This is a genomic window from Curtobacterium flaccumfaciens UCD-AKU, assembly GCF_000349565.1.
Taxonomy (GTDB): Bacteria; Actinomycetota; Actinomycetes; order Actinomycetales; family Microbacteriaceae; genus Curtobacterium; species Curtobacterium poinsettiae.
In genome coordinates, this window is sequence record NZ_KB714617.1 from 1 (window position 1) to 57671 (window position 57671).

The 57671-nt window shown below is 71.7% G+C and carries 50 protein-coding genes and 1 tRNA gene (1 of these 51 running past the window's edge); 18 read left to right on the forward strand and 33 right to left on the reverse strand.

The genetic code is table 11. From position 1 onward, the window contains the following. Positions 1 to 386: 386 nt before the first annotated feature. The 4 genes from H489_RS27555 (at position 387) to H489_RS27570 (ending at position 4063) form a co-directional block, all read left to right on the forward strand. Entirely contained in the window at positions 387 to 1319 is a 933-nt protein-coding gene (locus H489_RS27555; protein WP_071251204.1) for a hypothetical protein, read from the forward strand. Between the two features lie 109 nt (positions 1320 to 1428). Continuing rightward, positions 1429 to 1989 carry a YceI family protein gene (locus H489_RS27560; RefSeq protein WP_017886977.1) on the forward strand — a complete coding sequence of 187 codons (561 nt, stop codon included), beginning with the start codon at positions 1429 to 1431 and terminating at the stop codon, positions 1987 to 1989. 479 nt (positions 1990 to 2468) lie between these two features. Then, positions 2469 to 3035 carry a TIGR03086 family metal-binding protein gene (locus tag H489_RS27565; protein WP_017886978.1) on the forward strand — a complete coding sequence of 189 codons (567 nt, stop codon included), beginning with the start codon at positions 2469 to 2471 and terminating at the stop codon, positions 3033 to 3035. Continuing rightward, positions 3032 to 4063: an aldo/keto reductase gene (locus H489_RS27570; RefSeq protein WP_017886979.1), complete on the forward strand. Its 1032-nt coding sequence runs from the start codon at positions 3032 to 3034 to the stop codon at positions 4061 to 4063. The genes H489_RS27565 and H489_RS27570 overlap by 4 nt, the downstream gene beginning before the upstream one ends. Before the next feature lie 188 nt (positions 4064 to 4251). Here the strand turns inward: H489_RS27570 and H489_RS27575 are convergent, their stop codons facing one another. Continuing rightward, the gene (locus tag H489_RS27575) at positions 4252 to 5163 is read right to left on the reverse strand and encodes an oxygenase MpaB family protein (protein WP_017886980.1); all 912 of its coding nucleotides are present in this window, start codon (positions 5161 to 5163) and stop codon (positions 4252 to 4254) included. A gap of 95 nt (positions 5164 to 5258) precedes the next feature. On the opposite strand from H489_RS27575, the gene H489_RS27580 reads away from it, so the two are divergent. Next, complete coding sequence (locus tag H489_RS27580) at positions 5259 to 6941, forward strand: long-chain-fatty-acid--CoA ligase (protein ID WP_017886981.1); 1683 nt, start codon at positions 5259 to 5261, stop codon at positions 6939 to 6941. A gap of 30 nt (positions 6942 to 6971) precedes the next feature. Here H489_RS27580 and H489_RS27585 read toward each other — a convergent pair whose 3' ends face one another. The 4 genes from H489_RS27585 to H489_RS27600 all read right to left on the reverse strand — a co-directional run bounded on the left by H489_RS27585 (position 6972) and on the right by H489_RS27600 (position 11713). Then, entirely contained in the window at positions 6972 to 7979 is a 1008-nt protein-coding gene (locus H489_RS27585; protein ID WP_017886982.1) for a DMT family transporter, read from the reverse strand. Continuing rightward, complete coding sequence (locus H489_RS27590; RefSeq protein ID WP_228499484.1) at positions 7976 to 9877, reverse strand: amino acid transporter; 1902 nt, start codon at positions 9875 to 9877, stop codon at positions 7976 to 7978. The genes H489_RS27585 and H489_RS27590 overlap by 4 nt, the downstream gene beginning before the upstream one ends. Positions 9878 to 10031: 154 nt before the next feature. Further along, entirely contained in the window at positions 10032 to 10310 is a 279-nt protein-coding gene (locus H489_RS27595; protein WP_017886984.1) for a hypothetical protein, read from the reverse strand. An 11-nt stretch (positions 10311 to 10321) separates the two neighbouring features. Further along, on the reverse strand, positions 10322 to 11713 hold the full coding sequence (locus H489_RS27600; RefSeq protein WP_167578302.1) for a PspC domain-containing protein: 1392 nt from the start codon (positions 11711 to 11713) through the stop codon (positions 10322 to 10324). Between the two features lie 114 nt (positions 11714 to 11827). On the opposite strand from H489_RS27600, the gene H489_RS27605 reads away from it, so the two are divergent. Both H489_RS27605 and H489_RS27610 read left to right on the forward strand, forming a co-directional pair. After that, positions 11828 to 13063: an ATP-binding protein gene (locus H489_RS27605; RefSeq protein WP_017886985.1), complete on the forward strand. Its 1236-nt coding sequence runs from the start codon at positions 11828 to 11830 to the stop codon at positions 13061 to 13063. Then, positions 13060 to 13722, forward strand: coding sequence for a LuxR C-terminal-related transcriptional regulator (locus tag H489_RS27610; RefSeq protein WP_017886986.1), 663 nt, complete (start codon positions 13060 to 13062; stop codon positions 13720 to 13722). The genes H489_RS27605 and H489_RS27610 overlap by 4 nt, the downstream gene beginning before the upstream one ends. A 71-nt stretch (positions 13723 to 13793) precedes the next feature. Here H489_RS27610 and H489_RS27615 read toward each other — a convergent pair whose 3' ends face one another. The 9 genes from H489_RS27615 to H489_RS36815 all read right to left on the reverse strand — a co-directional run bounded on the left by H489_RS27615 (position 13794) and on the right by H489_RS36815 (position 24819). Continuing rightward, positions 13794 to 14642, reverse strand: a complete 849-nt coding sequence (locus tag H489_RS27615; protein WP_017886987.1) for an ABC transporter permease — start codon at positions 14640 to 14642, stop codon at positions 13794 to 13796. Continuing rightward, the gene (locus H489_RS27620; protein ID WP_017886988.1) at positions 14639 to 15652 is read right to left on the reverse strand and encodes a daunorubicin resistance protein DrrA family ABC transporter ATP-binding protein; all 1014 of its coding nucleotides are present in this window, start codon (positions 15650 to 15652) and stop codon (positions 14639 to 14641) included. The genes H489_RS27615 and H489_RS27620 overlap by 4 nt, the downstream gene beginning before the upstream one ends. A 58-nt stretch (positions 15653 to 15710) precedes the next feature. Beyond that, on the reverse strand, positions 15711 to 16499 hold the full coding sequence (locus tag H489_RS27625; RefSeq protein ID WP_017886989.1) for a hypothetical protein: 789 nt from the start codon (positions 16497 to 16499) through the stop codon (positions 15711 to 15713). A 1152-nt stretch (positions 16500 to 17651) separates the two neighbouring features. Beyond that, on the reverse strand, positions 17652 to 19172 hold the full coding sequence (locus H489_RS36810; RefSeq protein ID WP_161598100.1) for an inositol monophosphatase family protein: 1521 nt from the start codon (positions 19170 to 19172) through the stop codon (positions 17652 to 17654). Positions 19173 to 19303: 131 nt separating this feature from the next. Beyond that, positions 19304 to 20404, reverse strand: a complete 1101-nt coding sequence (locus tag H489_RS27630; RefSeq protein ID WP_017886991.1) for an ABC transporter ATP-binding protein — start codon at positions 20402 to 20404, stop codon at positions 19304 to 19306. Next, positions 20401 to 21213, reverse strand: a complete 813-nt coding sequence (locus H489_RS27635; protein WP_017886992.1) for an ABC transporter permease — start codon at positions 21211 to 21213, stop codon at positions 20401 to 20403. The genes H489_RS27630 and H489_RS27635 overlap by 4 nt, the downstream gene beginning before the upstream one ends. After that, positions 21210 to 22244 carry an ABC transporter permease gene (locus H489_RS27640; RefSeq protein ID WP_017886993.1) on the reverse strand — a complete coding sequence of 345 codons (1035 nt, stop codon included), beginning with the start codon at positions 22242 to 22244 and terminating at the stop codon, positions 21210 to 21212. The genes H489_RS27635 and H489_RS27640 overlap by 4 nt, the downstream gene beginning before the upstream one ends. Beyond that, a complete protein-coding gene (locus tag H489_RS27645; RefSeq protein ID WP_017886994.1) occupies positions 22241 to 23395 on the reverse strand; it encodes an extracellular solute-binding protein in 1155 nt (384 codons plus the stop codon). The genes H489_RS27640 and H489_RS27645 overlap by 4 nt, the downstream gene beginning before the upstream one ends. 479 nt (positions 23396 to 23874) lie before the next feature. After that, on the reverse strand, positions 23875 to 24819 hold the full coding sequence (locus H489_RS36815; RefSeq protein ID WP_235045674.1) for a hypothetical protein: 945 nt from the start codon (positions 24817 to 24819) through the stop codon (positions 23875 to 23877). A 131-nt stretch (positions 24820 to 24950) separates the two neighbouring features. Here H489_RS36815 and H489_RS0118935 point away from each other — a divergent pair, with 131 nt between their 5' ends. Both H489_RS0118935 and H489_RS27650 read left to right on the forward strand, forming a co-directional pair. After that, a complete protein-coding gene (locus H489_RS0118935; protein WP_040419636.1) occupies positions 24951 to 25373 on the forward strand; it encodes a DUF3054 domain-containing protein in 423 nt (140 codons plus the stop codon). Beyond that, the gene (locus H489_RS27650; RefSeq protein ID WP_017886997.1) at positions 25370 to 26383 is read left to right on the forward strand and encodes a LacI family DNA-binding transcriptional regulator; all 1014 of its coding nucleotides are present in this window, start codon (positions 25370 to 25372) and stop codon (positions 26381 to 26383) included. The genes H489_RS0118935 and H489_RS27650 overlap by 4 nt, the downstream gene beginning before the upstream one ends. 275 nt (positions 26384 to 26658) lie before the next feature. Here the strand turns inward: H489_RS27650 and H489_RS27655 are convergent, their stop codons facing one another. After that, positions 26659 to 27312 (reverse strand): hypothetical protein, encoded by a 654-nt coding sequence (locus tag H489_RS27655; RefSeq protein ID WP_017886998.1) that lies wholly within the window; start codon positions 27310 to 27312, stop codon positions 26659 to 26661. A 70-nt stretch (positions 27313 to 27382) separates the two neighbouring features. Next, on the reverse strand, positions 27383 to 28336 hold the full coding sequence (locus H489_RS27660; RefSeq protein WP_017886999.1) for a DUF3097 domain-containing protein: 954 nt from the start codon (positions 28334 to 28336) through the stop codon (positions 27383 to 27385). An 80-nt stretch (positions 28337 to 28416) separates the two neighbouring features. On the opposite strand from H489_RS27660, the gene H489_RS27665 reads away from it, so the two are divergent. Further along, positions 28417 to 29466, forward strand: coding sequence for a zinc-dependent alcohol dehydrogenase family protein (locus tag H489_RS27665; RefSeq protein ID WP_017887000.1), 1050 nt, complete (start codon positions 28417 to 28419; stop codon positions 29464 to 29466). Positions 29467 to 29574: 108 nt separating this feature from the next. Here H489_RS27665 and H489_RS27670 read toward each other — a convergent pair whose 3' ends face one another. The 9 genes from H489_RS27670 to mnmA form a co-directional block, all read right to left on the reverse strand. Beyond that, the gene (locus H489_RS27670; protein ID WP_017887001.1) at positions 29575 to 30297 is read right to left on the reverse strand and encodes a methyltransferase domain-containing protein; all 723 of its coding nucleotides are present in this window, start codon (positions 30295 to 30297) and stop codon (positions 29575 to 29577) included. Then, positions 30294 to 31433: a type III polyketide synthase gene (locus tag H489_RS27675; protein ID WP_017887002.1), complete on the reverse strand. Its 1140-nt coding sequence runs from the start codon at positions 31431 to 31433 to the stop codon at positions 30294 to 30296. Before H489_RS27675 ends, H489_RS27670 begins: the two co-directional genes overlap by 4 nt. Before the next feature lie 110 nt (positions 31434 to 31543). After that, on the reverse strand, positions 31544 to 33049 hold the full coding sequence (gene gatB, locus H489_RS27680) for an Asp-tRNA(Asn)/Glu-tRNA(Gln) amidotransferase subunit GatB (RefSeq protein ID WP_017887003.1): 1506 nt from the start codon (positions 33047 to 33049) through the stop codon (positions 31544 to 31546). Next, positions 33049 to 34596 carry an Asp-tRNA(Asn)/Glu-tRNA(Gln) amidotransferase subunit GatA gene (gene gatA / locus H489_RS27685; RefSeq protein ID WP_017887004.1) on the reverse strand — a complete coding sequence of 516 codons (1548 nt, stop codon included), beginning with the start codon at positions 34594 to 34596 and terminating at the stop codon, positions 33049 to 33051. The genes gatB and gatA overlap by 1 nt, the downstream gene beginning before the upstream one ends. 11 nt (positions 34597 to 34607) lie before the next feature. Then, positions 34608 to 34907: an Asp-tRNA(Asn)/Glu-tRNA(Gln) amidotransferase subunit GatC gene (gene gatC / locus H489_RS27690; protein ID WP_017887005.1), complete on the reverse strand. Its 300-nt coding sequence runs from the start codon at positions 34905 to 34907 to the stop codon at positions 34608 to 34610. Positions 34908 to 35097: 190 nt separating this feature from the next. Then, on the reverse strand, positions 35098 to 37443 hold the full coding sequence (locus tag H489_RS27695) for a transglycosylase domain-containing protein (RefSeq protein ID WP_040419623.1): 2346 nt from the start codon (positions 37441 to 37443) through the stop codon (positions 35098 to 35100). 248 nt (positions 37444 to 37691) lie between these two features. Beyond that, complete coding sequence (locus tag H489_RS27700; protein WP_071251179.1) at positions 37692 to 39068, reverse strand: alpha/beta hydrolase; 1377 nt, start codon at positions 39066 to 39068, stop codon at positions 37692 to 37694. A 178-nt stretch (positions 39069 to 39246) separates the two neighbouring features. After that, positions 39247 to 41577 carry an NAD-dependent DNA ligase LigA gene (ligA, locus tag H489_RS27705; protein ID WP_017887008.1) on the reverse strand — a complete coding sequence of 777 codons (2331 nt, stop codon included), beginning with the start codon at positions 41575 to 41577 and terminating at the stop codon, positions 39247 to 39249. 66 nt (positions 41578 to 41643) lie between these two features. Next, positions 41644 to 42750: a tRNA 2-thiouridine(34) synthase MnmA gene (mnmA, locus tag H489_RS27710; RefSeq protein WP_031259645.1), complete on the reverse strand. Its 1107-nt coding sequence runs from the start codon at positions 42748 to 42750 to the stop codon at positions 41644 to 41646. 56 nt (positions 42751 to 42806) lie between these two features. On the opposite strand from mnmA, the gene H489_RS27715 reads away from it, so the two are divergent. From H489_RS27715 to H489_RS27725, 3 genes are all read left to right on the forward strand, one after another. Continuing rightward, positions 42807 to 44114, forward strand: a complete 1308-nt coding sequence (locus H489_RS27715) for an MFS transporter (protein ID WP_017887010.1) — start codon at positions 42807 to 42809, stop codon at positions 44112 to 44114. Between the two features lie 212 nt (positions 44115 to 44326). Further along, a tRNA-Leu gene (locus H489_RS27720) sits at positions 44327 to 44407 on the forward strand. A 145-nt stretch (positions 44408 to 44552) separates the two neighbouring features. Then, positions 44553 to 45260, forward strand: a complete 708-nt coding sequence (locus H489_RS27725; RefSeq protein WP_017887011.1) for a DedA family protein — start codon at positions 44553 to 44555, stop codon at positions 45258 to 45260. Positions 45261 to 45378: 118 nt separating this feature from the next. On the opposite strand, the gene rdgB is transcribed toward H489_RS27725, so the two are convergent. The 3 genes from rdgB to murI are packed head-to-tail and all read right to left on the reverse strand — an operon-like array spanning position 45379 to position 47548. Then, positions 45379 to 45972, reverse strand: a complete 594-nt coding sequence (rdgB, locus tag H489_RS27730; protein ID WP_017887012.1) for an RdgB/HAM1 family non-canonical purine NTP pyrophosphatase — start codon at positions 45970 to 45972, stop codon at positions 45379 to 45381. Continuing rightward, entirely contained in the window at positions 45969 to 46706 is a 738-nt protein-coding gene (gene rph / locus H489_RS27735) for a ribonuclease PH (RefSeq protein WP_017887013.1), read from the reverse strand. Before rph ends, rdgB begins: the two co-directional genes overlap by 4 nt. Continuing rightward, the gene (gene murI, locus H489_RS27740; protein ID WP_031259647.1) at positions 46703 to 47548 is read right to left on the reverse strand and encodes a glutamate racemase; all 846 of its coding nucleotides are present in this window, start codon (positions 47546 to 47548) and stop codon (positions 46703 to 46705) included. Before murI ends, rph begins: the two co-directional genes overlap by 4 nt. Before the next feature lie 115 nt (positions 47549 to 47663). On the opposite strand from murI, the gene H489_RS27745 reads away from it, so the two are divergent. Then, positions 47664 to 49121 (forward strand): nicotinate phosphoribosyltransferase, encoded by a 1458-nt coding sequence (locus H489_RS27745; RefSeq protein WP_017887015.1) that lies wholly within the window; start codon positions 47664 to 47666, stop codon positions 49119 to 49121. Positions 49122 to 49310: 189 nt separating this feature from the next. On the opposite strand, the gene H489_RS27750 is transcribed toward H489_RS27745, so the two are convergent. The 3 genes from H489_RS27750 to H489_RS0118940 all read right to left on the reverse strand — a co-directional run bounded on the left by H489_RS27750 (position 49311) and on the right by H489_RS0118940 (position 52498). Continuing rightward, a complete protein-coding gene (locus H489_RS27750; protein WP_017887016.1) occupies positions 49311 to 49571 on the reverse strand; it encodes a DUF3039 domain-containing protein in 261 nt (86 codons plus the stop codon). A gap of 105 nt (positions 49572 to 49676) precedes the next feature. After that, entirely contained in the window at positions 49677 to 51248 is a 1572-nt protein-coding gene (locus H489_RS27755) for a hypothetical protein (protein WP_017887017.1), read from the reverse strand. Then, positions 51224 to 52498, reverse strand: a complete 1275-nt coding sequence (locus H489_RS0118940) for an ABC transporter ATP-binding protein (protein ID WP_235045675.1) — start codon at positions 52496 to 52498, stop codon at positions 51224 to 51226. Before H489_RS0118940 ends, H489_RS27755 begins: the two co-directional genes overlap by 25 nt. A gap of 297 nt (positions 52499 to 52795) precedes the next feature. On the opposite strand from H489_RS0118940, the gene H489_RS27760 reads away from it, so the two are divergent. The 4 genes from H489_RS27760 (at position 52796) to H489_RS27775 (ending at position 55549) form a co-directional block, all read left to right on the forward strand. Then, positions 52796 to 53491 carry an NTP transferase domain-containing protein gene (locus H489_RS27760; RefSeq protein ID WP_017887019.1) on the forward strand — a complete coding sequence of 232 codons (696 nt, stop codon included), beginning with the start codon at positions 52796 to 52798 and terminating at the stop codon, positions 53489 to 53491. 44 nt (positions 53492 to 53535) lie between these two features. After that, positions 53536 to 54360 (forward strand): ABC transporter permease, encoded by an 825-nt coding sequence (locus H489_RS27765; RefSeq protein ID WP_017887020.1) that lies wholly within the window; start codon positions 53536 to 53538, stop codon positions 54358 to 54360. Beyond that, on the forward strand, positions 54360 to 55130 hold the full coding sequence (locus H489_RS27770; RefSeq protein WP_017887021.1) for an ABC transporter ATP-binding protein: 771 nt from the start codon (positions 54360 to 54362) through the stop codon (positions 55128 to 55130). The genes H489_RS27765 and H489_RS27770 overlap by 1 nt, the downstream gene beginning before the upstream one ends. 116 nt (positions 55131 to 55246) lie before the next feature. Continuing rightward, on the forward strand, positions 55247 to 55549 hold the full coding sequence (locus tag H489_RS27775; protein WP_017887022.1) for a hypothetical protein: 303 nt from the start codon (positions 55247 to 55249) through the stop codon (positions 55547 to 55549). A gap of 47 nt (positions 55550 to 55596) precedes the next feature. Here the strand turns inward: H489_RS27775 and H489_RS27780 are convergent, their stop codons facing one another. Then, positions 55597 to 56829, reverse strand: coding sequence for a CDP-glycerol glycerophosphotransferase family protein (locus tag H489_RS27780; protein ID WP_017887023.1), 1233 nt, complete (start codon positions 56827 to 56829; stop codon positions 55597 to 55599). Between the two features lie 43 nt (positions 56830 to 56872). After that, on the reverse strand, positions 56873 to 57671 hold the 3' portion of the coding sequence (locus tag H489_RS27785) for a glycosyltransferase (protein WP_017887024.1). The gene runs 125 nt beyond the window's last position; 799 of the gene's 924 nt are visible here — the last part of the coding sequence; the start codon falls outside the window, past its right edge; its stop codon occupies positions 56873 to 56875.

Genomic DNA, 57671 nt, shown 5'->3' on the forward strand with positions numbered 1-57671 from the left:
GGCCAGGCGGCGCGGCCGGCCGGCGCGGCCAGGCGGCGCGGACGGGCGGTGGGATCGGCGAGCAGGATCGGCGAGCGGGCGAAATGCCCAGGTGTGCTCGACGACGCACCGGGACATCTCGCCCGCTCGCCGTGAGAGCGCTTCGGGCGATCCCTCGGGAGGCAGTTCCCGAGCGTCCAACGGCCCCGCCGACGAGCCCCGCGAACCCCGCGAACCCCGCGAACCCCGCGAACGGGCGAAACACCGGCGTGCGACGGCGGGATGCGCCCGGTGTTTCGCCCGTTCGACGGTGTCGCCATCCCTCCACAACCGCACGAGCGCGGTCACGATCCACAATGGAGGCGCTACTCCCGTCCGCACCGTCAGCTCGCGGCCACGATGTGGAGATGACCGCCAGACGCCGGCTCCCGATGGCACTCCGTGACGCTTCCTTCCGGGTGCGGGACGCGCTGCACCGCGGGGTCTCGCGTGGTCGCCTCGACGCACGCGACCTCGTCCGACCGTTCCACGGCATCCGGTCCGCGTTCCCCCCGGAATCCGTGGACGAACGTGCTCGGGCACTCGCTCCTCGACTCCGCCCCGATCAGGTGTTCAGTCACGTCACCGCCGCAGCGGTCATCGGCGTCCCCCTCCCCCGTCGCCTCGAACGTGATCAGCGGTTGCACGTCACGACGATCGGCACCGACCAAGCGCTCCGGGTTCGTGGCACGGTCGGCCATCGAGCGCGGTACGGGTCGGTCCGGGCGACGATCGCCCGAGGTGTGCCGCTCACCACACCTGCCGACACCTTCGTCGCGCTCGGCTCGATGTTGACGCTCGACGAACTCATCGTCGCCGGGGACGCGCTCGTCGGGTGGCTCGGCTGGGCAACGCTCGACGAACTCGCTCTGGCTGTCCGTCGGCGACGTGGCATCCGCGGGATCGTGAAGCTCCGCCTCGCGCTCGAAGAGATCCGGCAGGGTTCTCGGTCGCCGGGAGAGACCAGGACACGACTAGCGCTGCTCCGCCGCGGACTCCCGGAACCCGCGCTCAACCACGATGTCGTCGTCGACGGGGAGTGGATCGCGTGCGTGGATCTCGCGTACCCCGAGGCCAGGGTGGCGATCGAGTACGAGAGCGATCTGCACCGCACCGATCCAGCCAGCTTCCGCAAGGACCTCACGCGCGGTGAGCACCTCAAGGACGTCGATTGGTGGCTCGTCAGGGTGACGGCGGACGACCTTGCGCACGGAGTCGAGCGCTTCGTCAACCGCATCCGTCGGCTGCTCGACGTCGGTGCCCGAGGAGCCCACGACACGCGGTTTGCGACACTTGGGTGAACAATGGTTGACGCTTCAACCAAAACGGTGCACACTGTCGTAGTATCAACTCGATGCAGGCGCATGGAACGCGCCGCACCGCAGACTCTCGTTCGGAAGAAGGACCACCATGACGCTCACCGCTGACACCGTTCCCGGCTACCAGACCGGCACCTGGAAGATCGACCCGACCCACTCGGAGGTCACCTTCTCGGTCCGCCACCTCGCCATCAGCAAGGTCAAGGGCAAGTTCGAGACGTTCGACGCCACCGTCGTCACCGCCGAGAACCCGCTCGAGTCGACCGTCGAGGCCAGCATCGACGTCGCGTCGATCAACACCGGTCAGGAGCAGCGCGACCAGCACCTCAAGACGAGCGACTTCTTCCTCACCGAGGAGCACCCGCAGCTCACCTTCCGTTCCACGAGCATCGAGGCGAAGGGCGACGACCTGCACATCTCGGGCGACCTGACCCTGCGCGGCGTCACCAAGCCCGTCGTCCTCAAGGCTGAGCTCGGCGGATTCACCACCGACGGTTACGGACAGGTCAAGTTCGGCGCCGAGGCGACCACCAAGATCGACCGCACCGAGTTCGGTGTGAACTGGAACGCGGCGCTCGAGGCCGGTGGATTCACGCTCGGCAACGACGTCACGATCAACCTCGACGTCCAGTTCGTCCTCCAGGCGGCCTGAGCCTCCTCGTACTCGTCGCCCCACTGAGGGCACCGAACGGCACCACCCGAACCCGAGACGAACGCCCCGACTCCCGACGGAGTCGGGGCGTTCGTCGTTCCCGCGCTTCTTTGCCGACCACGAGCGGGCGAAATGCCCGGACCATCACCCTCATGAGCTTGGCATCTCGCCCGCTCGTCGGCCTGTGCACCCATGCCACGCCGCGCCACCAACGAGCGGGCGAAACACCCTGCCGATCCCCGTGGCGCTCCTGGTATTTCGCCCGCTCGCGGGACCGCGAGCGGCAGCGGGACCGGCGGGAGCGGGACCGGCGGGGGCACGCGCCGCGGCCGCGAGCCCGCGTACCGTGGGGCGCGCAGGGGCCGCCGGGGAATCCGCACGCCGAACCCCGAGTTGCACGAAAGGCACCACGAGCACCACGAGCACCACGAGCACCACCACCACCCGCACCACCCCGCACGACGAACAGGAGCACCACCATGGCCACCGACTGGATCGCGATGCAGGCCCTCGCGGCAGCCGAGTTCGGCCGCCGCGTCGCCGCCGTCACCGACTGGGACGCCCCCACCCCCGACTCCGAGTGGTCCACCCGCGACCTCGTCGCCCACGTCGTCGACGAGCAGCGGTGGATCCCGAAGCTCCTGACCGGGTGCGACTACGCCCAGGCGCAGGCCGACCTCGAACCCATCGGCGACGACCTGGTCGCCGAGTGGCACCGGTTCGCCACCGCAGCCACCGACGCCTGGCGGAACGCCCCGCAGGACACCCCCGTGCACCTCAGCACCGACGTCGTGCCCGCCGCGCAGTACCTGACCGAGCAGACGAGCGACATCACGATCCACACGTGGGACCTCGCCCGGGCGACCGGCACCGAGGAGTCCCTGCCCGACGAGCTCGTCCGTGCCGTGTGGGAGTACTTCGAGCCGCAGATCGAAGACCTGGCGGCGACCGGCCTCTACGCGCCCCCGGTCGACGTCACCGAGGACACCCCGCTGCAGGTGCGCCTGCTGGCGGTCACAGGCCGCGATGCCAGAGTGGCAGCATGACCACCGACACGAGCGGCACCACCACGGAGACGAGCAGCATGACCACCGACACGAAGCGCCTCGGCAACTCGGGGCTCGAGATCAGCAGCGTCGTCCTCGGCATGATGTCGTACGGCGACCCGGACCGGGGCTCGCACGCCTGGAGCGTCGGCATCGACGAGGCCCGCCCGTTCGTCCGCCGTGCGTTCGAGGCCGGCATCACGACCTTCGACACCGCGAACGTGTACTCGGACGGCAGCAGCGAGGAGATCACCGGCACGCTCCTGGCCGAGCTGGCTCCGCGCGAGGACGTCCAGGTCTTCACGAAGGTCTTCAACCGGATGCGCCCTGGTCGGAACGGCGCCGGACTGTCCCGCGCGGCGATCATGCACGAGATCGACGCGTCCCTGACCCGCCTGGGTACGGACTACGTCGACCTGTACCAGATCCACCGCTTCGACCCGGAGACCCCGGTCGAGGAGACGATGGAGGCCCTGCACGACGTCGTCAAGGCGGGGAAGGCGCGCTACATCGGCGCGAGCAGCATGTGGGCGTGGCAGTTCGCCGAGATGCAGCACACCGCCGAACGCCACGGATGGACGAAGTTCGTCAGCATGCAGGACCAGTACAACCTGCTCGAGCGCGAGGAAGAGCGCGAGATGCTCCCCTTCTGCGAGCACACCGGCGTCGGCGTGATCCCGTGGAGCCCCCTGGCCCGCGGCCGCGTCACGCGCCCCTGGGACGCCTCCGGGTCGGGTTCGCGCGCGCAGACCGACGAGTTCGGCAAGACCCTCTACAAGCAGGACGAAGACGCCAACCGCGCGATCGTCGACACGGTCGAGGCCGTCGCCGCCGAGCGCGGCGTCCCGATGGCGCAGGTCGCCCTGGCCTGGGTCGCCAGCAAGCCCGCGGTCTCCGCGCCGATCGTCGGCGCGACGAAGGAGCACCACATCGACGACGCGGTGGCCGCAGCGTCGCTGACGCTCACCGACGACGAGGTCACGCGACTCGAGTCCGCGTACACGCCCCGGGTGCCGTCGGGTTTCTGACGCACCACCAGACGGACGGGAGGCGCGGATCGGCCTGGCCCCGTTCCTCCCGTTCGTCCGTCGTCACCCCCACGGCCCGCGACACGCCGTCGTGTCGGTACCACGCCTGCGTCCTCGCGCAACGCCGCCGGACAGGGCGGCGTCTCGACAAGACGACGGCGTCCTGCGCAGGCGATCCCTGGGAGCGGCTACGCGCCGCGCTCGAGTCGTGCGATGCGCACGAGCGCTGCGCGCTCCGTGCCGGTCTGGTTGCCGAGCACGCCCCCGATGCCGTCGAGCACCAGGCCGGCCGTGCGGCTGACGGGCAGCTCGACAGGACCGATCATCGGGGCCCGCAGGCCGAGCATCGAGCGGTGGCGGGGGTCCAGCGTCGACACGGCGCCCTGGAAGAGGGCCTGGTAGCCGGGCCGAAGCATCAGCGCGAGCGGTGGGTTCCGGATGAACTTGACGACGTCACGGGTGCGGGCCGTCACCGCCAGTTCGCCACGGTCGAGGTACCCGTTCATCTGGGCACGGAGCTCCGCCTCGGATTCCGGCGGGTCCTCGACGCGCATGAGCCGGCCGGCGGTCGCCCACTCGCGCACGTAGGCGTCGGCTCCTCCCGGGATCGGATCGCCCCAGCGCTGCGCGGCGCGGAGGAACGCGTCCGTGAAGGCCAGGTGGACCCAGCGCGCCATGAGCGGGTCGTTGGCGGAGTAGTCCCGCGTGGTGCCGTGTCCGTCGACGTACTCGCCGCGGACCCGCTCGTGCAGGCGCAGCACCCACTCGCTGGCCCCGCGGGCGGTGGCGGTGTCACCGTGCGAGACGGTGAAGATCCAGCGGATGGTGCCGGCGAGGCGGCCGAACGGGTCCTCGCGGTAGCGGGAGTGGTCGGCCACGCCGGCGAGGACCCCGGGGTGGAGGGCCTGGACGAGCAGCGCCCGGACCCCGGCGACGATCGTCTGCTTGCCACCGTGCACGGACCACGTCGCGGAGCCCGGGCCGAAGAACCCGGCGTCGGTGCCCTGCTCGAGCTCGTCGATCCACTCCGGCTTGCTCGTCGCGCCCCCGGTGAACGTGTCGTTGAGGCGAGACCGGAGGGCGTCGGAGACGGAGGGCATGGCGTCATCGTCCGTCCGCCCCCTGGGAACGCACTCGGCTTCGCGCGAGCCGACCGTTCCCAGGGTGCACGGGGGTCGCCCGCTACGTTGGTCGAGTGAGCATCGACACGCCTCGTCCCTGGCTTGCCTCGTACGCCCCGGGGGTCCCGCACGACATCGAGGAACAGAGCGGTTCCCTGTACGACCTGGTCGAGCAGTCGGCCCGGAAGTTCCCCAGGCAGGTCGCCCTCGAGTTCTTCAAGCGCACCACGAGCTACGCCGACCTCGAGGAGCAGATCCTCCGCGCGGCGAACGGCCTGCGGAAGCTCGGCGTGGGGGCGGGTGACCGCGTCGCCATCGTGCTGCCGAACTGCCCCCAGCACATCGTGGCGTTCTACGCGGTGCTGCGGCTCGGCGCGATCGTGGTCGAGCACAACCCGCTGTACACGCCGCGGGAGCTCCGCCACCAGTTCGAGGACCACGGCGCCAAGGTCGCCATCGCCTGGGACAAGTCCGTCGCGACGCTGCAGGACTTCCCGGCCGACGTGCACCTCGACGCGATCGTCTCGGTCGACATCACCCGTGCGATGCCCCGGAGCACCCGGCTCGCCCTGGCGCTGCCGGTCGCGAAGGCCCGCGAGTCCCGCGCGAAGCTGACGACGAAGGTCCGTGGCACGGTGAAGTGGGACGACGTCGCCGACACCCGCAAGCTGTCGAAGCGGCACCCGCGCCCGGCCACCGACGACGTCGCACTGATCCAGTACACCTCCGGCACCACCGGGACGCCGAAGGGTGCGGTCCTGAGTCACCGGAACCTGCTGGCGAACGCCGCCCAGGCCCGGGCGTGGGTGCCGCAGATCCGCCGCGGCGACAACGTCGTGTACGCGGTGCTGCCGATGTTCCACGCCTACGGTCTGACGCTCTGCCTGACCTTCGCGATGAGCATGGCCTCGCGGCTCGTGCTCTTCCCCGCGTTCGACCCCGCTCTGGTCCTGACGGCCATCAAGCGTCACCCGCCGACGTTCCTGCCGGCCGTGCCGCCGATCTACGCCCGACTGCAGCACGCCGCCGACTCGGCGAAGGTGTCGCTCAAGGGCATCGAGATCGGCATCTCCGGCGCCATGCCACTGTCGCAGGACATCGTCGAACCGTGGGAGGCCCGGACCGACGGCTACCTGGTCGAGGGCTACGGCCTGTCCGAGTGCTCCCCCGTCCTGATGGCCAACCCGGTCTCCCCGGAGCGCCGCCTCGGGTCGATCGGCCTGCCGTTGTCCTCCACCGAGGCACGCGTGGTCGACCCGGACGACGACACCAAGGTGCTCGGTGTCGACGAGCCCGGCGAGCTGCAGGTCCGTGGCCCGCAGGTGTTCCGCGGCTACTGGGGCAAGGCGGAGGCCACCGACGAGGTCTTCACGCCCGACGGCTGGTTCCGCACCGGCGACATCGTGGCCATCGGTGCCGACGGGTACGTCCGGATCGTCGACCGCCTGAAGGAACTCATCATCACCGGCGGCTTCAACGTGTCGCCGTCCGAGGTCGAGGACACCCTGCTCAAGCACCCCAGCGTCAAGGAGGTCGCGGTCGTCGGCATCACGCAGGGTGGCAACGAGCAGGTCGTCGCCGCGGTCGTGCCGAAGGACCCGTCGACGTTCGACCCCGCGGCGCTGCGGGCCTGGTCACGCGAACACCTGGCGGCGTACAAGGTGCCGCGCCGGGTCGTCGTGGTCGAGGACCTGCCGCGCTCGATGATCGGCAAGGTGCTGCGGCGGAAGGTGCGCGACCAGATCCTGGACGGCTGACGCGCGGCGGCGCGCAGACGCTGCTGCTCGTCAGCTGGGGCGTCGCGCGGGCAGCGCCAGCACGGACAGCCCGACCACCACGAGCCCGATGCCGGTCCAGCCGCCGAGTCCCAGGTGCTCCCCCACCACGAGCACCGCCAGCACCGCGGCCACGACGGGCTCGAGCAGTGAAAGCAGCGTCGCGACCGATGCCGTCACCGACCGGAGTCCGACCGCGTACAGCGAGTGGCCGATGACCGTCGGCACCAGCGCCAGGTACAGGAACACCGGCCAGTCGTCGGCCTCGGCCAGGAACGGCCCGCCCGCCACCACGGCGAGCACGACGAGCGGCACCGCGGCCATGCCGAACACCGCACCGACGAGTCCGCGCTCGTTCGGCCCGCGGGCTGCCCGTGCCGCAGCGACCCCGACGTCGCCGCCGACCCGCATGGTGTCGGCCTCGGCGCGACCGACGGCGATCGGCATCCGGCTCGTCGCCGCGTGCATCCCCCGCGCCACCGCCCACGAGTACAGCGCGTACGTCAGACCGGCGACCAGGGCGCTGCCGACGCCGACCGCGAGCGATCGCCCGCCGTCGCCGTGCCCGGAGCGGGCGAGGGTGACGACGACCATGCCGACCACGCTCACCAGGGTGGCCACGAGCCAGCGGCGCGTGACGGGCCTGCGGTCGACGACCCACTCGACCAGGCCGGCGAAGACGGGCGACGAGCCGATGGCCAGGGTCGTGCCGAGCGCGACACCGGCGTCGGCGAGGGCCGCGTAGAACGCGATCGCGTAGACCACGAGCGACACGGCACCGAGCAGGGCCCAGCCCCGGGTCCGGCGCTGGCCCACGGCTCGCAGGGTGCCCCGGCCCGCGGTCGCCGCGAGCACGAGCCCGCCCAGGCCGAAGGTCACCGCGCCGAACACGAACGCCGGCACACCGGGCGCGAAGTGCGTCGCGGTCCCGGTGGTGCCCCACACCGCCGCGGCGACCACGATCGCCGCCAGGCCGCCGACGGGCCTGGAGGCACGTCCTGCGCCCGGTCCGCGGCTCACGCGACGTGGACGTTGGGCCGTCGGTTGACCTCGGGTTCCGCTTCGCGCAGGACCTCGCGCGTCACGGGGGCGACGTCGCCGGCACCGGTGAACACGAAGCGCAGGGCGTTGCGGATCGGGCTGCCCTCGTTCCACTCGAAGTAGATGCTCGGCACCACACCGGCGAGGTCGCGGATGGCGAGGAGGGTCGACGCGATGGTGTTCGGGACGTTGCCGGAGCGGACCTTGAGCACGCGGAACCCGTGGATGACGTGCCCTTCGACCACCAGGTCCTCTTCGAAGTCGGACGAGTCGGCGGGCAGGACCTCGAGGAACATCGTCGGCACGCGCGCCGGGATGCCGGAGTCGCGACGTTCCTCGCGCCCCTTCGCCCGGTACGCCTCGGCCGTGCCGGCACCGGGTTCGTTGGCGATGATGCAGATCGAGCTGAACTGGTCGGCGTCGGCCTCGACGAACTGGCGGGCCGTCGCGTCCAGCTCGATCGACGATGCCCGGAGTTCGAACGAGCGGCGCACACGCGAGATGAGCGAGACCACGACGATCGCGATGATGAAGATCGCCGCGATCCGCACGCCGTCGGGCCGCTCGATGACGTTGGCGACGGTGGTGTAGACGAACACGACCGAGATCACGCCGAACGCGATGGTGCGCTTGCGCTGCTGCTTGCGGCGCGCGGACAGCGTCACGGCGACCGCGGCACTCGTGATGAGCACGAGGACGCCGGTGGCGTAGGCGCCGCCCTGGGCGTCGACGTCGGCCTGGAAGATGATCGTGATCACGAACGCGATGAGCGTGAAGATGATCACGAGGGGACGCACGGCGCGAGCCCACTGGGGTGCCATGCCGTAGCGGGGCAGGAACCGCGGCACGAGGTTCAGGAGCCCGGCCATCGCGCTCGCGCCGGCGAACCACAGGATGGCGACGGTGGAGAAGTCGTAGATCGACCCGAACACGCCGCCCATGTACTCGTGCGCCAGGTACGCCAGCGCACGACCGTTCGCACCACCGCCCGGCTGGAACTCGCGCTGCGGGATGAGGAACGTCGTCACGATCGACGAGGTGATGAGGAACGAGCTCATGATCAGCGCCGCGACCGTCAGCAGGCGCTTCGTGCCACGGATCCGGCCTTCGGGTCGGTCGCTGGTGCCGTCGGTGGCGTCGCCGCGGACCTGCGGCATCACCGCGACGCCCGTCTCGAAGCCGGAGAGCCCGAGCGCGAGCTTCGGGAACACGATCAGGGCGATGCCGACCATGACGAGCGGGTTGCCGTGCTGCGCCGTCAGCCCGGACCACCAGTCGCTCGCGACCATCGGGTTCTCGAACACGTGCCAGAGCGCGACGATGATGACGACGGCGTTCAGGGCGAGGAACACGGCGACGAGCCCGACCGCGATGCCGATGGCTTCCTTGAAGCCGCGCAGGAACACGATGCCGAGCAGGAGCAGCAGCGCCAGGGTGAGCGGCACCGGGATCTCGGTGAACCAGTGCGGCGTGTACGGGTTCTCGGCGATGTGCGCCGTGGCGTCGGCCGCCGACAGGGTCATCGTGATCATGAAGTCCGTCACGGCGAACCCGAGCAGCACCAGCACGAGCAGCTTGCCGGCCCACCACGGCAGGAGCTTCTCGAGCATCATGATCGACCCGGCGCCCCGGAAGCTGTCGTGGGCGATCCGGCGGTACACCGGCAGCGCGCCGAACAGCGTGACGAGCACGAGGACGATCGTCGCGATCGGCGACAGCAGCCCCGCGGCGAGCGCGGCGATGGCGGGCTGGTACCCGAGGGTGGAGAAGTAGTCCACGCCGGTCAGGCACATGACCCGCCACCACGGGTGGGTCTTCTCGACCTCGACCTGGTGCGGGCCCTGGTGGGAGGCGCCCTGGTCGGCCCCGTGCAGCATCCACCGGCGCAGGCGGGTGCTGCGGTCGAGGGGCTGCTCGGTGGCGTCGCGCTGGGCGGCCCGCTCGGCGTCTGTCGCGGTCACGAGGATGATGCTAAGCCGTCCGGGTGGCCCCCGCGCACACCCGGACGACCCTGTGCACGGGGCGCTCCCACTACCGCCGTGTGCGGGACAGGGTCGCCACGATCCCGGCGACGACCAGCAGGACGCCGGCGGCGATGCAGGCGGCCAGCAGCAGGGTCGTGGTGTCCACTGAGAACATCGGCAGCGCACTCACGGCCATCGCCCCGGCGAACACCAGCATCAGCACGCCCCACAGGATCGTGCCGAACCGTGCACCGCGGCGTGCAGGCCGGTGGCCGCGCCCGTCGGGAACCTCCGGCGGAACCGTCGGCGCTGTCGTCTCGTCGTTCGTGGTGTCGTCGTTCGTCATGGTCCCGTTCCTCACTCGCCGACCGTGATCGCCCGCGGCACGTCGACGCCGCCGCCGAGGATCCACAGGTGCACGGTCGTGGTCTCGTCCGCATCGGCCGTGCGCGCCGCGCGGTTCTCCAGCGTCGTGGTCCGGAGCACCCCGCCGGTGTCCGCTCCGTCGTCGCCTCCGCCGGTGTCCACGCCGTACCCGACGCCGCTGACCTCGACCCGGACCGGCAGGTCGGTCGGCAGCAGCACGTCGGCTCCGCCGGCGCCCAGCCAGAGGGTCACGTCGCCCCCGCTGGCCGACGGTTCGAGGCCGCGGAGGTCCAGGGTGGGCCCACCGGCCAGCATCGCGAAGTTCCGGTCGGTCCCCGACGCGGCCCGTTCCACCTGCCACGTGGTGCCGCCGATCAGCGAGACCTGTGTGCCGGCGGGCAGGACCCCGGTGACCACGAGGGCCACCGCGGCGACCGTCGAGAACAGTCCGAGCACGTCGTCGTCGCGGCCGCGGACCCCGGCGACGATCGTGGCGATCGCCAGCACCGCGAGCGCGGCGGCGATCCCGAGGACCGGGACGGACCACCCGGCCTGCTGCGCCCAGAACGCGACCCCGGCTCCGGCGACGAGTGCGAGTCCGAGGGACACGGCGACGTACGCCGCTCCGGGGCGCCGCTGCTCCCGCTCGGCCCGCCGTTCGCCGGCCCGCTCGCGTTCCGCGCGCAACCGCTCCTCGTGCTGCAGTCGCCGGTCCTCGGGGCTCACCGGCACGTCCCACTGCCAGGAGGCCCGACCCGGCTCCGGCGCGCCGGTCGCCTCGGTGGTCCACGCGGTCCGGGCCGGGCGCGGCTCCTCGGGGCTGGTCCAGAAGTCGCCCCGCGGCGCGGCCGACGGGTCGGCTTCGGTGTGCGCGGTCCGGTCGCCGTCCACTCCGCGTCGGGCCAGGACCACGATGAGCCAGACGATCCCGCCGACCAGCACGATGCTCCACGCGGTGGCCAGGGTCGCCTCGAGCCAGCTGGGCATCCCCCAGGCATCGGGCACACCCTGCCACCACAGCCCCCGGGCGGCGGGCACGAAGGTCAGTGCCACGAAGGCGCCGATCGCGATGAGTGCGGGGTCGAGCACCCCGCGGATCATCCGGTCGACGTGGATGCGTCCGGCGGAGTCGGGCAGCAGCGCCCAGCCGACGGCGTACGCCAGGAAGACCGGCCCGCCCAGCAGTGCGACGACGATCGCCACGCCGCGGACCACGAGCGGGTCGAGCCCGGTGCGGCGGGCGACGGCGCCGCACACGCCGGCGAGCCAGCGGTCGTCGGTGCGCGTGATGCCGAGGCCGCGGACCCAGTCGAAGAACCGGGTCGTCGAGTCGGCGCTGCCGGCAGCGGTGCCGGGAGCGGAGTCGTGCTGGTGATCGGTCATGACCACCAGCATCCCGGCAGGCGTGCGTCGGCACCATCGGGGTTCCCCCTGACCGGTCCCTGATCCCGGCCCCGGACCCTGCTGCGGGCGCCGTCCGGGTGCCAGGATTGGTCCATGGCCACCGCGACGATGACGCGCCCGACCCCGAGGGTCGTCGGCGGCGTCTGCAGCGGGTTCGCGGCGCACACCGGGCTGCCGGTCGGGGCCGTCCGGCTCGTCACCGCGGTCCTGGTGGTCTGCGGTGGCGCCGGCCTGCTGCTCTACGCCTGGCTCTGGGCGACCGTCCCGAGTGCGCCCGCCGGTTCCGCCTCGGGCCGCGCACCACTCGAGTCCTTCCTGACGCCTGCCGTCGGCGTGGACGGAGACGACGACCCCGTGTCCGCCCTCCGCGCCCCGGTCGTCGAGATCCTGCTCGGCGTGGCCCTGCTCGCCGCCGCCGGCGCGGTGGTGGCAGCGCGGATGGGCATGGCGGTCCCCCTCGAGTTCGTCGTGCCCGGCGTCGTCGTCGTCACCGGCGCCGCACTCGCCTGGCGACAGTTCGACGCGCTCCGCAACGTCCGCACGGCCCGGTCCTCCGCCCTGGTCGTGCGGGCGCTCGGGGCCCTGGTGCTCGTCGTGCTCGGCATCCTGCTGTTCTTCACGACGAGCAGCCGCCCGAACGTCTGGACGGTCCTCACCGCCGCGGTCGCCGTCCTGGTCGGGGTCGCCGTCGTGGTCGCCCCGTGGGTGGTCCGGCTCGTCCGCGACCTCGCCGAGGAACGCGCCGCCCGCGTCCGTGACCTCGAGCGGGCCGAGTTCGCCGCGCACCTGCACGACTCGGTGTTGCAGACGCTCGCCCTCATCCAGCAGAAGGCCGAGCCCGGCTCCGACGCGGCCCGGCTGGCGCGGGCGCAGGAACGCGAGCTGCGGTCCTGGCTCTTCGCGGAGCAGGCGGAACCGGCGCGCGACCTCGGCACGCAGCTGCGCGACGCCGCCGTCGAGATCGAGTCCGAGTACCCCGCCCGCATCGACGTCATCGCGGTGGGCCCCGCCCGCACCGACCTGCCCGACGGGCTCGTCGCCGCCGCTCGCGAAGCGGTGCTCAACGCTGCCCGGCACGCCGGCGGGACCGTCAGCGTGTACGCCGAGACCGCCCGCGACCGGGTCGAGATCAGCATCCGCGACCGCGGACCGGGCTTCGACGTCGAGCAGGTGCCGGCGGGCCGGTACGGCGTCCGCGAGTCGATCATCGGCCGCATGCAGCGCCTCGGCGGCCTCGCGACGATCGCGCCCGGGCCGGGGCACACGGGCACCGAGGTCCGACTGACCCTGCCGCTCGCACCCGCGACTCACGACGAGGAGCACGCATGACCGAACCCGCCCCGTTGACGGTCGCGATCGTCGACGACCACTCCATCTTCCGAGCCGGCGTGCGCGCCGGGCTGCCACCGGGCCTCCAGGTCGTTGGTGAGGCGGCGACCGTCGACGAGGCCGTGACACTCGTCGCGACCACGCGCCCGCGCGTCGTCCTGCTCGACGTGCACCTGCCGGGTGGCGGCGGGGGTGGTGGTGCCGAGGTGATCACGCGGTCCGCACCGGGGAACCCGGACACCCGGTTCCTCGCGCTGAGCGTGTCGGACGCCGCCGACGACGTCGTCCGGGTCATCCGGGCCGGCGCCCGCGGGTACATCACGAAGAGCTCGTCGAGTGCCGAGGTCGCCGAGGCCGTGACCCGTGTGGCGGACGGCGACGCGGTGTTCTCGCCGCGCCTGGCCGGCTTCGTGCTCGATGCGTTCGGGGCGGTCAGCGGCGAGACGGCGCAGCACGACACCGAGCTGGACCGCCTGTCCGCCCGCGAGCAGGAGGTCATGCGGCTCATCGCCCGCGGGTACGCCTACAAGGAGGTCGCGACGGAGCTGTTCATCTCGGTGAAGACCGTCGAGACCCACGTGTCGAAGGTCCTGCGGAAGCTGCAGCTGTCGAACCGGCACGAGCTGACCGCGTGGGCGCTGCAGCGCAAGCTGCTCTGAGCGCCCACACCGGCGTCACTTCGCGCTGATCCTGGGGGTGAATGGCACAGCCTTGTTGACCGCCCATGGCGTCACTTCGCGCTGATCCTGGTGTACTTGTTCACCGACCACGGCACGAACACCACGAGCATCACGGCGATCCCGATCAGGACGGTCAGCACGGGGTGCTGCATCGTCCAGATGTCCGGCACCGGCGCGGACCCGACGTTGCCGAACAGTTCGCGCGCGGCCTGCACGAGCGACGACACCGGGTTCCACTCCGCGAACACGCGCAGCACCAGCGGCAGGGTGTCGCTCGGCACGAACGCGTTCGAGATGAACGTCAGCGGGAACAGGATCATGAACGAGGCGTTGTTGATGACCTCGGGTGTCTTGACGCTCATGCCGAGCAACGCCATCACCCAGCTGAACGCGTAGCTGAAGAGCAGCAGCAGGGCGATGCCGGCCAGGAACTCGAGCGGGGACGAGTTGACGCGCCACCCGACCGCCAGACCGGTGAGCATCATGATCGCCATCGAGATCGAGTTGAGCACGAGGTCGGAGTTGGTCCGTCCGACGAGCACGGCGGACGCCGACATCGGCAGCGTGCGGAACCGGTCGATCAGTCCTTCCTTCAGGTCCTGCGCCATCGCCGAGCCGGAGAACGTCGCGCCGAACACCACGGTCTGCGCGAAGATCCCCGCCATCAGGAACTGCGTGTAGTCGGTGCCCTGCACCTGGATGGCGCCGCCGTAGACCTGGCTGAACAGCAGGACGAACATGATCGGCTGCAGCACGGCGAAGACGAGCATGTCCGGCGACCGCTTGAGCTTGATGAGGTTGCGCTTGGTGACGGTCCAGCCGTCCTCGACCCAGACGGCGAGCGGCGAGGTGACGACGACGGGCAGCTGACGGCCCGGAGCCAGGGAGGTGGCGGTCATCGTGCCGTCTCCTTCTGCTTGGTCTTCTGCGTGGTCGCCGCGGGGCCGTCGGCGTCGTCGTCCGTCGCGGCGTGGCCGGTCAGGCGGAGGAAGACGTCGTCGAGGGTCGGGCGCCGCATGCCGGCGTCGTGCAGGTCGATGCCGGCCGCACCGAGGTCGGCGAGCACGCGCTGCAGGGCGGCCGGTCCGGCCTCGACCGCGATGGCACGGGTGCGGCCGTCGCCCGAGGTCTCGACCTCGCCGACCCCGTAGCGGCGGAGGACGGTGGTCGCCGCGTCGCCGTCGGCCTCGTCCACCAGGGTCACGACGACCCGGTGCCCACCGACCTGCGCCTTCAGGTGGTCGGAGGTCCCCTCGGCGATGACCGTCCCGTCGTCGATGACCGCGATGTCGTCGGCGAGCCGGTCGGCCTCTTCCAGGTACTGGGTGGTGAGGAGCACCGTCGCGCCCTCGGCCACGAGGTCCTCGATGATGCCCCAGAGCGCCAGCCGGCTGCGGGGGTCGAGGCCCGTCGTCGGCTCGTCGAGGAACAGCACCCGCGGGTTCATCACGAGGGCCCCGGCCAGGTCGATCCGTCGTCGCATGCCGCCCGAGAAGCCCTTGACCGGGCGGTCCCCCGCCTCGGACAGGTCGAAGACGTCGATGAGCTCACGAGCCCGGTCGCGCGAGGTCCGACGACCCAGGTGGTACAGCCGCCCGATCATCTCGAGGTTCTCGAACCCGGTCAGGTTCTCGTCGACCGCCGCGTACTGTCCGGACACCCCGATCGAGCGCCGGGTGGCCTGCGGATCGGCGATCACGTCGATGCCGTCGATCGTCGCGGTGCCGGAGTCGGGCGTGATGAGGGTGGTCAGCACCTTCACGGTGGTCGTCTTGCCCGCGCCGTTCGGCCCGAGCAGTGCCTTCACGGTGCCCTGCGGCACCGACAGGTCGAGTCCGGCCAGTGCGTGCACCGGCCCGGACTTCGACTTGTACGTCTTGGTCAGCCCGGAGGCTTCGATGATGGCCATGTCGCTCCTTCGTCGGACACGGTGGGTACCCGGGGTCCGGTGGAGCGACGGACGTCACTCAGACGTCGAAGTCGCCACCACCGAAGTCGCTGAAGCCACCGCCGAAGTCGGATCCGCTGTCGCCCCAGCCCGCATTGTCGAAGCCGCCGCCGTCGGATGCGCCACCGTCGGACGCCCCGGCATCACCGGATTCAGCACCAGTGTCCTCCGAACCGCCGTCACCCGCAGCGTCGGTACCGCCATCGAACGAACCGGGGTCGGGCAGGAAGGCGCTCATGATCGCGGATCCGATGACGTAGCCGGCCACCGTCCCGAGGATCGAGGCACCGATCATGCTGCCGAACGAGGGTCCACCGCGCTGCCCGCCGAAGCGGCCGCCGCCCCCACCGACACCGCCGAGCGAGCGCTCCATGAAGCCCGGCTGGCGGATCTCGGACCGGGTCGCCGACTGGGCCAGCGAGCGTGGGTCGTCCCCACGGGGCGCCTCACCAGGAGGGGCCGTGCGGGTGAACTCGTCGTAGACCATCCGGCGCTGCTCGTCGGTCAGCTTGGCGAAGGCCTCGGCGTGGACCTCTTCGATGCGCTCCGGCGGCGCGGTGCGGAGCAGGTAGCGGTAGCGCTCGACCGCACGCTCGTCGTCGGTGGTCGCACCCTGCTGCTGCGTCGGTGCACCGCCCCACTGCGGGACGCCGTACTGGCTGCCCTGCGGTGCGGACGGTGCCGGCTGCTGGTAGGACTGCTGGCCGTACCGGTAGCCCTGCTGCTGCGGCTGCCCCCACTGGTTCTGCTGTGCGTCAGCGGATCGGTCTCGCTCCGGACGTCCGAGCAGGCGGTCGAGGAATCCCATGGTCGATGCTCCTTCGGGTGCACGGTCGGTCCGGACGGACCGGTCGTGGACTGCAACCCTACGAACCCGCGGCGTCCGATGACTGAGCGCCCGCTCAGAGTCGGCCGGGAGGCGCGTACCGGGCCGGCACCGCGCCTCCAGCCCGCACCGTGCGAACCTGCGCACCCCGTGCACGGTTCCCAGCCCCGTGCGCGCTTGCAACACCGCACCCGGCAGCCAACCCCGCACCAGATCGCAGACCCCGCACCGTGCGCACCACCCACCGGCCGGGAGGCGCGTACCGGACCGGCACCGCGCCTCCAGCCCGCACCGTGCGCACCAGCGCACCCCTTGCGCGGTTCCCAGCCCCGTGCGCGGATGCAGCACCGCACCCGGCAGCCAACCCCGCACCAGATCGCAGACCCCGCACCGTGCGCACCACCCACCGGCCGGGAGGCGCGTGCCAGGCTGGCACCGCGCCTCCAGCCCGCACCGTGCGCACCTGCGCACCCCGTGCGCGCTTCCCAGCCCCGTGCGCGCTTGCAGCACCGCACCCGGCAGCCAACCCCGCACCGCATCGCAGACTCCGCACCGTGCGCACCACCCACCGGCCGGGAGGCGCGTACCGGACTGGCACCGCGCCTCCAGTCCGCACCGTGCGCACCTGCGCACCCCGTGCGCGCTTCCCAGCCCCGTGCGCGCTTGCAGCACCGCACCCGGCAGCCAACCCCGCACCGGAGCGCAGACCCCGCACCGTGCGCACCACCCACCGGCCGGGAGGCGCGTACCGGGCTGGCACCGCGCCTCCAGTCCGCACCGTGCGCACCTGCGCACCCCGTGCGCGCTTCCCAGCCCCGTGCGCGGATGCAGCACCGCACCCCGCAGCCAACCCCGCACCGCATCGCAGACTCCGCACCGTGCGCACCACCCACCGGCCGGGAGGCGCGTACCGGGCTGGCACCGCGCCTCCAGTCCGCACCGTGCGCACCTGCGCACCCCGTGCGCGCTTCCCAGCCCCGTGCGCGCTTGCAGCACCGCACCCCGCAGCCAACCCCGCACCGTGCGCACCTGCGCACCCCGTGCTCGGTTAGCCGCCCCGTGCGCGCTTGCAGCACCGCACCCGGCAGCCAACCCCGCACCGGAGCGCAGACCCCGCACCGTGCGCCGCGCGGCTCACCCCGCGGCGAGCGCCGCCGTCCACACCGCGTGCAGTTCGTCCGCGGCCCCGGGGTGCGCCACCAGGAAGGGCTCCCCCACGGGCGGGAAGCCCTCGACGGGACCGGATCGCGTCAGCACGACGCCCCCGGCCTCGTGCACGAGCAGCACCGCGGCGCCGTGGTCGATGGGGTTGAACGCCGACACGCAGCCGCCGATCCCCCGCCCGGCCGCGACCTGCGCGATGGTCAGCGTCCCCGATCCCTGCACCCGTAGCGTGCACGACCGGTCGGCCAGCGCGTCGAGGAACGCCCCGAAACCCGCCCACGGTCGGTGCCCGTCGAGCTCGGTGCCGACGACGGCGCCGGCGAGCGGCCGGGGTGCGTCGTCGAGTCGGAGCTGCCGGTCGCGCAGGGTGGCACCGCGCCCGCGTCGCGCCTCGAGCACCTCACCGCGCCAGGGGTCCGCGACGACGCCGACGAGTGGGCGTCCGCCACGGGTCAGGCAGAGTGACATCGAGGTCCAGGGGACTCCGTTCGCCAGGTTCGTGGTGCCGTCGACGGGGTCGAGGAACCAGCGGTGCCGGTCGCCGGGGGCCTCGCCGTACTCCTCGCCGGTGAACCCGTGCGTCGGGAACACCATCCGCACGCGGGAGCGGACGTGCTGCTCCACCAGGCGGTCGACGTCGGTGACCAGGTCGGCGGGGTTGGCCTTCGTGTGGACCTCGCTGACGGGGTGTTCCCGCGTGTAGGCGATGACCTCGTGGGCGATGCGGTGGGCCAAGGCCTGGGCGCGCGAGGCGACCTCGGTCTCGGTGGCCTCGCGGTCACGCTCGGGCCAGCCGTCGCGTTCCGCCGCCGACAACGCGGCGCCGATGGCCCCGACGTCGTTCGTGGTGATCGAGTCGACGCCGAGCCGGGCGGCCCAGATCGCGGGTTCGACGTCGTCGATGGTCCAGACGGCGACGCGCAGGCCCAGGGCGTGCGCGACCTCGACGGTGTGCGGGGTGAGGAAGGCGACGTCGAGGTTGAGCGTCGACGGGTGGAGCGCGTCGAGGTCCGCGGGGACGGGCGGGTCGAGCGACTCCCACGCCAGCCAGACGTCGGCGTCGGGCAGCACGGAGCGGACGGCTGCCATCGCCGCGGGCGCCCCGCACCAGGCCACCGCGGTGGAACCGGTGAAGCCCGCGACGGTGCGGGCGGCGACCAGGGCGTCCTCGGCGTCGGTCAGGTCGACGAGCAGGGTCGACCGGCAGCCGTCGAGGCGTTCGAGCGCACCGTCGAGCCGCGGGATCCGGTCGAGGCCGTTGCCGAGCCGCGCGACGTCGCACCAGTCGACGTCGGCCACGCGGCGGGCGTCGCCCCACATCCGGCCGAGGGTCTCGTCGTGCAGCAGGACGGCGACGCCGTCGGCGGTGCGACGGACGTCGACCTCGATCACCTCGGCGCCGAGCGCCTCGGCGACCGCGAGGGCGGGCAGCGTGTTCTCGCGCCGGACGCGCGGCGCACCACGGTGAGCGACGAGGCGTGGCGGACGCACGCCGGGCCTGGCGTCCAGGCTGGTCGAGACCACACGGTCGACCGCAGCGACAGACGCAGACGCAGACGCAACCGAGGCTGACGCAGCCGACGCAGACGACACGGCCGCAACCGGCGTCGGGACCCCCGCGCTCATCGTGCGACCTCGAGCAGCACGCCGTCGCGGTGCACGAGCACTTCGCCCAGGCGCACCCCGGTCTCGGTGCCGACCGCCGGCGGTGGCCCGGTGACGTAGGCGCGGAGCTCCGCGCCGTCGGTGCTGAGCACGACCTCGGCGAAGTGGCCGCGCATGAGCACCCGTGCGACGGTCGCACGGATCGGCGAGTCATCGGTGAGCACGACCTGCTCCGGGCGGACCAGCACCGTGTCGGCCGCGGTCGGGCTGACGGACGTGCCGGCGAGGAACCGGCCGGTGACGACGCTCGTCGAACCGATGAACGACGCGACGAACCCGGTGGCGGGGCGGGCGTAGAGCTCGGTCGGTGTGGCGATCTGCTCGATCCGGCCGTCGTGCATGACGGCGATCCGGTCGGAGATGCTGAGCGCTTCGTCCTGGTCGTGCGTCACGATCACGGTCGTGATGCCGAGGCGCTGCTGGATGCGCCGGATCTCGTCGCGGACACTGACGCGGAGCTTCGCGTCGAGGTTCGACAGCGGCTCGTCGAGGAGCAGCACGTCCGGCTCCTGCACGATCGCGCGGGCCAGGGCCACGCGCTGCTGCTCACCGCCCGAGATCGCGGTCGGCTTCGAGCCGGCGTGGTGGCTCAGCCCGACGAGCTCGAGCGCGTCGCGCACCCGCTCGGCGACCCGCTGCTTCGGCACCCGTCGGGTCCGCAGCGGGAACGCGACGTTCTGCGTCACCGTCATGTGCGGCCACAGCGCGTAGTTCTGGAACACCATCGCGCTCGGTCGGCGCTCCGGACCGAGCGACGTGACGTCGCGGTCCCCCATCGTCACGACGCCGCCGTCGGCGGGCAGGAACCCCGCCACCATGCGGAGCGTCGTGGTCTTGCCGCAGCCCGACGGCCCGAGGAGCGAGACGAGCTCGCCCTTCGCGACGTCGAGGTCGATGCCCGCGACGACGTCGCGTCCGCCGAGCGTCTTGCGCAGTCCCCGGATGGTGAGTCCGCCGGTCCGGTCCGTCGTGCTGCCGTCGGCCTGGAGGCCCGGTGTGCGTTCCGCGACGAGCGCCTTGTCCGTCATCTGGTCGCCTTTCGTGCTGGTGGTGGTCATCGGATCTGGAAGCCGTCCGCCAGACGGCCGCCCATGATGTGCTTCCGGGCGAGCAGCAGCAGGACCACGGACGGGATGCTCAGCGCGATCGCGAACACCGCCGAGACCTGACGCGGGGAGTTGAGGACGAGCGAGTACATCGCCGTCGGCATCGTCATGTACGTCGGGGCGCCGACCAGGTACGTGCCCTGTGCCTCGTCGAAGGACGCCAGGAACGACATCACCATCGCGACGAGGATCCCCGGCCAGGCGATCGGGAACGTCACCTTCCAGAAGGTGCGCCAGCGGCTGGCCCCGGCGTCGCGGGCGGCTTCCTCGAGGGACCGTGGCACGGCCGAGAACGCCGCGGCGGGCAGCCACGTCATGAAGACGACGCAGCCCAGGACGTGCACGATCAGGATCCCGGTCACCGTGTTCATGAGGTTCAGCGCGGTGAACATCGCCGACATCGTGACGAAGAGGCCCATCTTCGGGAACGCGTTCGTGGCGAACAGTCCGACGAGCACGAGCCGCCGCCCGGGGAACTCGATGCGGCTGATCGCCCAGGCAGCGGGCAGACACACGACCGCGGCGATGAGGACCGTGAGCGGCGCGAGGACGAGCGAGTTCTGCACCGCGACGGCCAGGCTGCGGTCCTCGAACACGGTGCCCCACCACTGCAGGGTCCAGCCGTCGGGCAGCAGGTTCGGGTAGGTCCACGTCGTGGCGAAGGCACGGGCGGCCAGCCAGACGAGCGGACCGAGGATGAACACCGCCAGCACGATCGCGGTCGCCCAGACGAGGGCGTTGCCGGTCAGACGCTTGATCACTGCTGCTCCTGACGCTTCTTGTCGAGCTCGCCCGCGTTCGAGCGGACCGTCGAGCGGAGGTAGAAGACGCTCGCAGCCGCGGCGAACGCGAACACGATGAACGCCATCGCCGTCGACTGCTGCGGACGGTTGTAGGCCTGGAAGTACTTCGAGATGTCGACGCCGAGCATCGTCGGGGCGTTCGGGCCGGTGAAGTACGGCACGGTGAACGACCCGAGGACGCCGATGACGGTGAACGTCGTCGCGATGACGAGCGGGGTCGCGGCCATCGGCAGGAGCACCTGCCAGACGACGCGCCAGGTGCTCGCCCCGGCGTCCTTCGCGGCCTCGACCAGGGCATCCGGGGTGCCCTGGAGCGCCCCGGCGATCATCAGCACCGCGAACGGCAGGCTGGTCCAGACGCTGCCGAACACCACGGCGACGAGGGTGTAGCCCCACACCGGGACGTCGAGGCCGAACTGCGCCCCGAGGCTGCGGAGGAAGCCCTGCGCGTCGGTGAAGGTCAGGATCGACCAGCTCGCGATGACCACCGGCACGAAGATCGGCACCACGGCCAGGACGCTGAGGGTCTTGCCGAGGAAGCCTCCGCGGAGCCGCAGGATCACCGCGACGACGACCGCCAGCCCCACGGTCAGGCCGGTCGACAGCGCCGTGACCCCGAGCGTCGCGACCAGGTCACGCAGGAACGTGGGGTTGCCGAGCAGGGTGGTGTAGACCGCGAACGAGAAGCCGCGCACGGTGTCGCCGCCGATGTCGGCGAGCGCCTGGTTCAGGCCGCCGGTGAACCCGAGGCTGAACAGGGCGGCGTTCACCACCGGGACGCCGACGAACAGGATGACGACGAGCACCGGGGCGGCGACGAGGGCGAGGCCCTGCCACCGCCGGCGGCGGGCCAGCCGTTCCTGCGTCGTGCGCCCGCCAGCGGGGTGCGCCGGGCCCTGGGCGTGGGGCGGGACGGGCGGGAGGCCAGTGGCGGAGTCGCCACGGGCCTCCCGGCCGGTTGCTGGGCCGTCCTGGACGGTCTGGGTCACTGCGGGACCTTCGCGTCCCACGCCGCGTTCATGTCGGCGGCGAAGTCGCTCTGGAACCCGAGGCGGAGCTGCGAGGGGTTCGCGTCGGTGAACTGCTCGGCGACCGACTTCGGCAGGCTGTCGAGCGGGATCACCGGGTAGCCGGAGACGGCGCTCGCGACGAGCTGCTGCCCCTTCGCGCTGAGCACGAAGTCGGCGAGCTTCTCGGCTGCCGCCTTCTTCGCCTTGGGCTCGGTCTTCGGGATGCCGAGGAAGCTCGCGCTGCCGGTGAACGACGGGTCGTCGATCTGCACGGCCTTGGTGGTCTTCGGGATGATGCCGGTCTTCTGCGAGGTGATGAACTGGTCGCTCCAGACCGGGGCCATCGCGATCTGACCGCTGCCGAGCAGCTGCACGACCTGGTCGTTGCCGTTCGGGTAGACGCCCTTCTGGTACGTCGACGGGCCGAGGTCCTTCAGGGCCGCGAAGCCCTTGTCCCACTTCGACTCGAGCGACTTGTCGTACTTCGTCTGCATCGTCTCCTGCTCGGCGGGCGTCAGGTACTTCGCGAGCACCGTGGCCACGAACGAGCCACCCGAACCGCCGGACGACGGGGAGTTGTAGGCGAACTCGCCCGGGTTGGCCTTGATCCAGGCGAGCAGGTCGTCGAGGGTCTTCGGCGGGTCCGTGACCTTCTTCGCGTCGTACGCCAGCAGCACGCTCGAGGCGCGGTACGGGATGGCGCTGTCGCCGCCCTGCTGCTTCGTGGCGTCGGGGACGTCCTTGAGGTTCGGGATGGTGCTGTCGCTGACCGTGCTGAGCAGCCCGGCCTTGCCGGCGGTGGTGACGAAGCCTGCGTCGACGAGGTCGTACGCGACGGACTTGCCGGCCTTGACCGCGGTGGCGAGGTTCGCCTGCGTCTGGGCGTCGTGCTCGCCGTGCAGGTCGATGCTCGTGCTGACCTTGATCTTCGGGTTCGCCTTCTCGAAGGCGGGGATGAGCGACTTGTCCCAGAGGTCCTGGACGTTGGTGTCGCCGCTGATGAACACGGTGAGGCTGGTGGTGCCGTTGCCGTCGGCAGCGTTCGAGGCGTTGGCGCTCTGGACGCAGCCGGAGAGTGCGACGGTCGCGGCTGCCGCGATGGCGAGGCCGGCGAGGGCTCGGGTCTTCACGTGGGTACTCCCTGTTCCGTGGGTGATGCGGTGGGGGTCGTGCGGGGTGGGGGTGGTGCGGGGGCTGGTGCGGTGGTGCGGTGGTGCGGGGTGCTGGTCGGGCGGGCCGTGTGGGAACGTTCCCGCGCCGGGGTCGAGTGTGGCGCTGCCGGGTGAACTCCGGGTGCCTCCGGCGTCGCCGCCGGGTGAACTCCGGGTGCGGGGCGCGGGCGGCGGGCGCGGGCGGCGGGCGTGGGCGCGGTGACGGCGCACGGTGCGAGTTCCGACGCCCCGTGCGGGGTTGACGGCTTCGTGCCCGGCTACAACCCGGCACGGAGCGGGCTGCTCGCCCCCGACCGGCGAACGATGCACGGTGCGCGGCCCCGTTCGCTGCCGACGACCCCGCACCGAGCGGCCAGGTCCGCGGTGGGCGACGAACCGCGCACCGTGCGCACCGGCAAGATGCCGAACAATCTCGCACGGTGCGTGACTGATAGCCCTCAGCGCGACATGCGGACTCCGGCCTTGCGGAGCTTCGCGCGGAGGACCCACTCGTTGCGCAGGTCCGACCAGGTGAGCCGCACCACGGTTCGCACCTCGGGGAACGCGCGGAGCCGGTCTTCCCGGATCTTCTCGTCGAACAGCGCTTCCTCCGGTGTCCGTCCCCGCAGGTACGCACTGCTCCGGTACTTCACGGCTCCGTCGAACTCGACCACGACCCCGGCATCCGGGAACCAGAAGTCCACCACGATGTCCGGCTCGCCGAGTGCCCGGAAGCGGTGCTGGAGGACCGGCGGTGGTGTCCCGAACTGGTCGAACCGCGCTCGTGCGTACGACTCCCCCGGTGAGTCCGATGCGGCATCGGCGAACCCTATCGCCCGGAGTGCCCGACGTCGTCCCTTCTGCCCGCGCCGCTCGATCGCCGATAGGACGTCCTCGCGTTCGACCTCGCGACGCAGGAGCGCATCGAGGGACACGACTGCGTCGGTGAACGGCAGTGTGAGTGCGAGGTCGGTCGCCAGCCGATCGAGTCCGCACAACAGCAGCCCGTCGAGCGTGGCGACCGGACGCTCGTTCCGTTCGGGGTCGAGGTCGGCGTGCACCACGAAGGTCGCGTTCGTGGTGCGCCGGTCGGCACCGCGTGAGGTCACGTGGATCCGGGTCGGTGGCGGGGTGAGCAGGGGCACACCGAACACGACGGCGGCGGAGACGTGTGAGATCAGGTCTCCTGGCCGGATCCGGTCGGCGAACGAGCGCAGCCGGAGGTGGTGCTGTTCAGTGGGGTGGAGTGCGGCCCATCCCGAAGACTCCGCGTAGAGTCCGCGTGCTACCCGTGTGAGCTCCCCCGCAGCGGCCCGACGTCTGATGACATCGGACTCGTCGGGGCGCTGGGCGGAGGTTCGGTACGTGAGGACTTCGGGGACCGGTGCGAGCTTGAGGTTCATCGACATACTCGTGATGCTCCGGATCCTCCGCCTTCGGAGCAGCACCGCGTGGGCGTGCTGTGGAGCAGCAGCCGCGCCGAGCACCTTGTGGAGGAATGAGCGAGCAGCCCGAGGCCTGCGAGAATGAGCGGGTGAACGCACGCACCTGGGGTTGGCTCGCAGCCGTCATCGACGTCGTCCTCATCGTCGTCTTCGCGCTCATCGGGCGCTCGTCCCACGGTGAGGCGAACACGGCGCTGGCGCTGTGGACGACCGCCTACCCGTTCCTGGCCGGTTGGGCGATCGGGTACGTGGCGAGCGGAGCCTGGGCACGACCACTGCGTTTGTGGCCGACCGGCGTCCTGGTCTGGGTGCTAACGGTCTTCGTCGGTCTGGCGATCCGTGTCGTCACCGGCCAGGGCGACGTCGACGGCAACCCGCTGCCGATCTCGTTCGTCATCGTCGCCACGATCGTGCTCGGGGTGTTCCTGCTCGGTTGGCGGGCGATCGTCCGCGGTGTGCTCCGGTCCACCTCGTCGCGGTCGCGGCAGGATGCTGCAGCGACCGACGCGTGAACGGCAGCCGCGGTTCCCAGCCGACCATCCTCGACGTCGCCGCACGTGCGGGTGTCTCGAAGTCGGCGGTGAGCCGGGTCCTCTCCGGAACAGGTCGGTTCTCCGACGAGACGCGTGAGCGAGTCGAACGCGCCGCGACCGAGCTCGGGTACGTCGCGAACGCGATGGCCCGCGGGCTGGTCAGCGGGCGCACGAACACGATCGGGATGCTCGTCCGTGACGCCTCGTCGATGGTCTACACCGCACTGCACGCCGTGATGGAGCGCCGCGCATCGGAGCTCGGCTACCGCGTCGTCACCACGACGGGCGTCGGCCGGGTCGAGGACGAGAAGTCCGCCCTCGCCGCCCTCGTGTCGATGCGCGTCGACGGCCTGGTCGTGTGCAGCGGCCTGATGCCGTCCGCCGACATCGCCGAGTTCGCGCCCCGCATCGCCACCGTCGTCGCCGGTCGGCCCGAGCTGCACCCGGCGCTCTCGAGCGTCTACTGCGACGAGGTCGACGGTGGGGCTTCCATCGCGGACGCCGTCGCCGATGCCGGCCACACCACGGCAGTGGTGTTCACGGTCCCGCTCGACGACGCCATCACGCAGCACGCGCGATCATCGGCGATGGTCGAGCGGCTCCGAGCACGTGGCGTCCGGGTGCTCGACATCGACGCGAGCTTCGTGCGGCCACCCGACGACCTCGCCGCCGACCTGGTGGACGCCGTGCAGGAGTCGGGCGTGACCGCGGTGATGTGTCCGACCGACCGGCTCATGCTCGACGTGTGCGAGGCGCTCGCCCGCCGCGGTGTCGAGGTCCCGCGCGACCTCTCCGTCACCGGGTTCGACGGCGTCTACCCGCTGGCGAGCGACTGGATCGGCTTCACGACACTCGAGCAACCGATCGAGCGCATCGGCCGCGAGGCCATCGACCTGGTCATCGGCCGCATCGACGACCCCACGCGCCCGGTCGAGCACCGGTCACTGCGCGGCACCGTGATCCCCGGCCGCACCCTGCTCCCCCGCTGACGCCGGCCCGCTGACCTCGCACGGTGCGCGTCGACTCACCCCGTGCAGGCTCCGGGCACCGCGCACGGTGCGAGGTCGCGCAAACCCGCGCACGATTCGTGATGCGGTGCGAGGTTCGAGAAGCACGCACGGTGCGAGGTTCGTCAAGCGGTGCCACCGTGGTGGCTCGGTGCGGCGCTACAAGCGCGCACCGAGCGGTCAACCTCGCACGGGCCGACACAGACAGCACCGTGCGGCTTCCGCCCACGGCCACGCCCGCAGCCGCCCGCCCCCGCCTAGAACAAGCCCGAGCGCGGCCCGTCCTCCGGACCGTCGAACCCGCGGAACATGTCGGACACCAGCGCCTCGATCTGCGGCTCGACCAGGCGTTCGACGGCCTCGGCGATCCGCGGGCGGTGGTCGATGAGCGCCAGGCACACCGCGGTACCGGTCGACCGAGCGCACTCGTCGGACAGCGCGATCTCGTGCCGGAGCGCGGCCTTCGCCTCGTCGGACAACGGCTCGCGCGGCGTCTGCTCCCCCGCGCCGGTGCCGGCCAGCTCGCCGAGCGTGAACAGGAACGGCGACCCCGGCGACGGCTCGGGGTCCACGTCGAGGCCCTGGAACTCAGGCGACAACCCCTCGGCCGGCTGGTACCCCGCGTGCCGCTTCCGGGCCGCCGCGCGCTCGAGCTCACGCTGCAGCAACGGCAGGTTCTTCGCCGTGTAGTCGTCGACGGCGTCCTCGACGATGGTCGAGATCCGCCCGATCAGCGCGTGCTGGACGGCGTGCGGCACGTCGGGTCCGAACCCCGCGGCCGCGGCGATCGGGGATCCGGTGCACTTCCGGCAGATGCGCGTGCGCGGGCGGGCGGTCCCGATCTGCCAGCGCGGCAGCCAGCGCAGCCACAGGTCGACCGCGCCCCGCACGCGCCCGTCGATGCCGTCCATCCCCCAACAGTAGGCCTGGAGGCGCGGATCACCCCCGGCGCACCGCGCCGGTCGGGCAATCCGCCGGTCCTCAGGCCTGTGGTTCCGTCACGAAGTCGATCAGCTCCTCGACGCGGCCGAGCAGCTCCGGCTCGAGGTCGGCGAAGGTGCGCACCTGCCCGAGGATCCGCTGCCATGCCCGAGCGATGTCGGCCTGCTCGGCGTGCGGCCACCCGAGCGCCTGGCAGATGCCCGCCTTCCACTCGATCGAGCGCGGGATCGTCGGCCACGCCCGCAGCCCGACCCGCGCCGGCTTGACCGACTGCCAGACGTCGACGAACGGGTGCCCGACGACGAGCACGTGCGCGCCCCACTTGCCGCGCATCACGGCGTCGGCGAAGCGGGACTCCTTCGACCCGGGCACCAGGTGGTCGACGAGCACCCCGACCCGCCGCTCCCGCGTCGGCTGGAACTCGTCGAGCACCGCGGCCAGGTTGTCGACGCCGGAGAGTTCCTCGACCACGACGCCCTCGACGCGCAGGTCGGCGCCCCAGACCTTCTCGACGAGTTCGGCGTCGTGCTTGCCCTCGACCATGATGCGGCTGGGGAGCGCCACCCGAGCACGCTGCGACTCCACGGCGAACGATCCGGACGCGGTGCGGAGGCGACCACCGTCGGACGCCTGCCGCACGGCGGGCGCGGCCCCGGGCCTCCAGTCCGCGTGCACGGCACCGACGGAACCAGCAGCACCAGCCCGGCCAGCGGCACCCCCGGCAGAACGACCGACCGGCGCCGACGGCCGCCCCAGCGTCACCAACTCACCCTCGAGCAGGAACTGCCCGGTGAAGGGGAAGGAGCGCGTGCGGCCCTTCCAGTCCTCGAGCGCGATGTTGCCCGCCTCGAGCCCCACCACGGCACCGGCCCACCCGGAGTCCGGGTCCTCGAGCACCATGTCCCGTTCGAGCGGCACCTGCCGCACCTTCTTCACCCCGCGCGAGCGCCAGTCCCCCGAGAGCACATCGCCGCCGTACCGGTCGTCGTCCACCCGCACGAGGGTACTGTCGACGACGGCCCGGACGACGTCGACCGCGCCGGTTCCCCACCATCTCGACGGAAGGCCCGCCCGTGCGCGCAGCGATCATCCACGCCCCGAACGACATCCGCGTCGAGGAGCGCGACCGTCCCGGACTCCTGTCCGGCAAGGACGTCGTCGTCAAGGTCCTCGCGGCCTGTGTCTGCGGGTCGGACCTCTGGCCCTACCGCGGCGTCACCGAGACGAAGCAGCCCCGGCCGATCGGGCACGAGCTCGTCGGCGAGGTCGTCGCCGTCGGTGACGACGTCACGGGCCTGCACGAGGGCGACTTCGTCATCTCCCCCTTCACCATGAACGACGGCACGTGCCAGGCCTGCCGCAACGGCATGACCACCGGCTGCGACCACCTGTCCGGCTTCGGCAGCACGGACGCCCACGGCGACCCCGTCGGTGGCGCACAGGCCGAGTACGTGCGGATCCCGGACGCCGACGCCACGCTCGTCGTGGTGCCCGGCCCGGTCGACCCGGCGCTGGTGCCGTCGCTGCTCACCCTGTCCGACGTCTTCTCGACCGGCCACCACGCCGCCGTGTCGGCAGCGGTCGGCCCCGGCAAGACCGTCGTCGTGGTCGGCGACGGCGCGGTCGGCCTGTCCGCCGTCCTCGCGTCGAAGCGGCTCGGTGCGGAGCGCATCATCGCAATGAGCCGGCACGCCGACCGTCAGGCGCTCGCCCGCGAGTTCGGTGCCACCGACATCGTGGCGGAGCGCGGCGACGAGGGCGTCGCGGCGGTCCGCGCGCTGCTCGGCGGCGACCTGGCGGACTGCGGGGTCGAAGCCGTCGGCACCGAGGAGAGCATGGACCAGGCGCTGCACTCGGTCCGGCCCGGCGGCAACGTCGGCTTCGTCGGGGTCCCGCACGGAGTGCCGACGATCGGCACGCGCTACCTGTTCGACACGAACATCGCGATCGCGGGCGGCATGGCCCCGGCCCGGAAGTACATCCCGGAGCTGCTGCCGGACGTGCTCTCCGGCGCGATCGACCCCGGTCGCGTCTTCGACCTGGAGCTGCCGCTCGACGAGGCCGCCGAGGCCTACCGCGCGATGGACGAGCGCCGGGCCATCAAGGTGCTGCTGCGCCCGTAGCGGCGTGCGTCGTGGACGCACCGGCAGACGGACGGGAGGCACGTGGCGGCGCTGCCACGGGCCTCCCGTCCGTCGTCTGGTCGCGTCCGACCGCCGGACGCCGCCCGGTCACGCGTCGCGGATCGCCAGCACCCGGTGCGGCGCAGCCGCCTCGGCCCGCCACCCACCGGGGAGCACATCGCGGAGTTCGGGCACCGTGAAGCTCCGTCGGATGGACCGCAGGCCGTCGACCCGGACGAAGGTCCCCGTCGCGACGAGCGGTGACGCCAGCGCGTACGCGCGGTAGGCGGCCGACGACCGTCGGATGTCGGAGTGCAGGCTGCGTCCGCTCGCGAGCAGCTCGGAATCGGCCAGGAACCCCCGCCGTTCCTCGTCGCCCAGGTGGTGCAGCACGTGGTTCGAGACGACGACGTCGAACCGCTCGCCCGCCGCGACCAGGTCGCCGCTCGACTGCTGCCGGAACGTCACCCCGGCCGGTGAGGACCGCCGTGCGGCGGCGATGGCGCGTTCGTCGGGGTCGACACCGACGACCTCGAGGTCGAAGCCGTCACTCGCCGCCCACCGCACCAGCGACCGGGCCAGGTCGCCGCCGCCGCACCCCAGGTCGAGCACGCGGCCACGCCCCTGTGCGGGCAGCGCGGGCACGACGTGCGAGCGCCAGGCCGCGCGCCAGCCGCTGACGAGCGCGTTCACGACAGCGAAGCGCCGGAAGGTGCGGGCGAGCGCGCGCGGATCGCAGTCCGGGTCGTCCATCAGCTCGGTCAGGTCGAGCGCGCGGGTGCGCAGGTCGACGGCCGGGAGGCCCGTGGTGCCGCCGTCCGGACGGCTCACGCCGCGCCCGTGGTCGCGACGGGCACGCGCAGCGGCTCTCCGGCGAGCGACGCCTCGGTCCGCACCGCGGTGAGCCGGGCGCTCTCCACCGTCAGGCCGGGACCGAAGGCCAGCGCGACGACCGCGCTGCCGTCAGCCATGCCGGCGTCGACGGCGTCACGGAGCACGAAGAGCACGGTGGCGCTCGACATGTTGCCGTGTTCCCGCAGCACCCGCCGGCTCGACTCCATCGCGCTGTCGGGCAGGCCGAGGGACTCCTGGGTGCGGTCGAGGATGGCGCGGCCGCCCGGGTGCACCGCCCACACCGGCACGTCCGACGCCGGCCCGCCGTCGAGCAGCGGTTGCACGGCGCTCGGGACGTGCAGGCCGACGAGCTTCGGCACGGCGGTGGACAGGACCATCTCGAACCCCTCGTCCCCGATGTTCCACGCCATCTCGGACGCCCCTTCGGGCACCACGGCCGTCGTGAAGTCGTCGAAGCGCAGGCCGGCTCCGTCCCGGGCGACGACCGCGGCTGCCGCACCATCGCCGAAGACGCTGTTCGCGACGATCTGGTCGGGGTCGTTCGAGGCGCGGACGTGCAGGGTGCAGAGTTCACCGCACACCACGAGCACGACGGCGTCCGGGTCCTGGTCGACGAACGCGGCGGCGATCCGGAGCGCGGGGAACGCGGCGCAGCATCCCATGAAGCCGATGTGGTGCCGGAAGACCCCGGCGGGGAGTCCGAGCTGCTCGACGACGTCGATGTCGGGCCCGGGCTGCGTGAACCCGGTGCACGACACGGTCACCAGGTGCGTGACGGAATCGGGCGCGATGCCGGCACGTTCGACGGCGTCACGGGCGGCGCCGACGAACAACGGCGGGGCGAGTTCGCGGTACCGGTCGTTGCGCGAACCGGTGGACGGCGAGCGCAGGGTGCCGTCGTCGTCACGGAAGGCACCGCCGGCACGTGCGGAGTCGAGTTCCTCGAGGACGGTGTGCCGCTGGTCGACCGCCGACCCGTCGAACGCGGCGGGGACAAGGCGCTGGCCGAGCCGCCCGAGGTCGGGTTGGGCAGAGAAGAGGTCACGCACCCGGGGCTGGTCGAGGGTCGTCTCGGGGACGGCGGTTCCGATGGCGCGGATCGTTGCGGACACGGTTCATCCTGTCACCCGATCGCTGACGTGTCCCCAGGATGCACACGGCAACCGGGACGCACGGAGGGCACGGCACCGACCGGTACCGTGCCCTTGCGAGGTGGGACCGCCTACGACTGCTGCGCGCGCTCGAGCACGAGTTCACGCACGCGTGCGGCGTCGGCCTGGCCCTTCATGGCCTTCATGACGGCACCGATGATGGCTCCGGCCGCCTGGACCTTGCCGTCCTGGATCTTGGCCAGCACGTCGGGCTGCGCCGCGAGCGCTTCGTCGACCGCGGCGGTCAGGGCGGAGTCGTCCGAGACGACCTTGAGCCCCCGGGCCTCGACGACCTGGGCCGGCGAACCCTCGCCCGCGATGACGCCCTCGAGCACCTGGCGCGCCAGGCGGTCGGTCAGGTCACCGGACTCGACGAGCGCGATGACCTCGGCGACGTGCTTCGGCGACACCAGGTCACCGGGGGCGGCGTCCTGCGCGTTGGCGACGCGGCTGATCTCACCGGTCCACCACTTGCGGGCGGCCTGCGGTGCGGCGCCGGCGGCGACGGTGCCCTCGACCTCGTCGAGCAGCCCGCCGTTGACGACGTCCTGGAACTCCAGGTCGGCGAAGCCCCAGTCCGCCTTCAGACGACGGCGACGTGCGACCGGGGCCTCGGGCAGCGAGGCCCGGAGCTCCGCCACGACGGCCGGGTCGGGCACGACGGGCAGCAGGTCAGGCTCCGGGAAGTACCGGTAGTCGTCGGCGTCCGACTTCGGGCGACCGGCCGAGGTGCGACCGGTGTCCTCGTGCCAGTGGCGGGTCTCCTGCGTGATCGAGCCACCGGCGGCGAGGATCGCGGCCTGACGCTGGATCTCGTAGCGGATCGCACGCTCGACGGCGCGGAACGAGTTGACGTTCTTCGTCTCGGTGCGGGTGCCGAGCTTCTCCTGCCCGCGGGGACGCAGCGAGATGTTCGCGTCGCACCGCAGGTTGCCGCGCTCCATGCGCGCCTCGGAGACACCGAGCGCCCGGACGAGGTCGCGGATGACCTGCACGTACGCCGCACCGAGCTCGGGGGCGCGGTGCTCGGCACCGAAGATCGGCTTCGTGACGATCTCGACCAGCGGCACACCGGCACGGTTGTAGTCGACGAGCGAGTACTCGGCACCCTGGATGCGGCCGGTGGCGCCACCGACGTGGGTCAGCTTGCCGGCGTCCTCTTCCATGTGGGCGCGCTCGATCGGGATGTTGTAGATCGTGCCGTCGGCGAGCTCGACCTCGACCTCGCCCTCGTAGGCGATGGGCTCGTCGTACTGCGAGACCTGGTAGTTCTTCGGGTTGTCCGGGTAGAAGTAGTTCTTCCGGGCGAACCGCGAGGACTCGGCGATCGAGCAGCCGAGCGCGAGCCCGAGCTGGATCGAGTACCGCACGGCCTGCGCGTTCACGACCGGCAGCGACCCGGGCAGCCCCAGGTCGACCGGGGTGACGTTCGTGTTGGGTTCGCCGCCGAAGAAGTTCGGGGCGTCCGAGAACATCTTGGTCTTCGTCGCGAGTTCGACGTGGACCTCGAAGCCGAGCACCGGCTCGTAGCGCTCGAGCGCCTCGTCGAAGTCCATCAGCGCGTCCTTCTGCGCCATCAGATCACACCTTCCTGCGCAGCGGACTGCTGACTCTGGTCGAGGTCCGGGACGGACGCGATGAGCGGTGCGCCCCACTGCTGTTCGAGCAGACGCTCGAGCGCGGCACCGTAGCGGTACAGCCGGGCGTCCTCGCGCTGGGGCGCCATGAGCTGCACGCCGACGGGCAGGCCGTCCTCGGGCGCGAGGCCGTTCGGGATGCTCATGCCGGGCACGCCGGCCAGGTTCGCCGGGATCGTCGTGAGGTCGTTGAGGTACATCGCCAGCGGGTCGTCGATGCGCTCACCGATCGGGAACGCGGTCGTCGGCGCGGACGGGCTGACGAGCAGGTCGACCTGCTCGAACGCGGCCTGGAAGTCGCGCTGCACGAGCGTGCGGACCTTCTGCGCCGAGCCGTAGTAGGCGTCGTAGTACCCGGCGCTCAGGGCGTAGGTGCCGAGGATGATGCGCCGCTTGACCTCGGGCCCGAAGCCGGCTTCACGCGTGGCGGCCATGACGTCCTCGACGGTGGCACCGTTCTCGGGCGTGACGCGGAGGCCGAAGCGCACCGAGTCGAACTTGGCGAGGTTCGACGACGCCTCGGCCGGGAGGATCAGGTAGTACGCGCTGATGGCGTACGCGAACGACGGCGCATCGATCTCGACGACGACCGCGCCGGCCGACTCGAGCAGCGCGACGGTCTCCTGGAAACGCTGCGTGACACCGGCCTGGAAGCCGTCACCACCGGCGAGTTCCTTGACCACGCCGACCCGCAGGCCGCGGAGCGTGTCCGCCTGCAGCCCTTCGCGTGCGGCGGCGGCCATCGAGGGCCAGGCGTCCGGGATGGACGTGGAGTCCTTCGGGTCGTGCCCGCCGATGACGTCGTGCAGGAGCGCGGCGTCGAGGACCGTGCGGGACACCGGACCGATCTGGTCGAGGCTGGACGCCAGGGCGATGGCGCCGTAGCGGCTCACCCCGCCGTAGGTCGGCTTCACACCGACCGTGCCCGTCACCGCACCCGGCTGGCGGATGGAGCCACCCGTGTCGGACCCGAGGGCCAGCGGTGCCTCGTGCGCCGCGACCGCAGCGGCCGAGCCACCACCGGATCCGCCGGGGATCCGGTCGAGGTCCCACGGGTTGCGGGTGGGCCCGTAGGCCGAGAACTCGGTGGTCGAGCCCATCGCGAACTCGTCCATGTTGGTCTTGCCGAGCGGCACGAGGCCGGCGGCGCGGAGCTTCGCGACGGGGGTCGCGTCGTACGGCGGCACCCAGCCTTCGAGGATCTTGGACCCCGATGTCGTCGGCATGTCCTGCGTGCACAGGACGTCCTTGACGGCGATCGGCACACCCGCGAGCGGCCCGAGGTCGTCGCCGGCGGCACGGCGCGAGTCGATCGACTTCGCGGCTGCCAGGGCGTTCTGGTTGACGTGAAGGAACGCGTGCACGTCGCCGTCGACGGCGGCGATCCGGTCGAGGTGGGCCTGGGTGGCCTCGACGCTCGAGACGTCGCGGGCCACCAGGGCGTCGGCGAGCGCCGCGGCGCTCAGCTTGGTGATGTCGTCGGTCACTGTTCTTCGCCCTACTGTTCTTCGCCGAGGATGGCGGTCACGCGGAACCGTTCGCCGTCGGAGTCGGGCGCCCCGGAGAGCGCCTGCTCCTGCGTCAGCGTCGTGCCGACCACGTCGGGTCGGGTGACGTTGCCGAGCGGCACGGGGTGGCTCGTCGCCGGGACGTCGTCGGTCGCGACCTCGGCGACCTTGGCGACGCTCTCGACGATGTGCGACAGCTCCCCGGTCAGCTTCTCGATCTCGTCGGGCGTGAGTGCGATACGTGCGAGGTTCGCCAGGTGCGCGACCTGCTCGCTCGTGATGTCAGGCATGGTGCTCCGTCGATCGGTTCGTGGAATGCCCAACAGTCTATTGGCTGCGTCGAGCGCGCAGGCGCGGCTGTGGACAACGCACGCCCGGCCCGGTGCCGGGCGTCCGGACCGGCAGCGGGCCGCGCCCCACGGGCACGGCCTTCCCGACGCTGGCGCGTCGTTCAGGAACTGGCGGCGTGGACCCGAGCGGTCACTTCCCGTCCTTGCCGCCGCCAGCCGGCGCGGCCGGAGCCGCCGGAGCCGCCGGAGCCGCCGGTGCAGCGGGAGCAGCCGGAGCGGGAGACGCGGCAGCACCCCCGTCGGGCGCGGACGTCGGCGCCGGTGTCGCCTGGTCGTCCTGCGCGTTCCCCTGCCCGGACGAGGAACCCGACGACGAGGAAGACGACGACGAGGACGACTTGCTCGCCTGCCCGATCATCGCCTGGCTCGGTGCCGGCAGCGCTCCCCCGCCGACGGTCTGGTCCAGGTACGCCATCATCGACTTCCCGACCCCGAACTTCGCGCTGTACCCGGTCGTGCCCTGCAGGAACGGCCAGTGCGCCAGGCTCACGCCGCCCTGGACGTTGCCGATCCAGGTGGCGTTCGTGTACTTCGTCGACGACGCCACCAGCCAGTTCTGCACGTCACCGTCGGTGGTGCCGGTCTTCGCGAACTTCGGCACGCTGTCCCCGGGGTTCGCGGTCGCGGCGGTCCCCGATCCGGACAGCACACCCTGCAGCGCGTAGTCGACGGTGCCCGCGACGTCGGCGGAGACGCCCTGCGTGCAGGACGACGGCGTCGGGGTGATCTTCGTGCCGTCGGCCTCGGTGACCGAGTCGATCGCGGTGGGCGTGCAGACGACGCCGTCGTTGGCGAAGCCCGCGTAGGCCTCGGCCAGGTCGATCGGCGACAGCTCGTTGACGCCGAGGATCGACGACGGCGTCTGGCCGAGGGCGGCCCCGTCGGCCCGGTGGATCCCCATCGCCTGCGCGAGCTGGGCGATCTTGCACAGGTCGAGCTGCTTGCCCATCGCGCCGAAGGCCGTGTTGATCGACTCGACGGTCGCGGCCTGCACGGTCATCGACGCCGGCACCGTCTCGGCGTTCGCGACGGGCCAGACCCCGCCGCTGACGTTCTGGCACGAGTTCGTGAACTCGGAGTTCTGGAACGTGTGCTCGGTCGTGGAGACGGATTCGGACAGGGTGTGGCCGCTGGCGAGCCACTCGGCCAGGGTGAACACCTTGTAGGTCGAGCCGGTCTGGAACCCGCCGGAGTTGCCGTACCCCGAGTCGGCGCTGTAGTTGACCGCGGTGGCACCGGCGCCGGCGTTGTCGCCCTGCGTGTACGTGGTGTTCTGCACCATCGACATGATCCGCCCGGTCCCCGGCTCGACGGTGACGTTCGAGCCACCGACGTCGACGCCGGCCATGGTCGCCGGCACGTAGGTCGACAGGGCGTTCTGCGCCTGGCCCTGCAGGTCGAGGTCGAGCGAGGTGTGGATCTGCAGGCCCTTGGTGTCGAGCGTGGCGATGCGCGCCGCGGCGGTCTTGCCGAACGCGGGGTCCTGCAGCACCTGATCGCGGACGTAGTCGCAGAAGTACCCGGCGTCGTAGCTCGTCGCGGCCGCCGAGCACCCGTTGGCGGTCTCGGTGATCTTGGGCGTCACGGGCGTCGCGATCGCCTTCGTCATCTCGGCCTTCGTGATGGAGCCGTGCACCTGCATCCGGCGGAGCACGTAGTCGCGGCGCTCCTTCGTCAGCGCGTACCCGTTCGCCTTGCCGTTCTCCTTGTCGCCCGGGACGTCGATGCGCAGGTTCGACGGGTTGTTCAGGATCGCGACGAGCGTGGCGGACTGCACGAGCGACAGGTCCTTGGCGTGCACGCCGAAGTAGTACTCGGCCCCCGCCTCGGCACCGTAGACCCGGCCGCCGAGCCCGACGAGGTTCAGGTACCCGGTCAGGATCTCGTCCTTCGAGTACTTCTTGTTGACGGCGATGGCGTACCGCATCTCCTGCAGCTTGCGCTGCGGGGTGACGCCGGCGACGTCCAGGTAGCACGCGTCGATCTTCTTCTTGGTCGCGGCCTGGTCCTTGCCGGTGAGCTGTTCGCACTGCTGCACCAGGACGTTCTTGACGTACTGCTGCGTGATGCTCGAGCCGCCCTGCACGTCCCCGCCGACGACGGTCGCGGCGACACCGCGCAGGGTGCCGAGCACGTCGATGCCGCCCTCGTCGTAGTAGCGCGGGTCCTCGGTGTCGATCGCGGCTTCCTTGAGCGTGTCCGCCATCTGGTCGGCCGTCACGTTCGTGCGGTTCTCGGCGTAGAACGAGGCGATCTTGACCTGTTTCCCGCCCTGCTCCGCGTACACGGACGACACCTGCTGCGGGGTCTGCACGTCGAGGTAGGTCGGCAGGTCCTCGAAGAACGACACCGCCCCCGACGTCCCCTCTCCCGCGACGGCGACCGCCGGGGTCACCGCGACGGCGACGAGCATGCCGGCGAGCACGGACATCACCACGAACATCAGGAGAGCACCAGGCCATCGCACCACACGCATGACGGAACCGTAGGCAGCAGGGCTGTACTGGTTCTGCCCTGGAACGAGTGCAGGCTGCGGTCGCGTTCAGGTTGCCACCCAGGCGGCCTTCGAGGCGGCGTCGCGATCCGCACGTGCGCACCGATCCGGCCGGGAGGCCCGCGGCGGCCCCGGCACGTCGGCCGGCGGTCACGATCGGGTCACGCTCACCGCGTCGTCAGGATCCGCAGGGCACCGCCCGTCGGGCACGGCCCGTCAGTCACGGCCCGTCAGTCACGGGGCTGCAGGTCCTGCGGGCGCACGAGGTACATGTCCGGCGAGGCACCGACGATGCCGTCACCACCCGACCGTCCGCGCCGGATCTGCTCGCGCACCAGGTCCCCGCGCCCGATCCCGATCAGGGCGACGTCGTGCAGCGACGCCGTTCCGGGCTTCAGGTAGTCGTTGTGCCCGACCGGTCGGCGGAACACGTCCCCGGCGGACAGGGCGTCGGCGCCGCCGGCCAGGTCGAGCACGGTGGACCCGAACGAGGCTCCGCCGGGGTCGGTGCCGAAGTACCCGGAGCCCGCGATGGGGTCGCTGTGCGCGCCGCCGACGAAGACCTGCCCGGTGGCGACGGCGAGGTCGGACGCGGAGCGGACGTCGCTGCCCGGTGACCCGAGGACCGTCAGGGTGTCCGCGGTCATCCGGCCCGACGCCAGGGCCATCATCGCCGCCGTCGACCCGTACGAGTGCGCGACGATGTTGACCCGCGGTCGGTCGTCCGCGCGGAGCGCACGCAGTCCGGCGACGGTCCGTTCGAGCCGCTGGGCCCCGGTCCGCGCGAGTTCGAGCGACATGATGTTGGACAGGTCCGGCGTGCGGTACCCCATCCAGGCGACCACGGCGACACCCGACCCGTTGCCGGTCGCGGCGAGCGGCGCGAGGGTGGCCTGCTCGCTGGACAGGTCGTTCGCCGTGTTCGTGAAGTCGGTCATCTGTCCGGTGACCGTGAAGAACATGCCCGGCACCACGACGGTGACGTCGGCCGCAGTGTCGAGGTCACCGATGCTGATCGCCGCACGCCCGGAGTCCCGGGTGTCCAGCGTCACGAGGAAGCGCCGCGGGTCACCCGGTTCGTGCACCAGCGAGTCCCGCACCTGCCCGAGCATCGCGGCCCGGGCGGCACCGACGTGGGCGTCGGCGAGACCGGAGTGCAGCGTCGCGCGGTTCGCCTGGTCGCGGACGACGTAGGGCACGCCCTCGAGGTTGCCGACCAGAGCAGGTGCGTGCACGAGGAGGCGGTCCTGCTCGTCGGCGGGCAGGTGCGACCACCACTGCGCGACGGTCTGGGCGGGCGGGGGGTCGTCCTGCACGGCTGCCACGACGCGGCGGTCAGTGGCCGCACGGCGCAGGGCTGCGGGCCCGAGTGCACCGAGGTCCTCGACGAACGCCCGCCCGTGGGCGACGGCGAGGTCGTCGACCCCGACCCGTCGCAGCGACGCCGACGTGGCGACGACGGTGAGGTCGTCGAGCGGCACGATGCGTGACGGGGCCGTTGCGACGGCGGTGGCCCTGGCGACCGGGACCGGGGGCACGCCCGGGGCCTCGATCACTCCGAGCGAGTGCATCGAGGCGGTGAGCAGAGCCGCGGCGATGAGCAACAATCGGATCTCCCCCGGGAAGGCCGTCCCGACGTCCCCCTGCAGACGACGGGTGATGCTCCGCCGAGTCTACGGAGATGTCCGCGGATCATCCATGCGTGATGCAACTTGTCCCCCGGACTGGGCGCCGTCGGCTCCGCGCCGCGCGCAGCGGATGGGATCCCGTGTGCTCGCGCCCCGCTCAGTCCTCGGTCGCGGGCGCCTCCGGCTCGGCGAGCGCCGCAGGCCCTTCGGTGACGAGCAGGTGGAACTGCTCGGCGTCGATGATCCGGACCCCGAGCTGTTCGGCCTTCGTGAGCTTCGAACCGGCTCCCGGTCCGGCGGCCACGAAGTCGGTCTTCTTGCTCACGCTCGAGGCCGCCTTGCCGCCGGCGGTCATGATGGCCTCGAGCGCACCTTCGCGCGTGTAGCCCTCGAGTGAACCGGTCGCGACGACGGTGACGCCGCTCAGCACGCCGCCCTCGACCTCGGCGCTGCCGGGGCCGGGGTGGCCCGGGGTGGTGAACTGCACGCCGGCCGCGGTCCACCGGTCGATGATCTCGCGGTGCCAGTCGACCTCGAACCAGGCGAGCAGGGCGTCGGCGATGATGCCGCCCACCCCGTCGACGGCGGCGAGGTCCTCGCGCGAGGCCGACCGGATGGCGTCGAGGGAGCCGAAGTGGTTCGCCAGGGCACGGGCGGCGACGGGTCCGACGTGGCGGATGCTCAGGCCGACCAGGATCCGCCACAGCGGCTTCGTCTTCGCGGCGTCGATGTTCGCGAGCATCTCGAACGCGTTCTTCGACGGGTAGCGGCTCGGCTCACCGGTGTAGTCGGCACCGCGTGCTCCGGGGTCGAACGGCGGGTCGGTCTTCTTGCGCGCCCGGCTGAACGGCGTGACGCGCTTGGGTGTGCCGTCGTCGTCGACCTTCTCCATGCCGGTCTCGGCGTCGCGGACGATGACCTCGATCGGGACGATGTCCTGCAGCGTCAGGTCGAACAGTCCGGCCTCGGTCACGAGCGGCGGGGTCTCCGGGCGGAGCGGCTGCGTCAGAGCCGCGGCCGCGACCTCGCCGAGCCCCTCGATGTCGAGCGACCCGCGCGAGGCGATGTGCTCGACCCGGCCGCGCACCTGCGCCGGGCAGCTCTTCGCGTTCGGGCAGCGCAGGTCGATGTCGCCTTCCTTCGCCGGGGCGAGCTCCGTGCCGCACTCGGGGCAGTGGGTCGGCATCACGAACTCGCGCTCGGAGCCGTCGCGGAGCTCGACCACCGGGCCCAGGACCTCAGGGATGACGTCGCCGGCCTTCCGCAGCACGACGGTGTCCCCGATCAGCACGCCCTTCGCCTTGACGACCTGCTGGTTGTGCAGTGTGGCCTGGCGGACGACGGACCCCGCGACCTCGGCCGGGGCCATCACGGCGAACGGGGTGGCACGGCCGGTCCGACCGACGCTGACCACGATGTCGGTGAGCGTCGTGTGGACTTCTTCCGGCGGGTACTTGTACGCGATCGCCCACCGCGGCGCACGCGAGGTCGACCCGAGTTCTTCGTGCAGGGCGAGGTCGTCGACCTTGACGACGACGCCGTCGATCTGGTGCTCGACCGACGATCGGCGTTCCCCCGTGGTGCGGACGAAGCCGTTGACCTCGTCGATGGTGTCGAACACCCGGTAGTGGCTGCTCGTCGGCAGTCCCCAGGTCTGCAGGAGCTCGTACACCTCGGACTGGCTGCGGACGTCGGTGCCCTGCTCGAGTTCACGGACGGGCCACGCGCCGATGCCGTGCACGAGCATCCGCAGACGCCGCAACCGGTCGACCATCAGTGCCCGCTTCGCCTCGGACTTGCCTTCTTCCTTCTGGCGGAGCGACCCGGCGGCGGCGTTGCGCGGGTTGGCGAACACCCGCTCCCCCGCTTCGCGCTGGTTGGCGTTCAGCTCGTCGAACTCGGCGACCGGGAAGAAGATCTCGCCCCGGACCTCGACCAGGGGCGGGTGACCGGTGCCGGACAGGCGGTCCGGGATCGTGCCCATCGTGCGGACGTTGCCGGTGACGTCCTCGCCGACCACGCCGTCGCCGCGGGTGGCCGCCGAGACGAGCCGACCGTGCTCGTACCGCAGGTTGATCGCCAGACCGTCGATCTTCAACTCGGTCAGGAACCGCACCCGCTCGGCGCCGGCGTCCCGCTGCACCTTGACGCCCCACTCGGTCAGTTCGTCGGGGCTGAACACGTTGTCGAGCGAGAGCATGCGTTCGGCGTGCTCGACGGGGGCGAACTGCGTCGTCTGTGCCTGCCCGCCCACGGTCTGCGTCGGGCTGTCGGGCGTCACGAGTTCCGGGAACCGCCGCTCGATCGCGTCGAGGCGGTGCACCAGCGCGTCGTAGTCGGCGTCGGACAGGGGCGAGGCGTTGCCCTCGTAGTAGTCGTGCCGCAGCTCGTTGACGCGGGCGCGCAACCGGTCGACTTCTCGCGCGGCCTGGGCGGCGTCGAGCCCGTCGGGGTCGATGGTCTCGAACGTCGCGTCGGTCTCGCTCATGGCATCAGTTCTACCGTGCACCACCGACGCGGCGTGCAGCGGGCGTGTGCCCCGGGAGCGGCGGGGTCAGGCGTCGACGGGGACGGCGCTGACCGTGGTGTCGATCGTGCACTGGCCGAGCACCCGCGTGCCGACGTAGACCACGGCCGTCTGTCCGGGAGCGACCCCGTGCAGCGGCTCGTCGACGTCGATCACGAGCACGTCGTCCTGCACCCGGGCGGTCGCCGGCACCGGGTCGGCGTGCGCGCGGATCTGCACGTCGCAGGCGAACGGCGTGGCCGGGTCAGCCGGCGCCGTGCCCGCCCAGGTGAAGCGCGAGCCCGACATCGAGGTGACGGCGAGGGCTTCCTTCGGGCCGACGACGACGGTGTTGTCCTTCGGGCGGATCTCGAGCACGAACCGCGGCTTGCCGTCCGGCGCCGGACGACCGAGGGCCAGGCCGCGACGCTGTCCGACGGTGTAGCCGGTCGCGCCCTCGTGCGAGCCGACGACCGTGCCGTCCCGCTCGACGACCTCGCCGGGAGCCGTGCCGACGCGGTCCGCCAGCCAGCCGCGGGTGTCGCCGTCCGGGATGAAGCAGATGTCGTACGAGTCCGGCTTCTGGGCGACCGTCAGCCCGCGCTCGGCGGCCTCGGCCCGGACCTCGTCCTTCGACGGGGTCGCGCCGAGCGGGAACATGGCGTGCTGCAGCTGCTCGGCGGTCAGGACCCCGAGCACGTACGACTGGTCCTTCGCCCAGGCGGCCGACCGGTGCAGCTCGCGGGAGCCGTCCGGGCCGGTGACGATCGAGGCGTAGTGCCCGGTCGCGACGGCGTCGAAGCCCAGGGCCAGGGCCTTCTCGAGCAGCGCCGCGAACTTGATCCGCTCGTTGCAGCGCATGCAGGGGTTCGGGGTGCGGCCGGCCTGGTACTCGGCCACGAAGTCGTCGACGACGTCCTCCTTGAACCGGGCCGAGAAGTCCCACACGTAGTACGGGATCCCGAGGGCCGACGCGGCGCGCTGGGCGTCCATCGAGTCCTCGATGGTGCAGCACCCGCGGCTGCCGGTGCGCAGGGTGCCGGGCATCCGGCTCAGGGCCAGGTGCACGCCCACCACGTCGTGGCCGGCGTCGACCGCCCGGGCTGCGGCCACCGCCGAGTCGACACCACCGCTCATCGCCGCAAGAACACGCATGCCCCCAGGGTAACCCGCCGACGAAGCGGTACCGCTGGCGTACGGTTGGTCGAGCGATGGCCACGACGGGGAACGACTCATTCGACTTCCGGTCCGTCCTGCTGTCCGGGTTCCTGCCCGCAGCGCTCTTCGCGATCGGCGAGGGCGCGATCATCCCGATCATCCCGATCGCCGCCGACTCGCTCGGTGCCAGCCTGGCGTTCGCGGGCTTCGTCGCCTCGCTCATCCTGGTCGGCGAGCTCATCGGCGACGTGCCGTCCGGCATCGTCGTCGCCCGCATCGGTGAGCGGAATGCGATGATCGGCGCCGCACTCGTCTCGGTGGTCGGGCTCGTGGTCGCCACGACGGCCACGAACGCCTGGGTCCTGGCACTCGGGGTGTTCCTGGTCGGTGTCTCCACCGCGGTCTTCGCCCTCGCTCGGCACGCCTATATGACCACCGCGATCCCGCTGCGGATCCGCGCCAGGGCGTTGTCGAGCCTCGGCGGCGTCTTCCGCTTCGGCTACTTCGTCGGGCCGTTCATCGCCGCCGGTGTCATCCACCTGACCGGCACCACCAGCAGCGCCTTCTGGATCCACGTCGTCTGCTGCCTGGCGGCAGCGGTCGTGCTCCTGGTGCTGCGCGACCCGGCGACGGGCACACGCGGTCTGCGGTTGCCGCCACGAGCCTCCAGGCGGTCGACCGGCCACGGGGCGGACGCGAGCGACCACGCGACCGAACCGCCCGCCGACACGGGCGCGCAGTTCGTCCAGCAGGAGGCGCAGGGACTCTTCCGCACCATCCGCGCGAACGGGGCGGTCCTGCTACGGCTCGGCAGCGGCGCCGGCCTGATCGGCGCGATGCGCGCCGGGCGGCAGGTGATCCTGCCGCTGTGGGCGGTGAGCGTCGGCCTCGACGACTCGACCGCGGCGCTGGTGATCGGCATCGCCGGAGCGGTCGACTTCGCGCTGTTCTACACGAGCGGGCAGATCATGGACCGCTGGGGGCGGCTCGCGAGCGCCCTGCCCTGCATGCTCGGCCTGAGCATCAGCTACTTCCTGCTCGCCTGGAGCGGCCACCTGGACGCCCGGGTCGGCTGGTTCGTCGCGATCGCGATGGGCATGTCGCTGGCGAACGGCGTCGGTTCCGGCATCCTCATGACGCTCGGCGCGGACCTCGCCCCGCGCGACGCCCCGGCACCGTTCCTGGGGGCGTGGCGGTTCACCGGCGACTTCGGGTCGGCGGCGGCACCGCTCCTCATCTCCGGCGTGACCGCCGTCGCCTCCATCGCGGTCGCGAGCGGGGTCATGGGCGTGCTCGGCCTGGTCGGCGCGGGCATCCTGCTCCGCTACGTGCCCCGGTACCTGCCGCGCCCGTTGCGCTGACGCACGGCGCGCACCGTGCGCGCTGTCGCTTCGTGGCGCACCGTGCGCGCTCCTCCGCTCCGTGCGCCGTTGACCGCACCGTGCGCATCCGCAGTGCCGCACCCAGCCGCCGAGCTCGCACCGGGTCGCGGATCGCGCACAGTGCGTCCCACGGCCTGGAGGCCCGGTGCACGTCCGCCGCGCACCCCACGCTCGGTAGACTGCCGCTGCTCGCGGGAGTGGTGGAATCGGTAGACACGCAGGATTTAGGTTCCTGTGCCCCAGGCGTGAGGGTTCGAGTCCCTCCTTCCGCACCGAGTCCCCCCTGCCACACGGTTGCGGTCATCCGCACGCCTCGAGCAGGTCATTCCCGCGAGGGATGGCCCGGCCACTCCCGGGCGGTACCCTCGTCCCGCGGGTGTCCTCCCCGTGACCCCCGCCTCCACGACCGGAAGAACCATGCACTCCGTCGCACTCGCCCTGATCCCGTGGCTCGATCCGCAGTACATCCTCGACCACTTCGGGGCCATCGCCGTGCTCGTGGTCTGCGCGATCGTGTTCGCCGAGACCGGTCTGCTCATCGGCTTCATCTTCCCGGGCGACAGCCTGCTGGTCATCACCGGCCTGTTCGCCTTCGACCGCGGCGGCGAGATCGGCGGCATCCCGATCTGGGTCGCAGCGCTGATGATCGGCGCTGCCGCGTTCCTCGGCGGCGAGCTCGGGTACTACATCGGCAAGAAGGCCGGGCCACCGATCTTCGAACGCAAGGACAGCGGGCTCTTCTCGAAGGCCAACGTCGAGCGCACCAACGCGTTCTTCCACCGCTTCGGCCCCCTCGCCGTGATCCTGGCGCGCTTCGTGCCGGTCGTCCGCACCTTTGCCCCGATCGCCGCGGGCGTCGGCCGGATGGACTACAAGAAGTACTCGCTCTACAACGCCATCGGCGCCGTGGTCTGGGGCGTCGGGGTGACGTTCCTCGGGTACTTCATCGGGCACATCCCCTTCGTGGCGCACATCGTCCGCGAGTACATCGACATCATCCTGCTGGCCGCCGTCGTCGTGACCGTCGTGCCGATGGCGCTGACGTACCTGCGCAACGCCCGCAAGGCGAAGCACGCGAACGAGGCCGAGGCCGCCGCGACCCCGACGGTCGACCCGACGCTCTAGTCGCAGCACCGACTGTCCGGCGCGTCCGCGCGTCGACGGACAACGAAGTCGCCCCGGACCACGTGATCGCGTGGTCCGGGGCGACTTCGGTCGTTCGGAACGGAACGGGCGCCGGCGCTCAGACGCCGAAGTGCTCCCGGACGACCGGCGCGATCCCGCGGAACGCCTTGCTGCGGTGCGACAGCGCGTTCTTCTCGTCGCGGGTGAGCTCCGCCGACGAACGATCCGCGTCGTCCGGCCGGAACACCGGGTCGTAGCCGTGGCCGCCGTCGCCGACGGGTTCGGTCAGGACCTCGCCGTTCCAGACGGCCTCGACCACGTGCTCCTGACCGTCGGGTGTCACGAACGCGGCCGCGCACACGAAGGCGGCGGTGCGCTCGACGACGCCGTCCAGGTTCTGCAGCAGCATCGCGATGTTGTCGGCGTCCGACCGGGTGCCGGCGTACCGGGCCGAGTGGATGCCCGGTGCGCCGTCGAGTGCGTCGACGGCGATCCCAGAGTCGTCGGCGAGCGCCGGCAGCCCGGTGTGGGCGACCGCGGCACGGGCCTTGATCAGGGCGTTCGCCGCGTAGCTGTCGCCGTCCTCGACCGGCTCCGGACCGTCGTACCCGACGAGTTCGACGCCCTCGCCCAACGCCGACCCGAGGATCTCGCGCAGTTCGACGACCTTGCCCTGGTTGTGGGTGGCCAGCACCACCTCGCGGGACGTCACGCCAGGCCCAGGACCGAACGCTGGATCGCCGCGAGCGACTGGTTGCCGGCCAGGCCCAGGTCGAGCAGGACGTTCAGCTCGTCGCGGTCGAACGGCGCGTGCTCGGCGGTGCCCTGCACCTCGATGAACTTGCCCGACCCCGTCGTGACGATGTTCATGTCGGTGTCGGCGGCGGAGTCCTCGGTGTAGGCCAGGTCGAGCATCGGCTCGCCCTTGACGATCCCGACCGAGATCGCCTGCACGCTGTCGGTGAGCGGCGTGGCCTTCTTCGCGATGAAGCCCTTGGCGCGGCCCCACTCGATCGCGTCGACCATCGCGACGTACGCGCCCGTGATCGACGCCGTGCGGGTGCCGCCGTCGGCCTGCAGCACGTCGCAGTCGATGACCAGGGTGTTCTCGCCCAGGGCCTTCGTGTCGACGACGGCCCGGAGCGACCGGCCGATCAGGCGGGAGATCTCGTGCGTGCGGCCGCCGACCTTGCCCTTGATGGACTCGCGCTGCATGCGCTCGTTCGTCGACCGCGGCAGCATCGAGTACTCGGCGGTGACCCAGCCGGTGCCCTTGCCGGCGAGCCAGCGGGGCACGCCGTTGGTGAACGACGCGGTGCAGAGCACCCTGGTGTCACCGAACGAGATGAGCGCGCTGCCCTCGGCCTGCGAGCTCCACCCCCGCTCGATCGTGACGGGACGGTGGTCGTTGGCGGTGCGGCCGTCGACGCGGAGTGTGTCGGTCATGGGGTCCTTTCGGTGCGGGGCAGCGTGATGGCCCCCGTCTGGAGGTGGCCGACGCTCGAGACCTCGGGTCCGAGGAAGCGCCGGGCGAGCCGGATGAAGCCGTTCTTGTCGTCGCCCGTCGCCTCGAACGAGTAGGTCGGGGCGGTGGTCGCGGTGCGCTCGAGCCCGTGCTCCACGAGTCGGCGGTAGACGTCGTTCGCGGTCTCCTCGGCGCTGGAGACGAGCGTGACCTCCGGACCCATGACGAACTGGATCGCGGCGGACATCAGCGGGTAGTGGGTGCAGCCGAGCACCAGGGTGTCGACGTCGGCGGCGCGGATCGGGTCGAGGTACCCGGCCGCGACCGCACGGAGCGACGGCGACGAGGTGTCACCCGCCTCGACGAACTCGACGAACCGCGGGCACGCGGCCGTGGTCAGCCTGACGTCGGCGGCGACCGCGAAGGCGTCCTCGTAGGCGCGCGACGCGATGGTGCCGACGGTGCCGATGACCCCGATGCGGCCCGTCCGGGTCTGCTTGACGGCGGCGCGGGCAGCCGGCTGGATGACCTCGACCACCGGGATGCCGTACGCCTGCTCGTAGCGTTCGCGGGCGTCCCGGAGCACGGCGGACGAGGCGGTGTTGCACGCGATCACCAGCGCCTTGACACCCTGCTCGACCAGGTCGTCCATGACCTCGAGCGCGTAGCGGCGGACGTCCGCGATGGGCTTCGGACCGTAGGGCGAGTGCACGGTGTCCCCGACGTACCGGATGCTCTCGCGCGGGAGCTGGTCGATGATGGCGCGGGCCACCGTGAGCCCACCGACCCCGCTGTCGAAGACTCCGATCGGTGCATCCGTCACGGCACCAGCGTACCGACGCCCGCCGACGACCACCGACGCGACCACGCGCGCCACGCTGGCCGGGCGCACGGGGTGATCCGGGCCTCCCCACCGGCACGTCACTAGTGTCGGAGACGTGACCAGCGCGCTCCTGACGGACCAGTACGAACTCACCATGGTCGACGCGGCCCTGAAGGACGGGACCGCCGACCGGCGATGCGTCTTCGAGGTGTTCGCCCGGCGGCTGCCGGACGGCCGCCGCTACGGTGTCGCGGCCGGCCTCGGACGCTTCCTCACCGCCCTCGGCGACTTCCGCTTCGGCGACGAGGAGATCGGGTTCCTGCGCGACCGCGGCGTCATCGACGCCGGTACCGCGGCGTGGCTCGCCGACTACCGGTTCACCGGCGACGTCCGGGCGTACCGCGAGGGCGAGGTGTACTTCCCGAACTCCGGACGCTTCCTCACCGCCCTCGGCGACTTCCGCTTCGGCGACGAGGAGATCGGGTTCCTGCGCGACCGCGGCGTCATCGACGCCGGTACCGCGGCGTGGCTCGCCGACTACCGGTTCACCGGCGACGTCCGGGCGTACCGCGAGGGCGAGGTGTACTTCCCGAACTCCCCCATCCTGCAGATCGAGGGCACCTTCGCCGAGGCAGTCGTGCTCGAGACCCTCGCGCTGAGCATCTACAACGCGGACTCCGCGATCGCCTCGGCCGCCGCCCGCATGGTCTCCGCCGCAGACGGCCGCCCGCTCGCCGAGATGGGTTCCCGCCGCACTGGCGAGTGGAACGCCGTCGCCGCCGCCCGTGCCGCGTACATCGCCGGGTTCGGCGCGACGAGCAACCTCGAGGCCGGGCGCACCTGGGGCATCCCGACGATGGGCACCGCCGCGCACGCCTTCACGCTGCTGCACGACTCCGAGGAGCAGGCCTTCCGCTCGCAGCTCGACGCGCTCGGCAACGCCACGACCCTGCTCGTCGACACCTACGACATCGAGGCAGCCGTGGAGACCGCCGTCCGGCTCACCGACGGCAAGCTCGGCGGCGTCCGGATCGACAGCGGTGACCTGCCGTCGGTCGTCGCCGCGGTGCGCGCACAGCTCGACCGGCTCGGCGCGACGAGCACGAAGATCACGGTGACGAACGACCTCGACGAGTACACGATCGCCGCACTCCGAGCCGCCCCGGTGGACTCGTACGGCGTCGGGACCTCGGTGGTCTCCGGCTCGGGGCACCCCGCCGCCGGCATGGTGTTCAAGCTCGTCGCACACCGGGACGCCGACGGCGGTGACTGGGTCCCCGTCGCCAAGAAGTCGGCCGACAAGGCGTCGATCGGCGGCCGGAAGGAGGCGGGGCGACGCCTCCGCAACGGCGTCGCCACCGCCGAGGTCGTGCTCACCGGAGCGCAGGTCGGTCCGGATGAGCGACCGCTCCTCGTCCCCGTCGTCACCGGCGGCGAGGTCGACCCGGCGTTCCTCGGCACGCAGGGCGTCGAGGCCGCACGCGCGCACCACAAGCGCGCGAAGGCGGAACTGCCCGCCGACGCGTCGCGCATCGGACGTGGCGACCCCGCCATCCCGACCCTCGTGATCTGACGTCGCGGCGCGCGCCGCGCACATCGTGTCGCGTCGCGTCGCGTCCCCCGCTTGGTGAGCAGGAATGGTCGCCTGCCCGACGGCGACCCGACCGCTTCTGCTCACGATGCGCAGCCGGCGGACGCGGCAGACGGACAGGAGGCCCGTGGCGGCGTCGCCACGGGCCTCCTGTCCGCCTGTCGGTCGCGTCTACTCGGACTTCATCTTCTCGTAGATCGCCTTGCAGTCCGGGCAGACCGGGAACTTCTCCGGGTCGCGGCCCGGGATCCACTTCTTGCCGCACAGGGCCTTGACCGGCTTGCCGGACAGGGCCGACTGCAGGATCTTGTCCTTCTTGACGTAGTGCGAGAACCGCTCGTGGTCACCGGGTTCGATCGCTTCTTCTTCGAGGAGCTTCTCGAGCTCCCGGTCCATCACGTCGAGGCCGCCGCCTGGTTCCGTCATGCTCATGGCTCCAGGGTACGACGGTCCGCCCTCGGGCGCGCCGCCCGTCCCGCTCGTCGCGCTGTGCCGCTGGGCCGTTAGTCGCGCTGTGCCACTGGTTGCGTCGTGCCGCTAGTTGCGCTGTGCCGCGGCGAGCAGGTCGGGGCCGCGTCGGTCGAACAGGCGTCCGCCGACGGAGACACCGATGACGAGCACGACGGCACCGACCCCGATGCCCACCAGGAGCGTCAGCACCGACCACGGCTCCGGACCCTGCACGACGGCGAGCACCGCGAGACAGGCGGCGGGGACCGTGCAGAGCACGATGCCGATCACCATGGAGGCCTGCGCCACCGTCGCCGTGACGCCGGCGGCCTGCGGCTGCTGGAACGGGTGATCGCCCGGGCGCACCGTCGGGTACGGCATCAGCACCGACAGGACGCTCGACAGCCCGAGGCCGGACAGCAGTGCACTCGCACTCACACCGATGAGCAGCGGGAACGCCGCCCAGTCGCCGAACAGCCGTGCGGAGAGCGCGGCGCCGGCGACGATCGCGGGCGCTCCCACGACCAGCACGGGCACGACGCGACCGAGCCGATCGCTCCACCCGGGCGCACCGGAGGCGACGTGCAGCCACACGGCCGTGTTGTCGTAGGAGACGTCGTTGTGCGGCAGGAACCCGGCGATGAGGGCCATCAGCGGCAGCGGCACGAGCGCGGTCCACTGCCACGGCACCCCGGCGACACCGAGCGGGATCACGACGATCGGCACGAGCAGGATGATCAGGTACGACGTGCGGTACCGCGGGTCGCGCACCCAGTAGGTGAGCGCCCGGGCGGCGACGGCGGACACCGGGGCCGACCCGAAGCGGTCGAACCAGCCGAGGCCCTGGTACCGGCGAGTGCGGGGTCGGTCGTCGACGGTCTCGAGGGCACGGCCGACGAGCGACCACCACGCCCACGCGAGGAGTGCGACGACGACGACCGCGATCAGGAGCTTCAGGAGGCCGGCACCGACGTGGCCGCTCGCGACCTCGGCCGGCACGGCCCAGGCGGCGCCCCAGGGGGTCCACCCGGCGACGTCCGCGACGCGCTGCATCTCGGCGCCCTGCGGGTCGAGCCACTCGACGCGCAGCAACAGCGCCACCGTCGGGATCGAGAGGACGACGATGACGAGGGCCACCAGCCACCCGGCGTCCCGGGAGCGGTCCGGGCCGATCAGCCGCGAACCGACGGTGCAGCACACCCGGATCAGCAACGCGCAGGTCGCGACGCCGAGCAGACCACCGACGACCGCGAGCAGTCCGAGCCCGGGGTCACGGGCCCAGGCGACGACCTGACCGGCCGCGACGACGAGCACACCGATGACGGGGATGCCGACGAGTCCGGCGACCACGAGCCCGATCGCCAGGCGACGTCGCTCGATCCCGAACACGGCGAAGCGCCGCGGGTCGAGCTGGTCGCTCCGCCCGACGACGAGTGGCACGACCGTGAACCCGAAGGCGATCAGGGTGCCGACGGGCACGACCACGGCGCGTGCGACGTCCGGGTCGGCATCGCCGAGCGCGATCGTCCGCGACGCGACGAACACGGCGGCGAGGAGACCGACGAGGCTGGCGAGCACGACGGCGACGGAACGGCGGGCGGTGCCGCGGACCTCGCCCGCGAGCAGGTCCGCCCTCAGCCGGAGAAGCTGTGCAACCATTCCATGCTCTCTGCGACGACACGACCGCCGGCGAGTTCGACGAACTTGTCCTCGAGGCTCTTGCGGCCGCGGACCTGGGCCATGGTGCCGGACGCCAGGACCTTGCCGCCGACGATGATGGCGACCGAGTCGCAGGTGCGCTGCACGAGCTCCATCGAGTGGCTCGACAGCACCACGGTGCCGCCGCCCCGGGTGTAGCGGCGCAGGATGTCCGTGATCGTCGCGGCGCTCACCGGGTCGACCGACTCGAACGGCTCGTCGAGCACGAGCACCCGCGGTGAGTGGATGAGGGTCGCGGCCAGGGCGATCTTCTTCGCCATGCCGACGGAGTAGTCGGCGACCTGGCGTCCGAGCGCCTCGCCCAGCCCGAAGGCCTCGGCGAGGTCGGCGCTGCGCTTCCGGGCGGTGGTGCCATCGAGCCCGCGGAGCGTGGCCGAGTAGTACAGCAGCTGCGCACCGGTCAGCCGGTCGAACAGGCGGAGCCGGTCCGGCAGGACCCCGAGGCTCCGCTTCGCGGCCGTGGGGTCGGCCCACACGTCGTGGTCGAGCACGGTCACCGAGCCGGCGTCGGGGCGCAGCAGTCCGGTGATCATCGAGAGGGTCGTCGTCTTGCCGGCGCCGTTCGGGCCGACCACGCCGAAGATCGAGCCCTGCCGGATCTCGAGGTCCACCTCGTCGACGGCCAGGGTCTGTCCGTACCGCTTCACCAGGCCGCTCGCCGCGAGCACCACGGGCTGGAGCGTCTGGGGTTGCTTCGGCGCGGCGGCGCGGGGTGCACGCTTCTTCACCGCGGGCGAAGCGGCGCTGGTCGCCTGGTCGGCGTCGCCCGTCGCGTCGTCGGCGGCCGTCGGCGCGGGAGGCTCGGCCTCGGTCCGCGGGGCGGCCTTCGTCGGGCGCTTGGTGCGTCCCTTGCCGCCGCGCGCCTTCGCGGGGCGCGGCGCGGCTGCCGGGGTCGGGGCGTCTGCCGGGCCCGAAGCCTCGTCGGAGCGGGCGTCCGTCACGCCGTCGGCGCGGGTGCCCGTCGTCTCGACGGTGCTGGCGCCCGTCGTCTCCCCGGTGCGGGTGACCGTCGTCTCGCCGGTCATCGCGTCATCAGTGGCGGTGTCGTCCGCATCCGTGTCCCCCGTGTCGTCGTCTGCTGCGTCCTCCGCAGCCGCGGCGGTGTCCGCGTCGTCGGCGTCCCCCGCCTCGGTCATCCAGGCAGCGTCGGCCGTGGCGTACACGTCCTCGTTCTCTGCTCGCGCTGGCATCGACCCACCGTACCAACGCTCTCCGACCGGCGGGGACCGAGTCGGCCAGGGTCACGAATTGAGTACGAAGCGCGCCGACCCGTACCCAGCGAGGGGGTGTTTCCGTATCATTCACCAGGGCACGAAGGAGTGTTCACCACTTGGAAACCTGCTCCAGCAGGCGATCCCGGCGGCCTCCTCGCAGCGACTTCCACGTCGACGCGACCGGTTCTCGGGCAACTCGGACGTTGGAAGCGCAGACTCGACGAGGCCCGCCCGTACCCCAGGGTGCGCGGGCGGACACCAGAAGGGACCAGCATGACCACGCAGATCGTGATCCTCGCAGCGGGGATGGGCAGCCGGCTCGGCCGCAGCCTGCCGAAGCCGCTCACGGAGCTCAGTGACGGCCGCACCATCATGCAGCAGCAGTTCGACAACATCCGCGCCGCGTTCGGTTCGAGCGCCCGCGTGACGATCGTCGTCGGCTACAAGTCGGAGCACATCGTCGAGGCCTTCCCCGAAGCGAACTTCGTCTACAACGAGTCGTACGACTCCACGAACACCTCGAAGAGCCTGCTGCGCGCGCTCAAGGCCACCGGCAAGAGCGGTGTCCTCTGGATGAACGGCGACGTGGTCTTCGACCCGATGGCGCTCGTCCGCGCGGCCGACATGATCGACGAAGGCCGTTCCTTCGTCAGCGTCAACACCGACAAGGTCTCCGACGAAGAGGTCAAGTACACGGTCGACGCCGAGGGCTTCATCCACAAGCTGTCCAAGCAGGTCGTCGGGGGTCTCGGCGAAGCCGTCGGGATCAACTACGTCTCCGCGGCCGACAAGCAGGCCCTCATCCGTCAGCTCGGTCGCGTCGACGACCAGGAGTACTTCGAGGGCGGCATCGAAGCTGCCATCGCCGAGGACGGGCTACGCTGGACGCCGATCGACATCTCCGACCTGTACGCGGTCGAGATCGACTTCGCCGAGGACCTCGAGCGCGCGAACAACCTGTTCGCCTGAACCACCCGTCAGGACCCCTCGGCGGTTCCGCCCGAAGGGAAACCGTGACCACAGCGAGTGCGCCGACCGCGCCCGCGGCTGCCGCACCTGCGAGCGCCCGGAGCGCCGGTCGGCGCTATCGTCAGGCCCTCTGGCTGCTGACCGTCCGCGACCTCCGCGTCCGCTACTCGACGTCAGCGCTCGGCTACGTGTGGTCGATCCTCGACCCGCTCGTGATGTCGGGGATCTACTGGTTCGTCTTCACGCAGGTCTTCCACCGCGGTTCCGTCGGTGAAGATCCGTACATCGTGTTCCTGCTGTCCGCGCTGCTGCCGTGGATGTGGTTCACCGGCGGGGTCTCGGACTCCACCCGGGCGTTCATCAAGGAATCGAAGCTCATCCGCTCCACCACCATCCCCCGCACGATCTGGGTGGCACGGATCGACGCGTCGAAGGGCATCGAGTTCCTGCTGAGCCTGCCGGTCCTGGCGGCCTTCGCGATCGCGACGGGTGCGCACCTGCACTGGCAGGTCGTGTTCTTCCCGTTGGCGATCGTGCTGCAGTGCGCGCTGGTCTACGGCCTGGGGCTCATCGTCGCGCCGCTCGTGGTCTTCTTCCGCGACCTCGAGCGGGCCACCAAGCTCGTCCTGCGGTTCCTGTTCTACGCGTCCCCGATCATCTACGGCACCCACGCGCTGCCCTCTGCACTGCGCGACATCGCCGCGGTCAACCCGCTCACCGGCATCTTCGGCATGTACCGTGCGGCGTTCTTCCCGGGCCAGCTCGACTGGCTCGAGGTCTGCGCGTCGGTGGTCGTGACCGGCATCGTGCTCGTGATCGGGTTCGCGGTGTTCCGCCGCAGCGAGCACCGCGTGCTGAAGGAGCTGTGATGACCGCGACCGACCAGACCCGGCGCACCGAGACCGTCGCACCGGTCATCTCCGTCCGCGGCGCCGGCATCTGCTTCAAACGCAACCGTCGGGCGAGCCGGAACTTCAAGGACCTGTTCGCCGGGCGTGGACGCCGCAAGCGCGCCGACGAGTTCTGGGCCCTGCGCAACGTGTCGTTCGACGTCCGCCCGGGCGAGGCGATCGGGGTCGTGGGACGGAACGGCCAGGGCAAGTCGACCCTGCTGAAGCTGGTGGCCCAGGTCATGTTGCCCGACGAGGGCCGCGTCGACGTGGGCGCCGGCGTCGCGCCGCTCATCGAGATCACCGGTGGGTTCGTCGGCGACCTCACGGTCCGGGACAACGTGTACCTGACGGCCGGTCTGCACGGCATGTCACGGGCCGAGATCCGCGATGCCTTCGACGAGATCATCGAGTTCGCCGAGATCGCGGACTTCGTCGACACCCCGTACAAGCACCTGTCGAGCGGCATGAAGGTCCGCATCGCGTTCGCCGTGATCTCCCGGCTCGACGAACCGGTCATCCTGGTCGACGAGGTCCTGGCCGTGGGCGACAAGGCCTTCCGCGAGAAGTGCTACAAGCGCATCGAGGAGCTCCTGGCCGGCGGTCGGACGCTGTTCTTCGTCTCCCACAGCGACAAGGACCTCCGTCGTTTCTGCGATCGCGGGCTCTACCTCGACAAGGGTCGTCTGCAGCTCGACGGCACCATCGAGGCCGCGCTCGCCCGGTACGCGGCGGACTACGGCTCCTGACCGGCCGGGGTACTCCCCCGCACGAACGCGCGCACCGGTGGCCCCCTCCACAGCCCCCGGTCCTCGTGGCCGCAACCGGGGTCCCGCCGTCGGACCCTCCCCCTAACGTTCCCCCCATGCACCACCCACCAACCGCGTACGCCGTCCCGTTCGCCGTCGACCGATCGCACGCACCGCGCCGGTACGACCTCGTCAACACCGGCTCCGAGCCGGTCGACGGGCTCTCCCTCACCCATCTGGGCAACGGCTACTGCCCACCGCTCGCGGTGCGTCGCCTCGACCCGGGCCGTTCGCTGTCCCTGGCGGTCTTCGGTGCCGACCCCGAGGACACCGGGGTCGTCATCGTGCGGTGGCGCCGACCCGACCGCTCCGAGTACCTCTGGCGGATGTCGCTCGTCGGGCCGGGCCTCCAGCCGTGACGCGGCCCGAGCACCCGGCACCGGAGATCCGGGGTGACGACGGAGCGTCAGCGCCCGTCGCGTTCGGCGGCGACGGTCCGCCACCGTTCCAGCAGCCACTCCACGGCGGCGTGGAACCGCTCCGTGGCGGCGCCCGGCGTCGTGTCGCCGAAGTACCGGGCGACCCAGTGCTGCAGACGTGCGAGCTCCTCGGCGTCGCTCGCAGCGGCGTCGACGCGGGCGATCACCGATGTGGCGTCGGCCGCGGTCAACCAGTTCGCGTCGCTCAGGTACCCACGCTCGTCGACGTCGGCCTCGGGCGAGACCGGACGCGTGACGATGAGCGGCTTGCCCACCGCGAGCCGGTCGTAGATCATCGCGCTGATGTCGGTGATCGCCACGTCGGCGTCCGCCAGCTGCCAGCCCAGGTCACCACCGTCGTCGTACAGGTGGTGCGCCGCAGGGTCGGCGGTGTTCGCGGCGCTGATCGCCGCGACGATCCGTACGTGCGCCGCGCGGTACGCCGGGTCGAGCACGCCGCTGCGCGGGTGCGGGCGGTACACCAGACGGTGTCGGGGCGACGCGAGCACCTGGTCCGCGATGACCGTGCCGTGCGACGCGATCGACCCGTACGCCGCGGCGCCGCGGTCGCCCTCCCACGTCGGGGCGTAGAGCACGACGGTCCGGTCGTCGTCCGGGTACGGAGCCGCTCCGGCGAAGTGGTCGGCCTGTGGGCGTCCGATCGCGATCGTCCGGGCGTCCAGGTCGTAGTCCCACAGCGCCTCGGCCAGTCGGTCACGCGCGGCATCGCCCGCGACCAGGGCGTAGTCGTACGCCTTGAACTGGTTCGTGGTCATGTACATCTTGTCGCTCTCGCCGTGGTTGACGAAGACGTGCCACATCCGCCCGTACCGCATCATCTGGAAGTTGCGGGCGTTCTGGTTGACGTACAGCACTACCTTCGGCGCCTGGGTGTCGACGAAGTGCTCGAGGTCGACCACCTGCCGGGCGTAGACCGCGGGCACGGGCGACTCGTCGAGCAGCGTCAGCATGGTCCCCGGGCTCCGCGAGATGATCGCCACCGGGTGCGTCTTCGCGAGCTCGGCCAGCGGTGCGTACCACTGACGCACCTGGTACATGTTGACCGGGCCGTCGGCGAAGTACACGGCGATCTCGATCGAACCGGGCTTCGGCTGCCGCGCGGACGGCAGTCGCTGTGCGAGCTGACGACGGCTCCGGCGTGACGTCAGGAGTCGCTCGGCGAGCCGCAGTGCGGTCCGTAGGTCGCTGATGATCGACATGGTGCTTCTTCCGGGTCTGCTCTGGCGGGACGGGGCTGACGGGTCAGACGACCGGTGGCCGCCCTGCGATGGTCATCCGTGCGACTGTGAGCCAGCCCATCGGGCGGGCCGGTCCGCAGTCGGTCGTCCAGCCTTCACGGATCGCTCCGAACCAGGTGGCCAGCCGGCGGGGATGACGCCACCAACGCGCGACCTGGATCACGGCCCACGACCCGACGTACAGCGGCCGCAGCACCGCCGGCAGGTTCCGGCGAGCGAGCCACACCCGGTTGCGGGCGTTCAACCGGTAGTACTCGGCGTGCCGTGCCGGGTCGATAGCGGGGTGGTGCGCGACGAGGTCCCCGGCGTACCAGGTCCGTCGCCCGGCGTCCCAGACGCGCCAGGCGAGCTCGATGCCCTCGTGGGCGTAGAAGTACTCGGCGCCCCAGCCACCGACGACCCGGTACACGTCCATCGGCAGCACGACGGCGCCTTCCCAGACCGAGAAGACCGGCGACGAGTGGTCCGGTTCGCCCTTGCGGATGCGCGGCACCCACCGGCGCGGGTTCGCGGCGCCCGTGGGGTCGACGACCCGTGGTTGCACGAGGCCCAGCGACGGGTCGTGCTCGAACAGCGCGACCGCGTCACGCAGGAACGTCGGCGACGGCACGGATGCGTCGTCGTCGAGGAAGAACACGTAGTCGCCGTCGACCGCCTCGGCCCCGGCGTTCCGCCCCGCCGGGATCCCGACGTTCTCGGGCAGGGCCAGCGCGCGCACGCCGTCCGGCAGCCCGGTCGGCGCCCAGCCGTTGCCGACGCAGACGACGTCGAGCTCAACACCCTGCTGCGCGAGCACACTGTCC

Bases quoted from the DNA above. Each gene is read 5' to 3' on its own strand.
- H489_RS27620 (WP_017886988.1), bottom strand. From the start codon at position 15,652: ATGGCCATCATCGAAGCCTCCGGGCTGACCAAGACGTACAAGTCGAAG.
- H489_RS27610 (WP_017886986.1), top strand. From the start codon at position 13,060: ATGACCGAACCCGCCCCGTTGACGGTCGCGATCGTCGACGACCACTCC.
- H489_RS27595 (WP_017886984.1), bottom strand. From the start codon at position 10,310: ATGACGAACGACGACACCACGAACGACGAGACGACAGCGCCGACGGTT.
- H489_RS27570 (WP_017886979.1), top strand. From the start codon at position 3,032: ATGACCACCGACACGAGCGGCACCACCACGGAGACGAGCAGCATGACC.
- H489_RS27655 (WP_017886998.1), bottom strand. From the start codon at position 27,312: ATGGACGGCATCGACGGGCGCGTGCGGGGCGCGGTCGACCTGTGGCTG.
- H489_RS27780 (WP_017887023.1), bottom strand. From the start codon at position 56,829: ATGTCGATCATCAGCGACCTACGGACCGCACTGCGGCTCGCCGAGCGA.
- H489_RS27715 (WP_017887010.1), top strand. From the start codon at position 42,807: ATGGCCACGACGGGGAACGACTCATTCGACTTCCGGTCCGTCCTGCTG.
- gatC (WP_017887005.1), bottom strand. From the start codon at position 34,907: ATGCCTGACATCACGAGCGAGCAGGTCGCGCACCTGGCGAACCTCGCA.
- H489_RS27605 (WP_017886985.1), top strand. From the start codon at position 11,828: ATGGCCACCGCGACGATGACGCGCCCGACCCCGAGGGTCGTCGGCGGC.
- H489_RS27775 (WP_017887022.1), top strand. From the start codon at position 55,247: ATGCACCACCCACCAACCGCGTACGCCGTCCCGTTCGCCGTCGACCGA.
- H489_RS27565 (WP_017886978.1), top strand. From the start codon at position 2,469: ATGGCCACCGACTGGATCGCGATGCAGGCCCTCGCGGCAGCCGAGTTC.
- H489_RS36815 (WP_235045674.1), bottom strand. From the start codon at position 24,819: ATGAACCTCAAGCTCGCACCGGTCCCCGAAGTCCTCACGTACCGAACC.
- ligA (WP_017887008.1), bottom strand. From the start codon at position 41,577: ATGAGCGAGACCGACGCGACGTTCGAGACCATCGACCCCGACGGGCTC.
- H489_RS27600 (WP_167578302.1), bottom strand. From the start codon at position 11,713: ATGACCGATCACCAGCACGACTCCGCTCCCGGCACCGCTGCCGGCAGC.
- H489_RS27760 (WP_017887019.1), top strand. From the start codon at position 52,796: ATGACCACGCAGATCGTGATCCTCGCAGCGGGGATGGGCAGCCGGCTC.
- mnmA (WP_031259645.1), bottom strand. From the start codon at position 42,750: ATGCGTGTTCTTGCGGCGATGAGCGGTGGTGTCGACTCGGCGGTGGCC.
- H489_RS27755 (WP_017887017.1), bottom strand. From the start codon at position 51,248: ATGGTTGCACAGCTTCTCCGGCTGAGGGCGGACCTGCTCGCGGGCGAG.
- H489_RS27590 (WP_228499484.1), bottom strand. From the start codon at position 9,877: ATGCTGCACGGGGCCGACCAGGGCGCCTCCCACCAGGGCCCGCACCAG.
- H489_RS27695 (WP_040419623.1), bottom strand. From the start codon at position 37,443: ATGCGTGTGGTGCGATGGCCTGGTGCTCTCCTGATGTTCGTGGTGATG.
- H489_RS27575 (WP_017886980.1), bottom strand. From the start codon at position 5,163: ATGCCCTCCGTCTCCGACGCCCTCCGGTCTCGCCTCAACGACACGTTC.
- rph (WP_017887013.1), bottom strand. From the start codon at position 46,706: ATGACCGACACACTCCGCGTCGACGGCCGCACCGCCAACGACCACCGT.
- H489_RS27615 (WP_017886987.1), bottom strand. From the start codon at position 14,642: ATGACCGCCACCTCCCTGGCTCCGGGCCGTCAGCTGCCCGTCGTCGTC.
- H489_RS27555 (WP_071251204.1), top strand. From the start codon at position 387: ATGACCGCCAGACGCCGGCTCCCGATGGCACTCCGTGACGCTTCCTTC.
- H489_RS27725 (WP_017887011.1), top strand. From the start codon at position 44,553: ATGCACTCCGTCGCACTCGCCCTGATCCCGTGGCTCGATCCGCAGTAC.
- H489_RS27625 (WP_017886989.1), bottom strand. From the start codon at position 16,499: ATGGGATTCCTCGACCGCCTGCTCGGACGTCCGGAGCGAGACCGATCC.
- H489_RS0118940 (WP_235045675.1), bottom strand. From the start codon at position 52,498: ATGCCAGCGCGAGCAGAGAACGAGGACGTGTACGCCACGGCCGACGCT.
- H489_RS27750 (WP_017887016.1), bottom strand. From the start codon at position 49,571: ATGAGCATGACGGAACCAGGCGGCGGCCTCGACGTGATGGACCGGGAG.
- H489_RS27770 (WP_017887021.1), top strand. From the start codon at position 54,360: ATGACCGCGACCGACCAGACCCGGCGCACCGAGACCGTCGCACCGGTC.
- H489_RS27560 (WP_017886977.1), top strand. From the start codon at position 1,429: ATGACGCTCACCGCTGACACCGTTCCCGGCTACCAGACCGGCACCTGG.
- gatB (WP_017887003.1), bottom strand. From the start codon at position 33,049: ATGGCGCAGAAGGACGCGCTGATGGACTTCGACGAGGCGCTCGAGCGC.
- H489_RS27630 (WP_017886991.1), bottom strand. From the start codon at position 20,404: ATGACCACCACCAGCACGAAAGGCGACCAGATGACGGACAAGGCGCTC.